A 53,180-nucleotide genomic window follows, 5' to 3' on the forward strand; every position below is an offset into this window, starting at 1 on the left:
GCTACCTCGCCGGCCTCCACCTCCGCGCCGCAATGATCTGGATCGACGACCTCCTGAAGACCGCCGAATGATCACGACATCACACAGGCCCTAGGTTGATCCCCGACGCGGCGGCCGAGTACCCCCCCGTACAACTGGAGCAGCTCCAGGGGGATCGCCAGCACGCTGAACCACACGGTGGTGCCGGCGAGCACTCCCGGCCAGGTCTCCCCGAGCCGGAAGCCGTGCCGGCCGCGCAGCCGCCGCGCGAGCAGCACGCACACCGCCACCGCCGCCCCGCCCAGAGCCACACCGGCCCACCCTGCGGCGTAGTCCGTCTGGTTGCGGCGGCGCAGGTCGGTTGACTGCTGTGCCGTTTTGCTGGCCGTCGGCAAGATGCGTGTGAACGGGTGGGGTGATGGCGGTGGTTGGTTGTCAGCGGGTGACCGTGTCCGCGTACGACGGTTGCTGACTGCTCCCGGCGGCCGCACGGGCTGGAGCTGCGGTGGCTGTCTGTTACGGCTGCTCGGCTCCTGCTGATGTTGAGGGCAGGTGGGGCCATAGGTGTCCGCAGGCGTTCTCACCGTGCGCCTCTCTGCGGCGCCCGAACCCGCGGGCGCGCACCTGCGCCGCCGCTTCGGTACGGACTACGTCAACATCGGCCTGACCTTCGGGCGTGGCACCGTCAACGCCCTTCCCGAGTTCACCTCCGTGCAGCCCAAGACGTTGCTCACCCACGTCGGCCACCTATGGGCCTTCGCCTCCCTCAGCGGCTCCGCTGGCGCGGACGCCCCCTACCGGCGCCGCTGGGCAGGAGGAGACTGGCACGTGCAGGCCCTGCGACACCTGTTCGACCGGATGCTCGGCCAATTCCACCACTGCCTCCTGGCCCGCCCTCCGTTCAAGGAATCGATCGCCTTCCCCGTAGAGCCGCCACCAGCAGGAACAGCGTCTATGCGAGCGGTCGAGCCCACATGATGAGGCGATACCGAAAGGTGCGATCATCGTCGGATGCGAGGGATTGATGAGCTGGTCAATGTGGATGACCCGGCGTGGCCGGAGCTGCAGGGGATCGTCAGGGAGAGCTCCGTGCCGGTTCAGGTGCTGCCCGTAGACGTCAACGAGGGCCGTCGCTGCGTTCTGCAGATGCAGGTCAGCGCGCGATCGATGCTGGGTGCGCTGGCATTGAACACCGGGGGGTTGCTCGTGGACAACGGGTGGCTGCGAGTGTTCGGCGGGGGTTCGGGTTCGGTCGCGGATGGGCGACTCCCGAGTCTGGCGCAGGTCAACCGCTTTCCCACGGACCTCGAACCTGGCTGGCTTCCCGAGACGGGTCTTGTCGTCGGCCAAGACATTGTCGGAGGGGTCTTCGCGTTGAACGGTGGCGATCCCGCCGCCGCTGGCCGTCCCGGGGCACCTGGCCAGATGACGTACTTCGCTCCCGACACTCTGGAGTGGGAGGCGATGGAGCTGGGCCACTCCGGGTGGGTTGCCTGGGTGCTCTCGGGCAGGCTGGAGACGTTCTACGACGGCATGCGCTGGCCCGGCTGGCGTGAAGAGGCCGCGGCCCTGGCCTTCGGGCAGGGTCTTTCCGTGTATCCCTTCCTGTGGTCCGAGGAAGCTCACGCCGATCTCGCCGCCACGAGTCGGCAGCCTGTACCGATGCGGGAGGTGCTCGGGGTCGCGGCGGACTTCGCCCGGCAGATGGGGCCGTCCGATCCTGGGTTCCTGGGCGACGTGTGACTGGCTTCGCTGTCGGTCCTGGTATGCAGGCGAAGGCCAGGAGGTCGGGGGACCGGGCCGAGGTTCTGCGGGTGCAGTAGGGCGGCGAAACCCGGAGGAGTTGTCGGCGAACCCCATGGTTGCCGTAGGCCTGAACGCGTTCGCGCGTTTTGGTCAGGACAGGGAGCTGACGGAGCTGGAGCAGGTGTACGTCGATGTGTTCCGCCGCGCGGGCCACGGCGATGAGCACCTGGCTGAGTACGGGCGGATCTTCGCCGATGCCTCGCCGTAGAAGCGGGCACGCGCGTTTCCCGACTCCGCCGCCCGCCTGACGCCGGAGACCGGCTACGGGTGGGAGGACTTCACGCGCGACGTTCCCGCGATGGCGCGGGACCGCCTGGCCATGCCCAGTGTCCGGATCGTCGAGCCGCCCGTCCCCGGGCGGCAGATGCCCAGCGAGCCGGACCGGTCTGCTCTCGGTGACCCGGCGGTCAAGGCCGCGGGCCGGGCCGGCTGGGGCATGACGGTCTACCACCCCGAGAACGCGCCCGTGGCGCCTGCCGTGCAGCGGGGGGACGAGTATCCGCGGACCGTCTTCTGGGCGAACGACTTCTTCTGCGACAAGGAGTCGACGGAGCTGTCGGCCAGCGACGAGGTCTACTTCGGCTTCGGCTGTACCGACACCCGCAGCACCACCACCCACGAGTCCGGGGTCTTCGAGAACGTCGACGCCGGGGAGCACCACTTCTTCCGCCCGGAGACCTTGTGGGATCGGCCGGTGGCGGCCGGGACGGGCGGCCTGGCCATCACCATTGACGTCTGGGAGGAGGACGGCGGTAGCGGCTACACCCGGGAATCAGAACTGATCAGTGAGCTCGTCGGCAAGCTCTTTGAGGTGCCGGAGCACACCTCCTGGTCCGAGGTCCTTGAGGAAATCCTCGCGGAGGCAGGGCGGCGACAACGACCAGCGCTGGTAGCGCCAGGACAACGGCAACGGGACCTGCAAACTGGTGACTGCCGCTCCCAGCGCCTGCAGCAGCAAGCCGAGCACGAGGCCTCCCAGCAGCGTCCAGCGCGGAAACCGGGCGGCCCAGCGGGCCACGGTCGCCCATACCACCAGCGCCGCGACGACGCCCAGTGCCGCGTTGCCGGCCTGGGCCAGCGCCGGATGGTCGAACCGGTCCTGCACCGACGCGGGCGCCGGACTGCCTGGCATGCCGATCTCGCCCCGTACCGCCATGTACGCCTTCAGCACGGCGTACACCAGCATTCCGCCCGCCGCTGGCCAGGCTGCTAGCGCGGCGGCCCTGCTGTCCTCCGGCGAGTCGGTCGTACTGGACGCCACCTGGTCCGATGCGGGCCAGCGCGAAGCTGCCCTCCGCGTGGCCGAACGTGCCGAAGCCGACCTCGTGGCACTCCACTGCCAGGTTCCCGACAACGTGTCCGAAGCCCGGCTCGCCCCCCGCACCCCGGGCGCGTCCGACGCCGACCTGGCCGTTGCCAGGGCCATGGAGGCCAAAGAACCGCCGTGGGCGGAGGCCGTCGCGATCGACACCAGCGGTTCGCTCGAAGCCGCTGTCGTGCAGGCACTGGCAGCCGTTCGCCCATGGGGAACCGGCCAGGCTCCGGTCTTCCGCCGCCCCTTCATGGAGCCGGACTGAGCCCGGAAGCCGGCGACGGCTCCCTGGGAGCCGACAGGGTCCCGTCGGCTCGCTCCCAGGGGCCTATAGTCGGAAAGCGGTCGAATGGTCCACAGCGGTGGCAACCGACGGGAGCGGCGCGTCCCGTCCTGCGACGGAGGTGCTGTCATGACGGACGCGGCACCCGAGAGAACCACCGAGCGGCAGTCCGGGGGAGTGCACCGGCTCGACGTCACCCACGTCGAGAACGACGTCTACGCCGTCGACGTCCGCGGTCACCGGTTCCTGGCCGACCAGCCTCTGGACGCGGGTGGGACGGACCGCGCGCCGTCACCCACCGAGCTGTTCGCTGCGGCGCTGGCGACCTGCGTCGCCTTCTCCGCAGGTCGATACCTGCACCGCCACGGCCTGCCCCGGAAGGGCCTGGGCGTGCGTACGGAGTTCACCATGGCGACCGACCGCCCTGCCCGCGTCGCCGCTGTGCGCATGTGCGCATGCTGATCGTGTCGCCCCCTGAACTGCCCGAGGAGCGCCGTGCCGGCCTCTTGGCCGTGGCCTCACACTGCACCGTTCACAACACGCTCCAGCAACTGCCGGAGATCGGCATCGAGCTGGAGGCGCGGTCGGGGTCCGCCACAGACTGAATCTCAGGGCTCGGCGGGCGCCTCCAGTCGGCAGTGGACGTCGACGACGCCCTCGACGGCGTGGGTGAGGCGTTCGGCCATGGGGATCAGGTCCCGGTCGTTCACCGGACCGCTCAGGGTGGCAATGCCGTGTGACACGGTGACCCTGACGGCTGCGTGGGAGAGCGGGAACAAGCGCTCCACGACACTCTGGCGGATCTCAGCGGTCAGCTCCTCGTCGGAGCGGAGGAAGACCTTGAGGAGGTCGGCGCGGCTGACGATGCCCTTGAGGGTGTCGTCGGCGTCGACGACCGGGAGGCGTTTGACGTGCCGGCCGGCCATGAGGCGGGCAGCCTGGGGGAGCGTGGCGTCGGGGCGGATCGTGACGGCCGGGGTGGTCATGAGGTCCTCGGCGCGGGTCGAGCCGGCCTTGGCGGTGTCGCCGAGGCGGCGCATCTGCTCGATCAGGCCGGGGCGGTGCTCGTGGAACTCCTCCTTGGGCAGGAGATCGGCCTCGGAGACCACGCCGACGACGCGACCTTCGCCTTCGACGACGGGGAGGGCGGTCACCTTCCACCGTTCCATTGCTGCAGCGATGTCCTTGAAGCCGGTGTCGGGGGTGACGGCGATGACTTTGGTGGTCATGACGTCGGCGACGGTGTACGGGGTGTAGGTCATGGCTGGTCCTCAGCGTGCGGGAACGAGTGGGTTCCGCTGCGGCGGGGTATGGCGGGTCTACGATCCGGGCGCGGGCCGAGTCGATCCGGCCGGCGGGAGGGGCGAGCAGGGGCCCGCAGCCTTGCGGAGCCGTCGCCACGAGGACCGTGTGCATGGTCTTCATGGTGTGCCTCCGACCACGTGCCTGCACTCTGCCCCGACGGCCACGGGCACCGGAAGGGCCTCGCGGTGCACGCCACGGGACCGTCCGGCCCGCCCCGGCGGACCGGGAGAGGGCCTCGCCGGATTCGGTTACGACCGCCGTCCACCAGGCCCGGGCGCGGGCTTGGCCCAGTTGCGGCGGCGCAGGTCCGCGGCACCCTGGAAGAGCCCGCAGTCGAGGAGGTTCCGGGTGCGAGCGCTCACGAGCGGCACGCATTCGACTGCATTCGAGGGGGCCGACCGGTCCCTGGCGGGGCCCGACCGGCCCAAGCGCGACGCGGGGACGGCGGGACAGCCTGGCGTTGATACTTCCGGCGGACCGCGGGGGACACGGTCGGCGTGCCGCCCCAGGAGTAGTGATCACCGTGAAGAGCATCCAGCGAACCCCACCGCATTCGTCCGGCGGGACGCGCGGACGCACCGACCTGGGCCGCCGCCTCGCCGCCCGCCGCGAAGCCCTCGGCCTGACCCGCGAGGAGCTGGGCCGGCAGTGCGGGGTGGACGCCCAGTACGTCGCCTACCCGGAGGAGCGCGCCGCCTCGCCGTCGATCGGCACCCTCGTCCGGGTAGCGGATGCCTTCGGCGTCACCGTCGACGACCTGACCGGTGCGAGCGCCGAACGGGTTCCCGGCCGGTCCGCCGCCCGGCGCCACACCGCGCTCGTCACACTGGACGATGCCGGATGCCGCCGGCTGCCGGACACGCGCGGGGTGGACCGCATCGCGGTCCCCCTTCCCGAAGGGCCGACCGTTCTTCCGGCGAACCACCCCGTGGCGGGCCAGGGCCTCGCCTTCCGTACCGCCGAGGAAGCCGTCACGGCCAGGGCAGCCGGCACCGAGACCGCCTTCGAGATCGACCACCGCTGGATCAAGCTCATACCCGTCAGGCTCACCGGCCGCCGCGAGGTGCACGGCTGATGGACGCCGTGCGTGCGGCCGTCTCCGCCCCGCGGCACGCGGGTACCGCCACGCCCGTCGACGACGAGTCGGGCAGCCGCCGTCTCGTCCCGAGTGACGTGGACGGGCTACCTGCCACACGCAACGATGGTCGGCCATGAACACGTCCTGGCGATGGGAGTACCACGGCTACGACCCCAAGACGGAGCGGCTGGCCGAGTCCCTGTGCACCCTCGGCAACGGCCGCTTCGCCACCCGCGGGTCGGCTCCCGAGAGCAGCGCCGACGCCGTCCACTACCCGGCCACCTACCTCGCCGGCTGCTACGACCGCCTCGCCTCCACCGTCGCCGGACGGACCGTCTCCAACGAGGACATGGTCCGGCTGCCGGACTGGACCGGCCTGCGCTACCGCTGCCTGCCCGACGGCGCGCCGCCCGGCGACTGGCTCACCCCGGACCACCCGACCCTGCGCCACCACCGCGTCTCGCTGGACCTGCGCGCCGGCACGCTCACCCGCCACACCCTCTTCCACGACGCCGCAGGTCGCCGCCTCGCCGTCACCCACACCCGGCTCGTCCACATGGGCGACCCGCACCTCGCCGCACAGCGCACCGTCTTCCGCGCGTACGGCTGGAGCGGCCGGATCGAGGTCGCCGCGGTGCTCGACGGCGACGTCGCCAACGCCGGCGTGGACCGCTACCGAGCCCTGGCCGGACGCCACCTGATCCCGCACGGGGCCGGGGTGGAGGCGGAGGGCACCGCCTGGCTGTCCTGCGCCACGGCCGTCTCGCGCGTACGGATCGGGCTCGCGGTCCGGATCTCGGCACGCCCGCCTGTTGCCGTGGACGGGGCGTGCACCGCCACCACCGCCACTCAGAGGTTCGACCTGCCGATCAGACGGGGGCAGCCGGTCGCGATCGTGAAGACCGCCGCCCTGTTCACCTCGCTCGACCGTCCCCTCACCGATCCCGGGCCGCGCAGCATCGAGTATGCCGGCCGCGCCCCGGACTTCGCGTCGTTGCTGGCGTCCCACCGGGCGTCCTGGCATCGGCTGTGGAGCGAAGGAGAGCTGAGGGCGGCCGATGAGACCGGCCGGATCTTGCGCCTGCACGCCTTCCACGTGCTGCAGACCCTCTCCCCGCACACCGCCGAGCTCGACGCCGGCGTTCCCGCCCGGGGACTGCACGGGGAGGCGTACCGCGGCCACGTCTTCTGGGACGAGCTGTTCGTCCTGCCCCACCTCGCGCTGCACTTCCCCGAGACCGCACGCGCGCTGCTGATGTACCGGCACCGGCGGCTGCCCGCGGCCCGGGAAGCGGCCCGCCGGGCCGGCGCCCGAGGGGCGATGTTCCCCTGGCAGAGCGGCAGTTCCGGCGCCGAGGAGACCCAACGGCTGCACCTCAACCCCCGCTCCGGCCGCTGGCTGCCCGACCACTCCCACCTCCAGCGCCACGTCGGTTCGGCCGTCGCCTGGAACGTGTGGCAGTACGGGCTCGCCACCGGCGACACCGGGTTCATGCACGGACCCGGAGCCGAACTCCTCCTGGACGTCGCCCACTTCTGGGCCGGCGCCGCGACCTGGGACGCCGCCCTCGGCCGCTACCGCATCCGCGGGGTCGTCGGCCCGGACGAGTACCACGACGCCTACCCGGACGCCGCCGCCCCCGGCATCGACGACAACGCGTACACCAACGTCACCGCGGCCTGGGTGCTCGCCCGCGCCCTCGACCTGTACGCCGGGCTCCCGGCGGCCCGGCGCGCCGAACTCCGCGCACGGCTCGACCTCGACGCGGACGGCCCCGAAGCCTGGGAGGAGCTCTCGCACCGCATGTACGTGCCCTTCCACCGCGACGTGATCAGCCAGTTCCACGGCTACGGCGACCTCGCCGAGCTCGACTGGGCCGCGTACAGAGCCCGTTACCACGACATCCGGCGACTGGACCGCATCCTGGAGGCCGAGGGCGACACCCCCAACCGCTACCAGGCCTCCAAACAGGCCGACACCCTCATGCTCGGCTACCTCTTCCGCCCCGCGGAGCTCTCCGGGCTGTTCAGCCGGCTCGGCTACCCGTTCGACGACGCGCTGTGGGCGCGGACGGTGGCGTACTACCTGCGGCGGACCTGCCACGGCTCGACCCTCAGCAGCGTCGTCCACGCCTGGGTGCTCGCCCGACAGCAGGGCCCGGATGCCTGGCGGTTCTACCGGGAAGCCCTGCTCGGCGACATCACCGACGTCCAGGGCGGCACCACCGGCGAGGGCATCCACCTGGGCGCCATGGCCGGCACCCTCGACCTCGTCGAGCGCGGCATCGTCGGACTCGCCCCAGGCGTTGACGGGCTGCACGTCGCCCCCGTGTCACTCCCCGAGATATCCGGCTCCGCGTTCTCGCTCTCGTACCTCGGGCACCGGGACATCCGCATCCGGTTCCGGCCGGGCCGACTGGGGATCCGTGTCCCGCCATCGCTCCTCGGCCCGGTCCCCCTGGTGCTGCCCGGCGACCGGCACGAGAGCGTTGCCGCAGGCCAGGAACGGTGGTTTCACCTGCCGAAACGCTGAGAGGGGAAGTCGCCGGTATTGCGTGTGGCCATTCAACCGCGAAGCGCACGTCGTGGACGTGCGGAACGCAGGAAGGCGAAGTGGTATGGACAGGCGGCAACAGGCTCCACGGATCGTCGTGGGCGTCGACGGATCCCCCTCGTCCCGAGCCGCACTGGGCTGGGCCGTCCGGTATGCCGGCCTCGTAGCTGGAACAGTGGATGCGATCATGGCATGGGAGCTTCCCGGTGAGGCATCGTGGCCGACTCCGGTCGTGGACGACACGTTCGACATGGAGGAGGCCGAGCGGCGTCTGGTCGAGGAGGTCCGCACGGTCCTCGGCGAGGGCGGCGCCTCCCGCGTGCACGAACGCCTGGTACACGGCCACACGGTCGAGGTGCTGGTGGACGCGGCCGATGGTGCCGACCTGCTGGTCGTGGGCAGCCGCGGCCGTGGCGGCTTCCGCCGGGCCCTGCTCGGTTCGGTGAGCCAGCAAGTGGCGCGCCACGCGCCGTGCCCGGTCGCCATCGTCCGGCCCTGATACGACGTGGTGCGGGCCCTGAAACCGAGCGTGGAACCCGGACGCCACTCGAGAGGGCCGGCGAAGGCCTCCGGTCTCATCCGGGGCCTCGTCCCCCGCGCGCAGGCAGTCGGGCGTCCGGTGAGCCTGTGCGGTCGGTGTCCCAGCGACGCCCCTGCCTCAGCCGCCTTCCTCGTGGAGGTCGGGATCGACACCGTCTCCGTGGCCCCGGACAGCTTCGTCGCCGTCAAGCGGCACGGGGCGGCGGCCGAGGAGCGCAGGCCCGGGGAGGGCCGAATGGTCCCGGGCGGGAACCGTCCGACCCATGTGGAGCCGCCGCCGACCGCGTGACAGTGGCATCAGCCGTCCGGAGGAGACAAGGAGGCCCGCCATGACCACGAAGAAGGTCCTGGTCGCCTACGGCACCAGGCACGGTGCCACCGCAGGCATCGCCGAGCAGATCGGCAAGACCCTCCGTGAGGACGGCCTCGACACCGTCGTAGTACCCGCCAGCGACGTCCAGGACGTCCGCGACTACGACGCGGTCGTCCTCGGTGGCGCCCTCTACGCCGGGCGCTGGAGCGGCAAGGCCACGCGCTGTGCGGAACGCAACGCCGACTCCCTGCGCCACCGCCCGGTCTGGCTGTTCAGCAGCGGCCCGCTCGACCGCTCCGCCGAGGAGCGAGACATCCCCCCGGTACCCGCCGTCGCCCGGCAGATGCAACTGATCGGCGCACGGGAGCACAAGACCTTCGGCGGCAGCGTCACGGCCCGCACCCCCGGATTCCTCGCCCGCTCACTGCTCCACCAGGGCAAGGGGGGCGACTACCGAAACCCCGAACGCATTCGGGGTTGGGCCCACCACATCAGCGCCGAGCTCGCCGCCGCCTGACCGCGCGGCCCGGCCCGCAGCAGACCACGCGGAGGCGCGCCATGCACCACCGGACGACAGGGAAGGCGACCAGCCCGCTCAGGACCGACGCGGACCGTACCCGCACCAGCCTGCACGTCGCTTTCGCGCTGGCCTGCCTGCTGGCCGTGATCTGCGGTGTGGCCGTGGGCCGGGCCGTCTGGTCCGACGGCGGCCGCGCCGCCGCGGAGACCGCCCGCCACCGCCACTCCACAACGGCGACCACGACCGGTGACACGACGCACCTGGCAGAAACCCGGCCGGGCCGATCGCCCGTCACCGTGGCCCCGGCCACCTGGGTTTACCCTTCCGTTCGCGCGCACACCCAGGCCGTCCCCGTTCAGGCCGACACACGCAAGGGCGACACCGTCCGCGTGTGGGTGGACGACGAGGGCGACGCGGCCCCGGCCCCTCCCCGTCCCCACGACGTGGCGATGAACGCCGTCGGCATGGGCACGGGTGTGCTCTTCGGCATCGTGCTCGCGGCCGGCGCCCTGGTCCGCGTAAGCCTCCGGGCCGTCGACGCGCGCAGCGCGCGGGCCTGGGAAACCGAGTGGGAAGACGTCGAACCCCTCTGGTCCGGTCGGCTCCGCCCCGGCCAGGGGGCCGACGATGACTGAAACCGCAGCCGGCCGGGACCTGCCACCCGACACCATCCCCGATCCCCTGGAGCCCCTCCCTCAGCTGCGTCGCGAACTGCACACCGGTCCGCTGGGCCTGTCGAGCCGGGAGGCGGACCGCCGCCTGGCCGTGTACGGCCCCAACGAGGTGCGCCGTACCGCACGCACGAGCGTCCTGCGGGAACTCCTGCGCCAACTCGTCCATCCGCTGGCCCTGCTCCTGTGGGCGGCTGCCGCCCTCGCGTTCGCCGCCGCCATCGACGTTCTCGCCTGGGCGATCATCGCGGTCGTCCTCGTCAACGCCGGCTTCGCCCTGGTCCAGGAACGTCAGGCCGAGAAGGCCGTTGAGACGCTGGCACGCTACCTGCCCGCACAGGCGGAAGTGGTCCGCGACGGGCGGCCCCAGCACGTCCCGGCCCGCGACCTGGTCCCCGGCGACCTCGTCTTGCTGGACGAGGGCGGCCGGGTTCCCGCCGACGCCCGTCTCACCGAGGGGGGCATCGAAGCCGACCTCTCCATGCTGACCGGCGAGTCCACGCCCGTCGAACGCCTCGCCGGGCCCGGACAGCAGGGCGTTTCGTTGCTCCAGGAGCCCAACCTCGTCTTCAGCGGCACGACCGCCATCGAGGGCCAGGCCCGGGCGATCGTCTTCGCCACGGGCGACCACACCGAGCTCGGTCGCATCGCCGCCCTCAGCCAGCGCACCCGCCGCGAGCCGAGCCCGCTGGAGAGACAGGTCAAGAAGGTCGCCTGGCTCATCACGGCGGTCGCCGTCGCCATGGCAGCGGTTTTCCTCGTGACCGGTGTGGCGGTCGGCCTGCCCCTGGCCGACTCGCTGATGTTCGCGATCGGCCTGCTCGTGGCCAACGTGCCCGAAGGGCTGCTGCCCACCATCACGCTCGCCCTCGCCGTCGGCGTCCGGGTCCTGGCCCGGCAGGGGGCGGTGATCAAGCGCCTGAGCGCCGTGGAGACCCTGGGTTCCACCAATGTCATCTGCACCGACAAGACCGGCACCCTCACGCAGAACGAGATGAGAGTGCACGCCCTGTGGACGCCGGAACACCTCACGGAGAGCGGGCCCTGGAACGGCGAGCTCGTCCGCGCGGCCGCGTTGTGCACCACCGTCACCCGCGAGACCGACGGTCGGCTGCACGGCGACCCGACCGAGATCGCCTTGGTCGACGGAGCTGCGCAGCAGGCCGTGCCCGTGGACCCGGCCGACCGGGACGCCCGCCGGCGGTCCTGCTTCCGCTTCGACCCCCGCCTGCGCCGGATGTCGGTGGTTCACGCCTCGGACCACCGCGGCCTGCGCGTCATCGCCAAGGGCGCCCCTGAATCCGTCCTGCCGCTGCTGGCCGGCGGGGAGCCGACCCGGCAGGCACAGGACGCTGCCGAGGTCCTGGCCGCGGACGGCATGAGGGTGCTGGCCGTCGCCGTGCGAGACCTGCCGGCCGGCGCCGACAGCCCGCTGCGGCGTCAGGAGGCAGAACGGGAACTGCACCTGCTCGGGTTGGTCGCCCTCTACGATCCGCCGTGTCCGGAAGTCGCGGCCGCGGTACGGCGCTGCCACGAGGCGGGCCTCACCGTGCACATCGTCACCGGCGACAGCGGCACCACGGCCGCTGCGATCGCGCGCGCCGTCGGCATCGGCGTGCCGCAGCTGCATGTGGTCGCCCAGTCCGAGGCGGTCGACGACCATCAACTCGACCACCTCCTGCGGCAGCACGACACCGAGGTCGTCTTCGCACGATCCTCACCCGAGACGAAGTTGAAGGTGGCCGACGCCCTGCGGGTCCACGGGCAGATCGTCGCCATGACCGGCGACGGCGTGAACGACGCTCCGGCCCTGCACCGTGCCCACATAGGCGTGGCCATGGGTCGATCGGGCACGGACGTGGCCCGCGAGGCAGCAACCATGGTGCTGACCGACGACAACTTCGCCACCATCGTCACCGCGATCGAATCCGGCCGACGGGTCTACGACAACGTCCGCAAGTTCATCGTCTACATCTTCGCCCACCTCACCCCCGAGGTCGTCCCCTTCCTCGTGTTCGCCCTTTGCGGCGGCGCCGTTCCGCTGCCCCTGACCGTGCTCCAGATCCTCGCAATCGACCTCGGTACCGAGACGCTGCCCGCCCTCGCCCTCGGCCGCGAGCGGGCCGAACCGGGCGTCATGAGCCGGCCGCCCCGCCCCAGCTCCCAAGGGGTGATCAACAAGGACATGCTGATCCGCAGCTGGGGCTGGCTCGGCACCGTCTCCGCCGCCCTGGTCATGACAGCGTTCTTCTACGCCCTCTGGCGCGCAGGATGGCACCCCGGCGACCCGACCGGGCCGGGAGCCCCGCTGCACCACGCCTACCTGACCGCGACCACCGCCACCTTCGCCGGCATCGTCACCTGCCAGGTGGGTTCGGCCATCGCCGCGCGCACCGACCACGCGGCCCTGCGCGACATCGGCCTCTTCAGCAACCCCCTGCTGCTCGCCGGCATCGCCTTCGAGATCGCCTTCACCGCAGCACTCGTCTACGCACCTCCCCTGCAGCACCTGTTCGGCACCGCGGCCCTGCCACCTGACGTCGTCCTCCTCATCGCGGCCTTCCCGCCGCTGGTCTGGGGAACCGACGAAATCCGCCGCTGGGCCCGCCGCCACCGCCGGCGCCCCTGACGACACCGCAGGACATCGACACAGCGGGGGCCGACGGAGGACCGGGCGTCCGCAGTCGGGACAGATGACCGTCTGTGGGTGGCCGTGCCCTCAGTCGTGTGCGACGACGGCGACTGGGGAGGAGGCGTGGTGCATCACCGCGTGAGTGAGGGGGCCGATGTGGGTGCCGAGTGCCGAACGGCGGATGCGTCGGCCGACGACGACGAGTGCCGCACCGGATGCCGCTTCCAGGATCTGGACTGCGGGTTGGCCGATGACGGCGCGAGGGGTGACGGCGAGCCCGGGGTACTTCCGTTCCCACGGACTCAGCAGATCCCGCAGGGCGGCCTCGAGCCGGTCGGCTATCTCGTCCGTGACCCCGGGGTCGAGGCCGGGAGCGTAGGAGAACATGGGCGGCGGTGACCAGCCGTGGATGACGACGAGCGGGCACGACCGCCGTCGGGCCTCCTCGCAGGCGAAGGCGAACAGCCGGTCGCAGTTGCTGCGCAGGTCCACTCCGACGACGACCGGCCCGTCGCCGGCCACCGGTCCGGCCGAACCGCCAGGGCTCTTGATCGCACGCACGAGGACCACGGGTGTGTCGGTCCTGGGGATGGTGTCAGAGGCGGTGGACCCGACGAAGAAGCCGGCGATCGGGCCGAGCCGGCGTGAGCCGAGCACCAGGAGGTCCGCGTCCGCTGCGGCGGATGCGAGGGCATCGGCCGTCGCGAGTCCGTCGATCCGGCGGGTGGCGATGGCCAGTGCGGGGTGGTCGTGCGTCAGTCGCTCCCGGGTGCGGGCCAGGAGGTCCTCGGTCCAGCGTCGGCGGGATTCGGGGAGCGGTAGGGCGAAGGGCGCGTTCTGCGGCCAGTCTTCGACATGGAGGAGATCGAGGTCGGCGCCGCGCAGTTCGGCCTCCGCGGCCGCCCAGTCGGCTGTGGCCGGGTCCGCGCCGGACCCGTCCAGGCCCACCGTGATGAGGTTCGACATGGTGTGCCTCCTGATGGTGGATCCCCGGCTGCTTCCGGGCTCTGCTGCGTGCGGTGTGCCCGGTGGGACCGATCGGTCCCACGGGGTACCGATCGGCACTCTCAGGCATGGTTGGTGGTAGCCGGGGCGCAGGTCAGTCTGTTGTCGACGTCCACGACTCCGTCGACGCTCTGACAGAGGCGGACGACCACCGGCAGCAGTTCGGCCCGGGGCACCGTGCCGCTGAGGGTCACCAGCCCGTCGTCCACATCAACCGTGAGCGAGGAAGGGGCGATGCTGAGCGTATGGGTGAGGACGTCCTCCACGATCTCCTCCTGGATGGCACGGTCGCGGCGGAGGAACAGCCGGATCAGGTCGCTGCGGCTGAGCACACCGATCACTCGCCCGTCCGCATCGACGACCGGTAGACGTTTGACGCCGTGCCGCTGCATTACCCGTGCCGCGCGGACCACGCTCCAGTCCGGCCGGGCCGTGACAGCAGGGCTCGTCATGAGGTCCCCGGCCGTCGGCTTGGCAGCCGCGGTCCTCCGGTGGAGCAGGTCGGCTTCGGACACCACACCGAGCGCGCGCCCGCTCTCGTCGACGACGGGCACGGCGGTGATGTCGAACTCCTGCAAGAGCCGGGCGATCTCCTTGAACGCCGTGGCGGGGCGCACCGTGACGGCCGTGGGGGTCATCAGGTCCGCGACGCTGCGGTGCCCCATGGCTGCCTCCCGCTCACACGGGTGTGGGGACCGTGAAGTCGGCCCTGACGTCCACGACGCCCGGGACGGTACCGGTCGCGCGGACGACGACGTCTTCCAGCGTGGGATCCTGCAGGGATCCGTGCAGGTAGGCGATGCCGTTCGCGACGTGGACGTGCACCTCGGCGTCGCCGCGCGGGATCAGTTGGTACATGATCAGCTCGCGGATCTCGGCGCCTATGTCCGCGTCGGGGCGCAGGTACACCTTCAGCAGGTCGCTGCGGCTGACGACGCCGACCAGGCGGCCGTCGCCGTCGACCACGGGCAGACGCTTGAGGTGGCAGCGCGCCATCAGGCGTGCCGCGGCCTCGATCGTCGCGCCCTTCGTCACGGTCACGGCCGGGCGGGTCATCAGCCGCTCCGCGTCGGTCGCTCGGTGCGCGTCTGCGTCTGGTGCCGTGAGCAGCAGGTCTGCTTCGGAGACGACTCCCACCACCTGCCCGTCCTCGGCGAGGACGGGCAGTGCGCTGACGTTCCACATGCGCAGCGCTTCCACGATGTCCTTGAACGCAGTTCCGCGGTCGACGGAGATCACGGCGTGTGTCATGACGTCGTCGACGGTGCGCAGGTGCTTCATGGTCCCTCCTCCGGCAAGGGCTCAGTCGTGGGCGATGACGGCGACCGGGGCGGCAGCGTGGTGCAGGACCGCGTGGGCGACGGGGCCCAGGTGCGCGCCGAGGGGTGAGCGGCGCAGGTGGCGCCCCACCACGACCAGTCCCGCCCCGTGTGAGGTTCGGACGAGTCCTTCTCCCGCGGGTCCCGTGAACACGCTGTGGGTGGCGTCCACATCGGGGAACTTGTGCCGCCAGGGCAGCAGCATCTCATCGACCATGCGCGTGACGCTGCTGCAGATGTCCCGCTCGTCGTCGGGGTCGCAGGCGGGCGGCATCTTCCAGCCGTGTACGGCCCGCAGCGGGCATCCACGTCGGTCCGCCTCTTCGAAGGCGAAGGCGAGCACCCGGTCGCACGCCTCGTGGATGTCGACGCCCACGACGATCTCCGCGGACGAGCCGGTGCCCGGACCGTCGGTGTCGTCGGCCGCACGGACGAGGACGACGGGCGTATCGGTCGCGACCACGGCGGACATCGCCACCGAGCCGACGAGGAAACCGGCCAGCCCGCCCAGGCCGTGCGAGCCCAGGACCAGCAGTGCGGCGTCAGAGGCCTCGGCGGCGAGGGCGGCAGCCGGGCGGGCCGTAGGGCACCGGGTCGTGATCTCCAGGCGCGGATGGCGCTGTTGCAGCTCCTGTGCCGCCTCGGTCAGCGCCTGGTCCGCCCAACGGTCCACGTCCTGGCGGCCGACACCCGGGAGCACCGGGTCCAGGGGCCAGTCGACGGCGTGGACGAGTCGCAGCGGGACCTGCCGCAGGACGGCTTCCTGTGCGGCCCAGCGCGCCGCTGCGCGGCTCTCGGGGGAGCCGGAGACCCCGACGGTCACATGCTGTTCCATGGCTGCACCTTCCATCGTAGGGTCTGTCGTCACCAGTGCATCGTCTGGTGTGAGCGGCTGGTGTGGGTGGGCGCCGTGTCGTCGGTGCGGACGGTGACGTGTGATGCCACTGCGACCACGCCGTCGAGTCGCTCGATGAGGCTCCGGAGCGCGAGCAGCTGACTCCGGCGCTCGACCTGGCCCTCCAGGGTGACGATTCCGTCCACCACGTGCACCTCGACGTCACCGCCCGTCACACCCGGGACGTCCGTGAAGACCTCGTCGGTGACCCGTCGCCGTATCTCGGAATCCGGGCGCAGAAACGTACGGAGCAGATCCCGGCGGGTGATGATGCCGACGAGCCGGTCCTCCACGTCCACGACGGGCAGACGCTCGATGCCGCGGCGTGTCATCAGCCTGGCGGCTTCAGCCGCCGTCTCCTCGGCCCGGACGGTGACCGCGGGCGCGGACATGACGTCGCCCGCTGCGGGAGTCCGCGCCGTCCCACCGTCCTGCGCCTCGAAGTGGGCGACCGAGGCCGTCCTGGCCAGCAGGTCGGTCTGCGAGACGACGCCCACCACCCGGTCCTCCTCGTCCAGGACGGGGACTCCGGAGACGTTGTACTCGGCGAGGAGTTTCGCGATCTCCTTGAAAGGAGTGCCCGGGGCCACGGAGACGACCGCGTCCGTCATCAGGTCGGTCACCTTGAGGTGTTTCATGAGGCCTCCCTGCCGTACGGGTCGGGCGAGGCCGGCGGCCTGCGGGTTCGCCTCCCACCATCCACCGGTGCCCCTCCGGTGATCGAGGGCCGAACGGTCCCGTTCCGGGACCGGACGGGCCTCCTGGCCCGCGGGCACCGGCCGAGTCCACGCGATGGGGACCTTTGGCCCGGGGGCGGTCCCGGGCGGCCCTCCCCACGTGCCGAACCGGGTGTCAGCGTGGGTGGTGTACCCCATCGGATCCTCGGTCGGGAGTAGTCGTGGAAAGCACCCTGCGTACCCCGGACACCAGCTCGGTCATCGTCGGCGTCGACGGCTCCGGGCCGGCGCGCGGCGCTGCCCTGTGGGCCGCCGGGGAGGCCGTACGCCGCGGCCGCCCCCTGCACGTCGTCCACGGCGCCGACACCGACGGTCGGGCCCTGTACCTGTCGTCGGAGACCATCGAGAGGGTTCGTGCCGCCGGCCGGGAACTCCTGGACGACACGGCGAAGGCCGTGACCGCCGAGTACCCCGATCTGCACGTGACCACCGAGTTCAGCCGCACGGACGCCGTCACCACCCTGCACCGGGCCGGCGGCCTGCACGGCACGATCGTCGTGGGCAACCGGGGCCTGGGCGGTTTCAACTCCCTCATGCTCGGCTCCGTCGGCCTCAGGACGGCAGCGGGTGCGAGAACGCCGGTCATCGTGGTCCGCGGCGTCGACGAGGCGGAGGAGCGCGGTACCGTCCTCGCGGCCGTCCGCGACGAGGACGACCTCGTCTGCGCCCTGTACGCGGCACAGGAGGCCGAACTGCGCAAGGCGTCCCTGCGGCTGCTCCACGTGTGGAACATGATCCAGTCCGCGGGTAGCGTCGTCAGCATGCTCGACGACGTCGACGAGATCGCAGGGCAGCACGTCGAAGCCCTGAACTCAGTCGTCGACTCCGTCCGCGACGGGTTCCCCGACCTGGTCGTGCAGGCCGACGCGGAGAAGAGCGTCTCCGTGGCCGGGGTCCTGGTCGAGGCGTCCCGCCGTGCCGACCTGCTGGTCATGGGCGGCCGCCGGGCACCCACGACGTTCGGGCTCGGTCGCAACCTGGGCAGGGCCACGCACAGCGTCCTGCACCACGCATACTGCCCCGTGCTCCTCATCCCCCGCGCGGGAAACGACGTCGGGAGCCGGACATGACCGGCCCCCAGGGGGCTCGTGACATCGTCGTCGGGATCGACCCGGTGAGGGCGTGGCACCTGCCCGTGGCCTGGGCCGCCGACGAGGCGTACCGACGCCGGTTCGCGCTGAGGCTGGTACTCGCGGTGCCACCCCGGCACGACAGCCAGCACGTCGACGACACCCCCCGGCAGGCCGCCCTGCGACGGGAAGGGACCGAACGACTCGAACGGGCCCGCGACTGGGTCCGGGAACGGCATCCGGAGGTGGCCGTCGACATCGACCTGCGCAGTGGCTACCCGGCCCCCGTCATCGCCGGGACTGCACTCCACGCACGCATGGTCGTGCTCGGCTCCCGGCACCTCGACCGGGCCGCAGAGCTGTTCACCGCCGGATCCCTCGTCGTCCCGGTCACCGCCCAGGCCACCTGCCCGGTCGTCGTCGTGGGGGACGCCGAACACATCACCCAGCAGCCGCCGCACATCGTCGTCGGTATCGACGGCAGCGCCTCCTCCGCCGCAGCGCTCGGCTTCGCCTTCGACGAGGCCGACCTGCGCGATGCGGCCGTACGGGCGGTCTCCGTGTGGCAGCCACCGGTCTTCCTGCTGCACGACGAGGAAGTCGCGCTCCAGGCCCAGCGAGCCCTACTGGCCGAGACCACCGCAGGACTGTCGCAGAAGTACCCGGACGTGCGCCTCACCCACGAGGTGCTGGTCGGCCACCCGGTCGAGGAGCTGGCCCGGGCGGCCGAGCACGCTCTGGCCGTCGTGGTGGGTCGGCGCGGCCGAGGCGGCTATACGGGCATGCGGCTCGGATCCGTCGTGCACGGCCTGCTGCACCGGGCACACTGCCCGGTGATCACCGTCCCGAACGTGTGAAACCGCCATGACCAGCCGCACCGTCGACGAACTACCCGGCTGCGCCCCGGCCCAGCCCGGGCTGACGCGGGCCGAAGCCGAACGCCGACTGGCCAGGTACGGTCGCAACGAGGTGACACCACCCCCGTCCACGCCCGTGTACCGGAGGGTACTGGCGCAGTTGCGCGACCCGCTGATCATGGTCCTGCTCGGCGCCGCACTCCTGACCATCGCCATCGGGGACCACCCGGACGCCGTCGTGATCGGGCTGGTGATCGTCTTCAACACCGCCGTGGGCGTGGCCCAGGAAGTACGAGCGGACCGCGCCGTCGCGGCGCTCTCCGCCCTCTCGGCCCCGCACGCCCGCGTGCTGCGTGACGGTGCACCCCACGAAGTACCGGCGGCGCTCGTGGTTCCGGGTGACGCCCTGCTCCTCGGCGAGGGCGACATCGTCGCCGCGGACGCCGAGCTCACCCAGGCCTCCGCCCTCCTGCTGGACGAGTCCATGCTCACCGGCGAGTCCGAACCCGTCGACAAGACCCCTCACGACACGGTGAGCTCCGGCACCGTCGTCGTACGCGGCCGGGGCACCGCCACCGCCATGGCCACCGGTACCGCCAGCACCCTCGGCCGGATCGCCGCCCTCCTCGGCACGGGGCACGAGCCGACGCCGCTCCAGCGCCGGCTCGCCTCGCTCGGGCGCATCCTGGCGGCCGTCACCATCGCCCTGTGCGCGCTGTTCTTCGCCCTGGGACTCGTGCGCGGCCTCGCGCCGAGCACGATGGCCGTCACCGCCATCAGCCTGGCCGTCGCCGCAGTGCCCGAATCCCTCCCGGCAGTCGTCACCCTCGCGCTCGCCCTCGGGGCCCGCCGGATGGCGGCCAAGGGCGCCCTCGTCCGCCGCCTGCCCGCAGTGGAGACCCTCGGGTCGGTGAGCGTCCTGGCCACGGACAAGACCGGCACCCTCACCGAAGGCCGCATGGTCGTCCAGCACCTGTGGACACCCCTCGGCACCGCCGACGTGTCCGGCACCGGGTACGAGCCCCACGGCGACCTGACCCGCGCCGGACGCCCTCTGACACCCGAAGAGGCCCGGCCCGTGCGGGAGCTGCTCACCACCGCGGCCCTGTGCAACGACGCGAGCCTCAAGCCGCCCTCGACCGGATCGGACGCCTGGGCGGCAGTGGGCGACCCCATGGAAGCCGCACTGCTGGCAGCCGCTGCCAAAGCGGCCTGCCCCGACCCGGCCGAACTGCACCGGCTCTGCCCCCGGATCGCCGAAGCTCCCTTCGACAGCCTGCGCAAACGGATGACCACCCTGCACCACCTCCCCGACGGGAACGTGCTGGTCTGCCTCAAAGGGGCGCCGGAAGCCGTCCTGACCCCCACGGTGCTCGCAGAGGCGCCCGAGCTCGTACACCAGGCCCGTGAGCGGGCCGCCGCCCTCGCCGGCCAGGGGTTCCGCGTCCTGGCCGTAGCGGGCGCCGAGCGGATCTGGCAGCCGCTGCCGGCCGCCGAGGCCGAGCAGCAGCTGCGGCTGCTCGGCCTGATCGCCATCAGCGACCCGCCGAAAGCCGCTGCCGCCACGACCCTTGCCGCCTGCCGACGGGCGGGCATCATCCCCGTTATGATCACCGGCGACCACCCGGCGACGGCCCGTGCCATTGCCGTCCGCACCGGGCTCGTCCAGGACGACACGCCCGGCGAGGTCCTCACCGGACCCGAGCTGGTCGCCGCGCCCGACACCGACCTGACCGCCGTACGGGTCTTCGCCCGCACCGACCCGCAGCAGAAACTCGACATCGTCCACGCCTGGCGGGCCCACGGCGCCGTCACCGCCATGACCGGGGACGGCGTCAACGACGGCCCCGCCCTGCGCCAGGCCGACATCGGCGTGGCCATGGGCGCCCGAGGCACGGAGGTGGCCCGCCAGGCCGCCGACCTCGTCCTCACCGACGACGAGCTCGGCACCGTCGTGAAGGCGGTGGAGGAAGGCCGACGGGTCTACGACAACATCCGCCGCTTCCTCGTCTACGCCATGGCCGGCGGGGCAGCAGAGATCCTCGTGATGCTGACCGGGCCGCTGCTCGGTCTGCCGCTGCCCCTGCGGGCGGGACAGATCCTGTGGATCAACCTCCTCACCCACGGCCTGACGGGCGTGGCCATGGGCGCCGAACCCGTCGCCCCGCAGGCCATGCGACGCCCTCCCCGCCCGCCCGGCCAACACATCCTCGCCGCAGGCGTGTGGCAGCGCCTCCTCGTCCTGGCCTCCGCCGTGACGGCGGTCAGCCTGATCGCCGGCGTCGCCGCCCGCACCACGGGTCTCCCCTGGCAGAGCGTGCTCTTCCTCTCCCTGCTGGCGGCTCAACTGGGTGTGGCCCTCGGCCTGCGGGCCCGGCTGCTGACCACGAAGAACATCTTCCTCCCCGCCTCCGTGGCCGGCTCCGCCGTACTGGGGCTGGCCGCCCTGCACATCCCGGCCCTGCAGTCACTACTGGAAACCGAGCCCGTGGGCCGGACCGGTGCCGGACTCGCTGCGGGCGCGGCCCTCGCAGCATTTCTCGCCGCCCGGCTCCTGAGGGGCGCCTTCCGCAGAAAGGCCTGATCATGAACATGTACGCACCACACCACGGGCCCGGGATCCACGCCGAGGTCGGCGACCAGATCGTCGTAGGCGGTCCCACCGTCGGGAAGCCCGGCCGGGACGGGGAAGTCATTGCCCTGCACCACGAGGACGGCACCCCTCCGTACGACGTGCGCTGGTCCGACACCGGCCGCACGACCGTGTTCTTCCCGGGTCCCGACGCCCACGTCCGGCACCTGTACCACACCCGGTCGCACTGAACGAGGTACCTCCGCCCTGCCGGGACCACCTTGGACAACGTCAGCGCCGAGTTCCGCCCGCAGATCGGCGACGTGCCCTCCGGTCACGGCATCCTCGGGTCACGGCATGGGTCACGGCATCCTCGGCGAACTGCCGGCGTCGTGGCGGACGGCGTGCTGACCGGCACGGTGGTTGATGACGGCGTCGGCCTGCCGGAGGCGGCCTCGATGGGCGAGGCGGTGCACGGCACCCGTGTGACCGACGCCCGCCTGACCGGCTGGGCAGGCTTTACAGGAGGCTGCTGCCGCTGCCGTAGGGGGCGTACAGATCGAGCAGGCGGACACGGGCTGCTTGCAGCCGGTGGGCGAGCACCTCCCCGACCCAGTGACCGAGGGCCGAACCGAAACGCGGATCGGACTCCATCAGCTCACGTATGCGCGCCGCGTCGAATTCGTACGCCCGTACGGGAGTCATGGCCTCGGCGCCCAGACGCCACGTATACGGCTTGAACAGCCACGAGCAGCCGACCAACTGTCCGATGCCAAGGCTTTCGATGACGGCCGCGCGCCGACCCGGCACGTGGAGGTCGAGGGTCACGGTGCCGGACCGGACGATCCAGAACCGGTCGGCGTGGCCGCCCTCGCGGAAGAGACGGGTCCCTTCGGTGAAATTCACCTCTCGGGCCATCTCCATGAGGCGGGTACGGCAGTCGGCGGGCAGTGCCGCGGCGATACGGGTGGGGGACGTGGTGCTCATGGACTGCCTCCTGGTTCGAGCCCGTCTTCAGTCTTGGCGAGGCGTCTCGTTCCTGGCTTGGGCCCTCTGGTCCCCACCCGGGCCCGAACGGCCCATGCCCGGGTATGCGCCCCGCGAGACGCTGGGAGCGGACGGCCTGAGCATGGCCGCCGGTCCCGTCGACCCGGCAGGTGCGAGATGTACTGGAACGGTTATGGCATGGGCGCCTGGGGATGGCTTGCCATGCCCCTCACCACGCTGGTCGTCTGGGCGCTGATCATCACAGCGGCCGTCCTCGTGGTCCGTGCCCTCAAGGGCGACGGCAGGGGCGGCCGGTCAGCATCCGGCCCGCACACCGGAAACAACAGTAGGGAAGTCGAGGGACTCCTCGCTGAACGTCTTGCCCGGGGCGAGATCGACGACGAGGAGTACGAGCGGCGGCTCGCGGTGCTCCGCAGCCATGCCCCCGGCCGGATGTGACATGCCCACCGCGTGCGGCCCGAGTGCCGACGGCCCGCCTGCCCGACCGAGAGGTGTCGACGATGGAGAGCCAACCGCTCAGCAGCGCCGTGACTCCGCCGGTGGCTGTAGTGTCGGGGAGGCGGGTGGAAGAGCTGACCGCCGAAGCTGCACTGGAACTGCTCGGCAGAGTGGGACTGGGCCGCGTCGTCTTCACCCGGCAGGCTCTGCCTGCCGTACGCCCCGTCAATCACCTGCTCGACGACGGCGACATCATCATTCGCCCCGACGACCGATCGATGCTGACGGCCCTGATCGAAGCGCAGGCGGACTCGGGCGTGGTCGTCGCCTATGAGGCCGACACCATCGATCCCGACACCCATGTCGGCTGGAGCGTCGTGGCCACCGGCTACGCCACCGCCGTGACCGACCCGATCGAACTGGAACGCTACGCGCACCTCCTTCGGCCCTGGGTCGACGGTACTTTCTCGAGCGCCATCCGGATCACCCCCGGCCTCGTCACCGGCTTCCGGATCCGTGAGGGCGGGGCGTAGCCCCGACCGCCCGCACCTGGCCTGCGAAACGCGACCCGATCAGGGCGAACCGTGTCCGCGGGCGGCCGGTGCCGGAGCCTGGGCGCACATGCGGGTGTCGTCCGTGGTGACCTGCACCGTGCGGGCGCGGCCCGCGTTGTGGTTCACCATCTGGTCCGTTCCTTCCTGCAGCTCCCAGGTGGGGCCGAACGGGCCCGCCCCCTGCCCCGACAGGCCCAAGCGGACCGTCAGGGGGAGAAACGACAGTGGAGACAGAACCCACAGGAGGCGCCCGTCACGGGGCGCCGGGAACCCAGGAGCACCCCATGTCAGGCACGCAGATGGAGCGGAGGCGCAGCCTCTTCCCCGACCTCACGGACTGGTTCGGAGCCGACTTCCCGCGCTTCCCGATGTGGCGGCCGGCTCTCAGCGCCCACCCGATCGCAATCGAGGTGACCAGCAGTAGCGGAATCTACACGCTCCGCGCCGAGCTGCCCGGCGTCGACCCCGAGGACATCGAGATCGCTGTCGACGGCGACATGCTCATCGTGAACGCGGAGCACAGCGAGAGCACGGAGGACAAGGAGCACTCCGAGTTCCGCTACGGCTCCTTCCGCCGCAGCGTCCGCCTGCCCGGCCGGATCCCCGCCGAGGGAGTCGAAGCCGCCTACGAGGACGGCATCCTGACGATCCGTGTCCCGATGGAGCCCGAACCCCCCGCAGGCCGCCGCAGCATTCCCGTCAAGCGCCCCCGGGCCGGGGAGACAGGGGAAACACCATGACGGCCAAGAGGGTCCTGGTCGCCTACGGGAGCAAGCACGGCGCGACCGCGGGAATCGCGGCGGAGATCGGCAGGACCCTCCGCGAGGACGGGCTCGACGCCGTGGTGCTCCCGGCGGACGACGTGGACGACGTCCGAGGCTTCGACGCCGTCGTCCTCGGCGGATCCCTGTACGCGGGCCGCTGGAATGGCAAGGCCCTGCACTGCGCGGAACGCAACGAGCACTACCTCAGGCACCGTCCGGTCTGGCTGTTCAGCAGCGGACCGGTCGACAGTTCCGCGGAACAGCGCGAGATCCCGCCGGTGCCGGCGGTGGCCCGGCAGATGGAACGGCTCGGTGCACGGGAACACATCACCTTCGGAGGCAGCATCACCGCGGCCACGCCGGGCTTCATCGCCAAGGCGATGGTCCGTCACGGCACGCGCGGCGACTTTCGGAACCCGGAGCGGATCCAGACCTGGGCCCATCACATCAGCAGCGAACTCACCGCGGCTGCCTGAGCGGCCGACCGCCCGTCACGTCGCCGTACCCCATCCCCCAGATGGGGTACGGGCCCGAGGCGCCACCGCGTACACGAGCACCCCGACCGCGATCGCGGTCGCCGGCGAGTTCCACCCTGTGCGAGGCGCCAGAGGTCCCGGCGGGTGGCCGGTTCCGGAGACTGCCGCCAGGTGCGGGGAGCGCCGGAGGGCGAGCGGATGCTGCAGTGGTGCGCGCGTCGACGCAGAGGCGGAAGAGCCGTGGGCGGCCGGTGTCCTGGTCGTCCTCGTCGCTCAGGGCTTCCCAGCTGGTGGCGGTCACGGCCCGCTCGAACCGCAGCAAGGCCGACCAGGACCCGGCCGAGCGGTTGCCGCCGTCGCCGGAGGTGTTGTGCCGGTACGGCGCGGAGTGGACCGCGACGAACCTGCGCTGGGGCCTGGCGGTCGACGAGCTGGAGCGGGACCGCGGCTGGCTGGGACAGGAGTAGTCCTTGGGTGTGACCGTGCGCGGTGGTTGGCCCGGACGCGGCGGGAGCGTCCAGCCCGTGGTGTGAATGCGGCGCTGGCCACGGCCGGCCGTGGCCAGCTGCGCGGCCCGCGGGGCGTGTGCCCCGGCCGGGCGGTGTTCCGCTTACGCCTGCTGCGTCGCGTCGATCTCGGCGATCAGGCCCTCGACGAGGGTCTTGATCTCGTCGCGGATGGGGCGGACGGCTTCGACGCCCTGTCCGGCGGGGTCTTCGAGCTGCCAGTCGAGGTAGGTCTTGCCGGGGAAGTAGGGGCAGGCGTCGCCGCAGCCCATGGTGATGATGTAGTCCGACGCCTGCGCGGCTTCGGGGGTCAGGACCTTGGGGGTCTGGTCGGAGATGTCGATGCCGAGCTCGGCCATGGCGGCGACTGCGGAGGGGTTGATCTGGTGGCCGGGCATGGAGCCGGCGGAGCGGACCTCGACGCGGTCGCCGGCGAGGTGGCGCAGGAAGCCGGCGGCCATCTGGGAGCGGCCGGCGTTGTGGATGCAGACGAACAGGACGGACGCGAGCGGGTTCGCGGGCATCGGCTCTTCCTTGGGGTGACAGGCGCGGCTGCGGCACGGCGGCGGTCGGCGGGACGTCAGCCAGGGCTGGTATCAGTCCTCAGTGATGTGACAGTATCAGCGGATGATGACGTCAGTCGACACTGATCTGATCCGGGTTCTGGCCGACCCGCTCAGGCTCCAGATCGTGACTCTCCTCGCGCGGGAGACGCTGTGCGCCACCCACCTCGTGGAGGAGACGGGTGCCAGGCAGACGAACCTCTCCAACCACCTGAAGGTGCTGCGCGAGGCCGGGGTCGTGGACACGGAGCCGTGCGGGAGGTTCACCTACTACCGCCTGCGCCCGGAGGTCGTCGAAACGCTCGCCGGTCAGTTCGCCGACCTCGCCAAGGCCGCGCGTGCCACCGCGGACGCGAACCTCAAGCGGTCCTGCCCCTGAGCCCCTTGCGGCCTTGCCCGCCTCGCCTCACCTGCCCGAGGAGAACACCGTCGTGACCGCCACCGAGCCCGTCGGCGCCGCCCCCGCAGCGGAATCCGTCATAGCCGCCGACGTGCCCCAGCCCGCGCCCGGCGGGACCCCGCCCCGTACTCCGCTGGTCGCCCGGGCCGCCGCCGAGCTGGTCGGCACTGCTGCCCTGGTCGCGATCGTGGTCGGCTCGGGTATCCAGGCCACGAAGCTGACGGACGATGTCGCGCTGCAGCTGCTGGCCAACTCCACCGCCACCGTCTTCGGCCTCGGTGTCCTGATCGCGCTCCTCGGCCCGGTCTCGGGTGCGCACTTCAACCCGGCGGTCACGCTGGCCGAGTGGTGGACGGCCCGCCGCGGCGGCGCCGGCGTCAACGCCCGCGAACTCGCCGTCTACGTGCCCTCGCAGATCGCCGGCGCGATCGGCGGCGCGGTCCTGGCGGACGCCATGTTCGGGGAGCCGCTGGTGAAGTGGTCCACCCACGACCGCTCCGCCGGCAACCTCCTCCTGGGCGAGGTCGTGGCGACCGCGGGCCTGATCCTGCTGATCTTCGGCCTGGCCCGCACCGACCGGCTGCGCTTTGCACCCGTCGCGGTCGCCTCCTATATCGGCGCCGCCTACTGGTTCACCTCCTCCACCTCCTTCGCCAACCCGGCCGTCACCATCGGCCGCGCCTTCACCGACACCTTCGCCGGCATCGCCCCCGCCTCGGTGCCGGGCTTCATCGCCATGCAGCTGCTCGGCGCCGCCGCCGGTCTCGCGCTCGTCGCCGTCGTCTTCATGCGCGCCAGGACCGACCAGGAGCAGTCCGCGGCATGACGGAGCAGACGGACGTGCTGGTGGTCGGTGGCGGCCAGGCGGGCTCGCCGCCGGCCACCACCTGCGCCGGCTCGGCATCGAGCACGTCATCCCCGACGCCTGTGCCGCGCCCGGCGGAGCGTGGCAGCACACCTGGGCCTCTCTGCGCCTGTTCTTCCCGGCCGCCTACTCCTCCCTCCCGGGCCGGCTCATACCCGTCCAGGAAGGGCAGCCGTATCCCGCCGCCGCGCACGTCGTCGACTACCTGACGGACTACCGCCGCGCCCTCTTCGACGCGGCGACCGCCCGCCGCCGCGCCCTGGACGAGGGCCGCACCGACACCGGCGGCGTCGCCTCCCTCGGCGACATCGTCGCCGTGCCCCCGGTCCGCGCCGCCCGCGACGCCGGACTCCTCACAGCGAAGCCGCTGTTCACCCGCTTCACCGGCCGGCGTGCAGTGGGCGGACGGCACCCGCGGCGAGGTGGACGCGGTCATCTGGTGCACCGGCTTCCGCCCGGCGCTCGCCCACCTGCGGCTGCGCGGTACCCGCGGCCACATCGCCACCGACGGCGCTCGCGCCGCCGAGCCGCGCCTGCACCTCCTGGGCTACGGCGACTGGACCGGTCCGGCCTCCGCCACCCTCATCGGCGTCGGCCGGCCCGCCCGGGAGGCCGCCCGCCAGATCGCTGACCTCACCGGCCGACAGCTCACGTAAAGAACCGGACACTATGGCTGGATGGCGCGTCTAATGGCCGAGCCGCAGTTGCCGCACCGTGCCCTTGGCCTGTCTCACGACGGCACCGCGGTGGCCGGCGAGGAGCAGCCGGTCGCACAGTTCTCGGCGTCCTGAGCCCTTGGTGGCGTGGGTGGCCTGCTGGAGCACGAAGCCGGGCATGCCCCAGGTGGCAGCCGCCGTGTGGGTTGCCTCTTCGGCGCCGGGGCCGTGCTCGATGTGGGAGGGGATGCTGCCCTCGGACATGGTCAACTGCCGGGGCCGGACTCTGCGTATCGACGGCAACGCGTTCGAATGGCCCGCGGTGTTCCTGCTGGACCACCCCGACGTACCGCGCTTCGGAGACGACGTCCAGGCTGCCTTCACCGCCTTCGTGCAGTTGCGCCACCACGAGGTCGGGGTACGCACCGGCAGAACCGAAGAGTCCTCCACCCTCGGCGTTCTGCTCACCCCCCGCCACGACGGGCGGCGGCCGTGGGACACGACCACCGTGCGTGTACACGGAGACCTCGACCTGGTGGAGGAGGACCTGAAGGTCTTCAGTGACGCCTGGAACGAGCCGTACGGCGAGGGGGTGGTAGCCGGCCCTGCGTGAACCTGCTGAGGCCCCGCAGCCCCCAGATCACGCCGGACTCCGGCGCTCCAGCAGCACCACGTCACGCCAAACGCCATGGTGGCGGCCGATGCGTTCGCGGGTGCCGATCACGCGAAAGCCGGCTCGCCGGTGGAGGGCGAGGCTGGCGGTGTTCTCGGGGAAGATCCCGGACTGGATCGTCCAGATCCCCGCGGCTTCGGTGGAGGCGATGAGGGCGTCCAGGAGCATGCGGGCCACCCCGCGGCCGCGGGCGTCGGGGTGGACGTAGACGGAGTGTTCGACCACGCCCGCGTACGCGCACCGGTCGGAGACCGCGCTCGCTGCGACCCACCCGAGCACCCGCCCGTCGCCGTCGAGCGCGACGAACCGGTGCTGGGGCAGCTTGGCCTTGTCGAACGCCGTCCACTGCGGGGCCCGCGTCTCGAAGGTGGCGTTGCCTTCGTCGATGCCTGCCTGGTAGATCGCCAGGACCTGCTCGGCGTGTTCGGGCTGCAGCGCCTCGATCCGGACCCGGCTCACACGGTCGCCTCGGCGGCGCCGGCCAGCAGGGCGCCCATCGCGGCGAGGACGGCGGGCTCGACCCGGTAGTACACCCACGTCCCCCGGCGCTCGGAGGACAGCAGCCCGGCCTCTTTGAGCTTCTTCAGGTGGTGGGAGACCGTCGGCTGCGAGACGCCGACATCGGAGATGTCGCACACGCACGCTTCGCCGCCCTCGTGGGAGGCGACGGCGGAGAACAGGCGCAGGCGGACCGGGTCGCCGAGGGCCTTGAACATCTTCGCCGCGACCTCGGCCTCGTCCGCGGACATGGGGCGCTCGTTCAGCGGGGGGCAGCACGGGGCGGCGGCCTCGGGCTCCAGGAGCGGCAGAACCTTCGCATTCGACATACATCTATGTTGACACATGTCGAATCAGGCCGGTAGGGCCGGGGGTCGCCGGCGGGCCAGGTGTGCGACGAGGCGGCGGGCGGTCCGGATCGCGTCGTGTCCGACGCCGCGCAGCGTGTTCGAGGACAGGCTGCGCTGCCACTCCAGCCCGACGAACGCGAGCCCAAGATGGGTGAGGGAGGCCCCCTCGCGGTGCCGGGGCCGCCCGGCGGGGTGTCCAGGGCGCCGTCCCAGCCGGCGAGGTAGGGCAGGTGGGGCCGGTAGCCGGTTGCCAGGATCGCCGCGTCCACCTTCTCCGCCGTGCCGTCCGCCCACGTCGCCTTGTCGTCGGCCAGCCCGGTGAACACTGCCCGCTGCTCGGGCAGGGCCGTGGCGAGTGCTGCGCGGTAGCGGCCGTAGTCCAGGACGGGCTGGGTCGGCGGCCTGCGCAGGACGCGGCCGAGCGGGGCGGTGCCCACGCCCGTGCGGGCCAGCCGGAAGTGCAGGTCCCGGCCCAGCGGGTGCTGGCGGACGAACCTCACCGGCGCCCGGGTGGCCATGGTGGTGCAGCTGGTGCGGGGGAGTTCGGCGGCGACCTGGACCGCGGAGCTACCTGCGCCGACGGCCACAACCCGCTGCCCCGCGAACGCCTCGGGGCTGCGGTAGTCCGCGACGTGCAGGAGTCGGCCGGGGAAGGACTCCAGCCCTGGCAGCGCCGGCCGGCAGGGATTGCCGAAACTCCCCGACGCCGCGACCACGGCCACAGCTGTCAGAGCGGCACCGTCCTCCAAGTCGCCCCGGAATACCCCGCCCGCCTCCGCCGTCACCCGGGCCACGCGGCAGCCGGTGCGGATGTCCGCGCGCAGACGGGCGGCGTAGCGGTCCAGGTAGGCAGCGACGACCTCGTCGCGGTGCGGGTAGCGATCCGGGTCCCCGCCGAAGGGCAGGCTCGGTAGCGAGCTGAGCCGGGCCGGGGAGAGCAGGGTCGCAGGCTGTCGTAGTACAGCGGCCACGACCCGGCCGCTCGTTCCGACGCCTCCAGTACGAGGGGCTTCAATCCCGCCTGCACCAGGGCGTGGGCGGCCGCCAGTCCCGACTGCCCGCCCGCGATGACGACGGCTTCGGCGTGTTCCATCGCAGCCCGCGTGAATTAGATAAACGTCTATGTTGACGTCGATCGAAACAAATGCCATGCTGATCGCGCAAGCCATCGACAAACATCGAAACAACAGGGGAGTCGTCATGAACGAGCAGCCCGTACCCGCCACCCCGCACCACCCCGAGACGGCGGCCGCCTGTTGCACTACGGCGTCCGCGCAGCCGGCCGCCGAGACGGTCTCCGCCCCCTCCTCGCCGTGCTGCGGCACCAGCAGGGACGCGGCGGCAGCCGGAGCCTGCTGCGCTCCGCAGGCCAAGCGCGTGGCCGTCGCCTCCGGTGCCAGCTGCTGCTGACCGCCTGAGCCCGCCCCACCTGCCCGCCCACCCCGTCTGCTGTACGAGGACTCCGGAGACGCGTCATGAGCGAGACCACCACCGACCTGCCCGTCGTCGTGATCGGGGCCGGCCCCGCCGGACTGGCCGCCGCCGCCCACCTTGAAGACCGCGCCCTGGACTTCCTCGTCCTGGAGGCCGGCCCGCACGCCGGAACCGCCACCCGCGACTGGGCCCACGTACGGCTCTTCTCCACCTGGGGCGAGGTCGTCGACCCGGCCGCCGAGAAGCTCCTCGCCCCCACCGGCTGGGTCAAGCCCGACCCGGCCACCTACCCCACGGGAGGGGACTGGGCCGACCTCTACCTCCAGCCCCTCGCCGACGTACTCGGCAACCGCGTCCGCTACCAGGCCCGCGTCACCGGCGTCTCCCGCACCGGCCGCGACCGCATCGTCGACGCCGACCGCGACGCCCAGCCCTTCCTCGTCCACATCGAGACCGCCGACGGCCGCGAGGAACGCCTCTCCGCCCGCGCCGTCATCGACGCCTCCGGCACCTGGTCCACCCCCAGCCCCGCCGGCGCCAGCGGCCTCGCCGCCCTCGGCGAGAAGGCCGCCGCCGACCGGATCACCTACCGCGTCCCCGACCTCAAGGACCCCGCCGTCCGCGCCCGCTACGCGGGCAAGCGCACCGCCGTCATCGGCTCCGGCGCCTCCGCCTTCACCGCCCTCGCCTACCTCGCCGACCTCGCCAAGACCGACAACGGCGCCGGCACCAGGGCCGTGTGGATCCTGCGCCGCGGCATCTCCGGCTCCACCTTCGGCGGCGGCGAGGCCGACCAGCTCCCCGCCCGCGGCGCCCTCGGCCTCGCCGCCAAGGCCGCCGTCGACGCCGGATACGCCGACGCCGTCACCGGCTTCCGCACCGACGCCATCGACCGCGACACCGACGGCCGCCTGATCCTCCTCGGCGAGGACGGCCGCCGCCTCGACCCCGTCGACGAGGTCATCGTCCTGACCGGCCTGCGCCCCGACCTCACCTTCCTGAACGAACTGCGCCTCGGCCTCGACGAACGCCTCCAGGCCCCCACCGCCCTCGCTCCGCTGATCGACCCCAACCAGCACTCCTGCGGCACCGTCTACCCCCACGGCGTGAACGAGCTCTCCCACCCTGAGAAGGACGTCTACCTCGTCGGCATGAAGTCCTACGGCCGCGCCCCGACCTTCCTCGCCATGACCGGCTACGAGCAGGTCCGCTCCATCGCCGCCCACCTCGCCGGCGACCAGGAAGCAGCCGAGCGCGTCGAACTCACCCTGCCCGAGACCGGCGTGTGCGGCGGAGCCGGCCTCTTCGACCAGCCCGCCACCACCGAACCGTCCGGGGGCGGCTGCTGCGCGGCTCCCACCGCCCTCACCATCGGCACGCCCGCCTCCTCCGGCGGCTGCTGACCCACAGGCCGAGCACCAAGGCCGACGTGGCCGCGACCGGGACGGGGGTCCGGTCGCGGCCACGCGCCGTCCTCCCCGCCCCTCTGAAGGAGCTGTCCAAGACGTCGGGGTAAGACACTGCATACACCCGTCCTTCATATGGCGATTCGGCCGCCATCATCAAGGGCATCCCGACATGGACGAGTGTCAACGTGGTCAGGGAGACCAGGAGTAGAGCTGTCATGGAGAACCGGATATTGCGGCTGCCGGCCACCGTGGAGGCGGTCGAGCGAGCCGTTGAGGATGCCGGGGCTGGGCAGGTCGTGCTGGTGGAGCGCGACGGGCAGACGGTTGCCGCGGTCGTTTCCCACGCGATGGCGCTGGCCGGGGAGGACGCTCTGCTTGCTTCGGCGGATGCGGGTGATCGGGTGCGGGGCCTGCGGCTGATCGCGGAGTTGGGGGTCGATATGGCCACCGTCCGACTGAGCGTGCTGAGGCGGGAGTTGGCCCGGTGAAGGGCTACTTCGAAATCCTGCTGGCCGAGCCGGCCGCCGAGACCCTGAGAGCGCTGCACGGTAACGATCCCCTGGCCGCGCGCTTCCTGGTGAATTGGCTGGAATACTTCTCCACCGATCTGGACTCCGGTGGCCTGCGTGAAATCGACGAGGGGGCAGGACTCGCCAAAGCCGCGATCGGCGACTTCGACGCACTGTGCTGGATTCGGCCGGAACAGATGAACCTCATCGTGCTGGACGTCTCACGGCGCACTGATCCAGCGTGAGGCGGCGTCCTTGTTGACGTGGTCGGCGAAACGACGAAACTCGTCAGCGCGGTTCTGGTCAGCGGGTTCGGCATAGATGTAAGGGCACATGTCCGAGGGCGTCATCTTCGACCTCTGGTAGAGAGAGAACTCGCACCAGGAGTACGCGAGCCGGCTCAGCTGGTCGACGACTTCGTGCCTGATGTGCGGGCCGTACATCGGGTCGTGCATCTCGATCAGGAGCGTCGGCCGGTGCGCTCGAATGGTAGCGGTGGCTCCCGCGAGGGTTTTCGCCTCATGGCCTTCTACGTCGAGCTTGATGAGGCCGACCCGCTCATTGGAACCGGCCATTATCGCGTCGATCGGGAGGCCTTCCGTCTCATCCAGAAATGCGCCGATGCAGTGGTCCGTGGTGAACAGGGTGGACGGAATGCAGTCGGCGGGCGGGTCCGCAGGGTCTCCGGGCGCCAGGCTCCGAGTGCACGGACCGGCCATGACGTTGAAGGGATCCCACAGGCGCAGGCGGGCCGGGACGTCGTGGGCCGCGACCGGGTGAACGGTGACGTTGCCGATTCCATTGAGCCGGAGGTTGGCGCGCAAGACCTCAACGGCGGCCGGGTTCGGCTCGATCGCCACGACGTGGGAGAACAATCCGGCGAGCCGGACCGCGAAATGACCAACATGAGCCCCGACATCGATGAAGACGGCGTCCGCCGCGCCGAACGAGCGAAGGAGGCGCCAGATGTCCTGTTCATGCGGGCCCGGGCCCATGCGATCGCCGCTGCCGGGCCGAACCGTCCACCAGAATCCGTCGCTCTCGACGAGCTTGGCCGTCTCGAGCATGAATCAGCGACCTTCGATCGATCGCGCGCCGGGCGAGATCCAGCTGCGGTTCGGGGAGAAGTCCCGCAGTTCGCGCATGCGCGACGACTCCGTGAAGAACACGAAATCCAGGGTCGCGCGGCTGACCACGCGCTGCTTCAGGTCATCACCTATACCGCCTCCGACCAAGGGCACCGTGCTGATCGCCACCTCGGTGAGCGTCGACAAACCGGACGTCGCCCAGCGTTCCGCCACCCGTGCGAGCCGCGGCAGTTTGCGGCGTAGGAAGATCCCGAGCCTGGTCGACTCGATGGTCTGATGAGGGCGCGTGGACCGGATGTGCTCGCAGACACGCTGCCAATGGTCCGCCGCGCAGTCGGCCAGGGCGGCCTCCAGCGCCGCGTCCGCGGTCTCGGCGTCGCGGGCCTCGAAATACGACTGGATCTCAAACAGCTCTGCAGCCTGTTCCCTTAGCGCCATGATTTCTTCGAGGCGAAGCATGGCGAGCAGGTCGGGCGGCGGACCCTCGACCATGCGGTAGGCCGTCTCCATCAGCTCGGACGTGTCCAACCGGTTGTCGGCTCTGCCCTGCTCGGCCCCCTCACCGCTGAGAACGGCCTCGGCCAGACCCGTACTCTGGCCCGTGTCCCAGTCAGAACCCAGGATCCGGGCGTTGACGAGGTCGGCGTGGGCCGTCTCGTCGAACAGACCGTGGATTTGGATGAGCGGGCTGGAGACCGGCAGCCCGGAGTCGTGCAGCAATGCAAAGACCGGAGAGTGCGAGAACTGCGGTCGCGCCAGGACCTCGTCATATCGGCGGCGCAGCTCACTCGGCTGCTCAGCCAGCAATGCGGCCAGAACCGAATCAGTTGAGTTCGCTGCGCTGCGAACTTGGCGCATGAAGCCGTCCTTCGCCCGCGCATGGTCGTAAGGAACGACGATGGAACCGTCGGCGAGCACACCGTCAAGGTCAGCGATCATCCGTTCCCGAACCTCGGAGATCGGCGTGATGACCCATCCACTGCCATCCGGGCTGTTCCTCTTCCAATTGCTCAGTACATCGGCAAGAGAGTTGACCGGAACGCGCTGGTCCTCTCCGCGAAGGTAGGTGTCAGTACGGAGTCCTACCGCGACAACTCTGGCAGCTATGAGTTCCCGGAGCAACCGATAGAAGTTGCTTCCCCTCAGATCCGGCTTGGCGAAATCACCGACGACCCGCGGGTTGTCGAGCAGTTGCGTGTCATGGACAAAGACGCGTTCGTTGAACAGTGCACCGAAAACAAGCAACGCGCGCAATTGTCTCGTAGAGCTGATTCCCGCCCAAATCGGCTCCAGGGCCGCGAACTGCGAAGTCGCACCCATGGCCGTAGGACCGAACGGTTCATCGCGGACCATAGCGTCGAGTACCCCCCTCATCATCACCCCTCCAGCACGAGCTGGCGCTCTGGCACGTCGAGCCGCTCCCACCGAGCAACCTCTGCGGGCCGAGTGCATCGGCAGAGCCGACCATGATCTTCCGCACCGGAGCAATACCTATGCTTTTACCCACCGGGACCGCTCCAAAGCCCTTTGAAGTAGCCACCGAACACACCGCACAAGCGAAGTAAACTGCAGTCGACCGACTGCCACGGCCGTAGGACGGCAGGTTGGAAGACGATCTCTTCCAACCTGTTGGCATCCGGTCGTCGGCTGCCATGAGCGGACGTTCGGGGCGCGTACCCACGGGCCTCGACCAGCGCGCTGGCCCATCCGCATCGGGCGAGGATTGCGCTTGGTTGGAAGCCTTCCCCTGGCCAGGTTCGGGACGTCCCCTAGGGGGGGCTAGCGCAGGCGTCTCCGGTCCCGCTGCACGCCGTGCGATCAACGCAGCGGCCCAAGCACCCCGCTTGGAAGGAGTGGCCATCACCACCAAGGCGGCCCGCAAGCTTCTCGCCAACTCCGACGTCGCCGTCTACGACAATCCATGCGCTCGATGTCCTCCCGCAGACGGCGATTCTCCCGCCGCAGCTCGGCCGGCTCCGCCCGTTCGTCACATGCTGGGGCCGGGGGCTCAACCTTTCGTCGGACTGCGTCAGCGGCAACCGCACCGCGTTCTCGGTCAGGTCGAAGTCCTTCCAGACGGGCACCGACCGGTCCCCGCGCAGGCACAGCTCCACGATCTCGGCCTTGTAATCGGCTGTGAACTGCCGCCGTTTCCGCGGCTTCCTCTTCGGCATGCTCTCCATCATGGACATCCCTTCCCGGGCGCGAGCCCGGATCTCGGATGTCCGCCAAACCGAAGCAACCCCACATTGCATCGGATGCGAACTCGCGATGGTGGGGTTAGGGCCGCTGAGTGGACGCTGCGACTCCGAATGGCCAGGGGATTTGCGCATGGAGGTGACGGTGACCTCGGCGGAAGCGGGACCGTCGCCACCGGCTGTCGTCACTCGTTGCGGCTGGATGACCCTGCGGGACGTCCGCGCACTCGCATCTGATGCGGCTTTCTTGGATCCGACGCGAATGACGGAGGGTGGCGAGCCGGTGTGGTTTGTACTGAAGTCGAGCCGGCGCGGGGTAACGGTGTTACCCATCAGATACTATGTTTTCGTGAACACGCCCTACCAGGAAGCCCAATGCGTCGGCCAAGCCGCCGTGCGCACCACGATCCTCGACCACGCCATCGACCTCCTGGCCGCGGAGGGAGTGGCCGCCCTGACGATGCGTCGGATCGCCACGGAGATCGGCGCCTCGACCAAGGTCCTGTACACCATGTTCGGCGGCAAGGAAGGTCTGGCCGACGCCCTCTACCGGGAGGGGTTCGCCCGCCTGCGGCGCGCACAGCAGCAAGTCGCCGGTTCTGAGGACCCGCTGGCCCACCTCGGCGACCTCGGAGCCGCCTACCGCGCGCACGCACTGGCCGAACCGGCCTACTACCGAGTGATGTTCGAGCAGGCCATACCCGGCTATCGGCCGAGCGCCGAAGCCCTGAACGCGGCCGAGACCGCCTTCGACGCCTCCGTGGCCGCCGTCCAGGCGTGCATCGACTCCAAGGTGTTCCGGCCCGGAGACGCACACGAGATCTCCAAGCTGTTCTGGGCGGCTGCCCACGGGGCGGTGAGCCTGGAGCTCGCCGGCCATTTCCCGCCGGAGTCCGCGGCACGCCGCTTCGACACACTGATGACGGCGGTGGGACAGACGTTCCGCGTCGAGCAGGGACGAGGACTGACATGACGGTCAACCGCTACCTGTCGGGGAGTTTCGCACCGGTCACCGAGGAGGTCACCGCGTTCGACCTGCCCGTCACCGGCCGGATCCCGACTCACCTCAACGGCCGCTACTTACGCATCGGCCCCAACCCGCTCGGCATCGAGGACCCCGCCGCCCACATCTGGACGCTCGGCGCCGGCATGGTGCACGGGGTCCGCATCCGCGACGGCCGTGCCGAGTGGTACCGCAACCGCTGGGTGCGCTCCGGGCTGGTCGCGGACCGGCTCGGGGAGCCACGACGCGGGACCCCCTTCGACGAGCGCCTGGACATGGCGCCGAACGTCCAGGTCGCCGGGCTCGCAGGCCGTACCTTCGCCCTGATAGAAGGGGGGATACGCCCCTATGAGCTCACCTACGACCTCGACACGGTTGGCCCTTGCGACCTCGGAGTGACTCCCGAGGGCTACAGCGCCAACGCCCACTCCACCTTCGACCCGCACACCCGCGAACTGCACTCGCTCGCCTTCCTCTACGGCGCGGAGCAGGTCCAGCACATCGTGATGGACGAGACCGGCACGGTAGTGCGGACCACGCTGATCCACACGCCCGGCAACCCCTACATGCACGACTTCGCGCTGACCGAGCACCATGTGATCCTCTTCGACGCACCTGTGGTGTTCAGCGCCGCACATTTGCCGACCGAGGTCCCCTTCGTCTGGGACGACTCACACCAGGCGCGCGTGGGTGTCATGCCCCGCACGGGAGGCGAGGTGCGTTGGTTCGAGGTCGCGCCGAGCCTCGTGGGCCACACCCTGAATGCCTACGAGGAGGGCACGGACATCGTCGTCGACATCGTCCGGCACCCCGAGGGCTTCAACATCAGGGACTTCGGCAGCAGCCGCCCCACCCTGAACCGCTGGCGGGTTGACCTTGCCGCCGGAAGAGTGCGGGAGGACCGGCTCGACGACCGCACCCAGGAGTTCCCCCGGGTCAACCCGCACTGCGTCGCACGCCCTTACCGCTACGGGTACTCGGCCGCCGTCGAGCTCTACGCACCGCCCACCGCCCCCGCGGATCCGCGGCCGGGCACCGGGTTCAGCAGCGCGCTGCTCAAACACGATTTGGTGCGCGGCACGACCGAGGCGCACGAGTTCGGCCGGTTCGGAGCCGTTGGAGAGGGTGTCTTCGTCCCCGCAGAGTCACCCGCCGCCGAAGACGACGGGTACGTGATGGCGTACGTGCACAACCCCGAGCGGGGTGCGGCGGACCTGGTGATCCTGTCCGCCCAGGACTTCACGGGCGAGCCCGTCGCCCGCATTCATCTGCCCGTTCGGGTTCCGCTCGGGCTGCACGGCAACTGGGTGCCTGGTGACCCGTGGGGTCCGCGTCCGTAGCGGAATGCCTCCCGGCCGGTCGACAGCCGCATCAGTAGGGGGCCGCGGTGAACCGTGCCACCGGCCCGGCTGTTGCCCGGCCGATGCCCCGGGCAGCCGCTGCATCCCTGTGCCTTGCAGACCTGATCAACGACCTCGGCGCCCCTTCGGCGCTGAAGCCGTAGAAACCAGAGCCGGTACGTCCCGGTGACCACGCACGGTCACAATCAGGCCGGACCCCTTGGAGAACCCGCGATCGTTTGCAACCACGTGCTCACCAGTCTTAAGCCCCGAGATCGCAGGGCTGGAGACCCGCGAGCGGCTGGCCGAGGCCACCCGATCCGGCCAGCTCCGCGTTCCGGAGACCGGATGGCTCATAGAGCAGGGCATCGGAACCCGGCGTTCCGCCGTCCTGATCCACATGGCCGGCTGCGGCCCCGACTCCGGCCGGACCTGGCACGCCACCCGCGCCCAGGCCCACGAAGCACTGCGGCACGCGGCGGCCGACACCTGCCAGGTCTGCGCTGGCCGTGAGCTCGGTGTCGAGTTGGCAGCCGAGACCGACGAGGCCGGCCGACGCCTGGTGGTCCGCAACGGCCGCCCTCGGCCCGCACCGTGGTCACCGCGGCCGCCCCCGTCGACGGCCGCCGTGCGGACGAGGCCACGGGCGAGCGACAGCGGTTCTCCTCGAAGATCCTTCCGCCATGGTGCCGCAAGTCGCCGAAGATCTCCGAGGTGCTGCCTCGTCTTCTTCCCTATCTGCACGGCTCGTCGTCGTCCGGGGACTTTGTGCACGTCCTGGAGCAGTTCCTCGGCGGCACGGCCGGGTTGTCGGCCGCGACGGTGACAGCGACTCTGTCTACGTGTGGGCCGACCTGCTGCGTGACTGTCGCCCTGCAGGATGCGCGACCCGGAGCTGGTCGTGGGTGACGGCTCGCGATGGGCCTGTGGAAGGCGCTCGCCGAGGTCTTCCCCGGCGCCCGCCACCAATGGTGCTGGGTTCACAAGGCCCGCAATATCTCGAACGCCCTGTCGAAGTCAGCACGGCCGGGCGCAACGAAGGCGATGCAGGAGATTTACAACGATCACCGAAGTCCAGGAAGAGCTGCTGGCGTCCCACGACTTCCCGGCCGAGCACTGGATCCACCTGCGGACCACGAACCCGATCGAATCGACTGGATGAAGGGTGTCGCTCAAGCCGTGTACGACGCGGGGGCCAGTGGACACCAGGTAGGAACGGGGGTCCACCCGTTCGAGTCACCGTACGCCTGGCGGGACATCCTCCGCCGAGAGGTGACCGACGGGTACATGCAGCCCGCCAGGAAGTGGCCAGACGCCAAGGTGCGCACGCCGGTTGAGATCCGGCAGGCAGGCGAACTCGCCGATGGCGTCGCCAACCTCATCGAAGCACATCTGGGGCCCGTCCGAGCCTGCGCCGACGTCTACGGCCCGACGGGCTACATATGGTGGCGGGACTTGCTGCTGGTCACGAGCGACTGGGCCACCATCCTGCATCTCGAGATCTACGACTGACCGAACACGCCCCCGTCCACTGCGCCGCCGCCTCAGCGACCATCGTCAGCCGGCCCGAGAGGGGTGCCGGCTCTGTTGGCGGTCTCGCGTGCCAGCACCAGGGCGGCGCCGGTTCATCCACCGCCCTGCCTCCCCGCCATTCCCCGTCGCCATGTTCCCAGCCGGCGGCCGACACCGGCCCAACGAGGGATCAGCGGCGGCCCGAGGCAAAACTGCGGACTGCTGAGGCCCCCACCGACCGCACCGCCGCGCACCGCACGGCAGGTTGTCACTCGCAGGCGATGCCATCGCCGTCACGGTCGAGGTGCCGCCCGTAACCGGGGTCGCCGCGCCGGATCCGAGCAGCGCTGGCCTCCCGGACGGCGGTGCAGTGCCGGTCCGAGACAGCGCCGCCTGCCAGGCCGGCGCCGCCGCTGGAGGTGCCGCGCGCAGGGCGTCTTATGAATCGTTGGCGCTGCCGTCCTGGCTCGCAGGGGGCGCGGCGGCTCGTCAGGCAGTTGCGGCCCAGCAGCAGCCGGATGAGTAGGGGAGGGAATCGGAGTGGGCGCGGTTGGGGGCAGCGGTGTCGTCGGCGAGGCCGTCACACTCGCTGCCGGAGTCCCGGGAGCCGGGGGTATGGGCACCGGAGCGGTGACGGTGGCGTGGCTGTGACGACTGGCTGAGGCCATGGTTTTGCGTCGTCAGCGGTGCCTGGACCAGGCTCTGCTGCGACCAGGACCGCGGATCAGAGTGAGGGAGGACGACGGTAGGGACGAGCAGCGTGGCTACGATCACAGCGGGGACGGCCAGCCAGGGATGCCACCGGCCGCTTCGGGTTGGCTGAGTCGGGACGGAAGGAGGGGATGGATTCACGACCGGGGCAGAGCGGCCACCCGAACGCGGACCCGAAGATGACCCCTGCGATCGTTGTCCCATGGGTGAACAGGTTGAGAGGGTCGATGAGCACGATCGCGTCGTGGCAGTCGTCGACCGTGGAGACGCAATTCGGGAGCGATGGCTGCACCGCGTCGCGACGATCGTGTGCCGCGACGGCGACGGACGGTTCCTCGTGCATCGCCGCTCGGACGACGTCTCCCGCTTCCCGGGGCAGTTCAACTGGATGCTTGGTGGCGCCGCCGACGTCGGTGAGTCGTACGAGGAAGCCGCGGCCAGAGAGCTCACAGAGGAGCTTGGAATCCACGCTGATCCCCGGTTCGTGCTCAAGTTCCTCTGCGACGGCGTGATCAGCCCCTACTGGCTGGGCCTTCACGAAGTCGTCATCACGGAACCGGTGCAACCCGACCCCAGGGAAGTCGCCTGGTTCGACTGGCTGACCGAGCCCGAACTCGAAGACCTCGTCCGCCAGCCCGGATTCGTGCCGGACGCCCGCGAGGCATTCGATCGGTATCGAGCCCTGGGCGCCCCGAGTCACCCCTTCGGTTAGCTTGATCTTCAACGTCTGGGCCGTTGATCAGCCACTGAACGGGGTCGAGGTGGCCTCAGGCTTCGTGGGACCCGCTCGGGCATGCACCTGCACCTGGTAGCTGACGGAGTCACGCCGACCTCTCGGTTGGTACTGGTGAAGGATCTCGAGACTGACGACGGATTCGCCTTCGAGCTGGCGAGCCCGCTCTTCCTGGCCGCTGGTGACCGGATCGGTTTCGAAGACGGCGGGCCTGTTGTCGTGCGGACCAGTGGAGAGCGACTGTCACGGGTCGGTGACTGGTCCACTCGGTGCAGGCCCGGATCTCTGCGTCACCGGTAGAAGCCGTTCCTCGAACGGCGTGTCGTACCTGATCACTCGGTTCGGTATAGGCCGCACACGGAAGCGGCCGAGCGGGTCGACTCCCGCCGCGGGTGCGGGTGACGGCGATGCCGCCGTCGACGGAGGCGTCGAACTGGACGTTGGCGCCGTCGCCGAAGATCTTCACTCCGCCGCCCACCGAACCGGAGAGTGAGCCGGAGAGCTGGTAGCTACCGGAGGTGACTTCGGTGACGGAGTCCATGGTCTCGGTGGTCTCGGCGAAGAAGCCGCCGTCGGCCGACCAGACGTAGCTGTTGACCAGGCTGCGTTTGGCCTGGGCGTCGGCAGGCTGCGCCTTGTCGTCCAGCTGGGCCGGGTCCGCGATCGGGCCGATGACGCCGGAGAGGATCTGCCGGGCTCGCTCGGTGGTGGGATCCGCCTGGTGGGTTTCGGTGGAGACGGCGTCGTAGAGGGTTTGCAGGCGCTGCTGGTCCTCGATGATGCCGCGGTAGCACTAGACGTTTCGTTTGGATCATGTGATCGTTGGTCTGGGCGGGCCGTTGACTGACGTGCAGTGGGCGCGGATCGAGCCGTTGTTGCCAGACCGGACGCCGCAGCGGGGTGGCCGGGGGCGGGATCACCGCGAGGTGATCGATGCGATCGCCTGGAAGTTCCAGACCGGATCACAGTGGGTCCACCTGCCCGAGGAGTACGGGAACTGGAGGGGCGTCTACAACAGGCTGCGGATCTGGGCCATCGACGGCACCTGGGAGCGGGTGTTCATCGCGCTCATCGCGCAGGCCGATGCCGAGGAAGACCTCGGTTGGGCCGTCTCGGTCGACTCCACTGTCGTGCGCGCTCACCAGCACGCAGCCGGGGCCCGCAAAAAGGGGCCCAGGCCGGCGAGCCCGATGACAGTGCCATCGGCCGGTCTCGCGGTGGACTGACCATGAAGATCCACCTCGCCTCTGATGCTCGCTGTCGGCCACTGGCCTTCGTGCTCACCGCCGGACAGGCCGGTGACGCGCCCGTCTTCGCTCACGTCATGGCCCGCCTCCGCGTCCCTCGGCAACGAGGACGTCCCCGTACCAGGCCGGACGTGGTCCTGGCCGATAAGGCGTATTCTTCACGCGCGATCCGCCTGCGCAAGCGCGGAATCCGGGCGGTGATCCCCGTTCCGGCCGATCAACGCGGCCACCGGCTGCGGCGCGGCAGCCGAGGCGGTAGGCCACCCGCCTTCGACCGCGAGGCGTACAAGCAGCGCAACACCGTCGAACGGTGCATCAACCGCCTGAAGCAGTGGCGGGGCATCGCCACCCGCTACGAGAAGACCGCAACCATCTACCTGGCCGGACTCTACGTCGCTGGCATCTTTCTTGGTCTGCCAGGCCAACGGCTCAGGAGCAGGAGCGGAGCGCATCGTCCCAGGCGCCAGGGCTGCGGTAGTGGTTCTTGTGCCCGGCGGCAAGTACGTGGCGCAGTTCGGCAAGGTGCTGGGTGTTCGTGGGGAGATTTAGTCGGCCGAGGAAGGTCAGTGCGGCAGTCGGCTCCAAGTCGCCATAGACGTCGTGGAAGCTCGCCAGGAGGCCGCGGAAGAGGGCCGAGTGCAGGGCAGGAAGTCGCATGGCGGTGCGGTACGTCAGCTCCTTTACCGTCCAGCGCACCGGGCCCGAACACTCCAGAACCCGACGGGCTCGGCGGAGCCGGGCCTCCGATCGCTCGGCCACCACCCGGTCGATGTCGTTGCCGAGAACCTCGGCGAAGGCCGTCGCGGAAGTGGCGTGGTCCTCGAACCAGTCCACCCACAGCGAGTAGGTGACGGCCTCAGAGTCCCGGTCCGCCTCCAGCCGCCGGCGGTAGCCGTCCCACAGCACGTCGGCCGGCAGGGGGCCCTCCGCACCCTCGTCGGCGAACCGGATTTCGCACGTGACCCAGTACTCGTCGAGGAGGTCCAGCAGCCCGAAAGCCAACCTCACCTGGTCGGCGGCATCCAGGTCTTCGGCAAACACATCACCGGCCCAGGAGTGCGCTACCTCGTTGGCGGTGAGCAACGTGTCCGGCTTCTCGTCGCTCACCCAACCGTCGCGCACCTGGCTGACACCCTGATCAGCCAGCCAACGCCGCGCTGCCTCCTCGGCTTGCATCTCCACTCGGGAAGTATGACAAGCCTCGCAAGATCCAAACGAAGCGGCCTAGGCGCACAAAGGTGAGGCGCCGATCGCCGTATCGGCCTGTGGGGGTGCGGCAGCGCGCGCAGGGCCGGTCTGGCCCGCTTTCGTGTCTCGTGCGTCGACGTCCACGTCGAGCGGCACTGTGGCAGCGCGGCTACTGGAGCCAGCCGCGCTGTGCTGCTTTCAGGCCGGCCTCGAACCGGCTGGACGCCTCGAGGCGTTCCATGAGGCTTGACATCTGCCGACGTACGCTCCGGGCGGAGATGCCGAGCTTGCGGCCCGCGACCTCATCGGTGAGGCCCGAGGCGAGGAGCCGCAGCAGTTCCTGTTCAGCGGCGGTCAGTCCGCTCCGCTGGTCCTTGGTTCGATCGGCACCGAGCGGAATGGCGGAGTGCCAGGTCTGCTCGAACAGCGCGACGAGTGAGGCGACGATTCCCGCCTCGCGGATGCACAGCGCACCGCGCTTGGTGTCGGCCGGATCGATCGGGGCCACGGCGACCCGGCGGTTGGCTTCGTTCACGTGAAGTGGTTCTGGCTCAGCTTTCGTGCAGTGGCCACGGTGAGTGACGGCTGAGCGTCTCCGGACGGCATGCGAAGTCGACCAAAAATGGACCGGTGGTCAGTGCCGCTGGGCTGACAGTCCGGGCCGTGGAAGACGTTGTACTCCAGCTGAAGGCGCTGTTGTGCCCGGCGATCGCGGACATCGCGGTGCGGTTGGTGGACGTGGATATCGAGAACGTGCGCCTTGACGCGCAGTGCACCACTGCCGGCGCCGCCTGCCCGGGATGCGGAGTCTGCTCGACCCGGGTTCACAGCTCCTACCTGCGGATTCTCGCTGACGTCCCAAGCGCCGGACGAAGCGTCGTACTCCAGCTGCGGGTCCGGCGATTCCGGTGCGGGAACACCAAGTGCCCACGTCACACGTTCGTGGAGCAGATATCCGGCCTCACCCGCAGGCACGGCCAGCGCACCGAACGACTGCGTTCCATCCTGACCGCAGTCGGCCTCGCCCTGGCTGGTCGAGCCGGCGCCCGCCTGGCTGCCGTGCTCGGCATGTCCATCAGCCGGAGTACGGTCTTGCCGAGTTGCTCTGCCTGGTATGCGGCAGTCAGGATCGGATCCTGATCGAATCCGTACTTCCGCGGGCTCGTCAGCGGGTCGAGTCCTCGATTGAGGAAACGCGCCACCGCCTCAGTGTTCCTGCCGTCCTGTGATTGTTTCATGAGAAAGCGGAGTACAAGTCGCACGCACTCGTACTCCATGTGGAGGCGGAGCAGATGAACCCGGCGCCGACGGAGGGCATCCTTGGGCAGGTGCTCCGGCGGTCGCCCTCGCCGCAGCAAGTGATGGTGACGGGAAGGTGAGCCAGTTGATCAGGAGGGCGACGAAGTCCTGGCTGGCCAGTCTCGCCCGCCCCCGATTTCCTGAGCTTCCGCCCGTGACAGCCACCTCGAACCGGGTAGCGACGAACCCGTCCGTGATCAGCCGCCGGTAGGCGCATGCGAAACCGGGTGTGCGCCCGTCCCCGGGCAGGAGTGGGAATTTTGAGAGACTCGCTGGGAAGCGGAACACGCTCGCGGCGTGGCAGTAGACGCCCTCACCAAGCCAGGGGACCAGTCCGCCCATCTTCCGTGCGCGCACCGGCCCGGTCGATCGGACGAACTCGCCCGACTGCGCCAGGGGCCAGCATGGGACGTCGAGTGGGCGGGTCTCCTGGGTCAGGAGAAGGTCAGCGATCGGGAATTGCGTGGCCAGAACACCCGCGATCACCTCGCATGAAGGTCGCTGGGCTTCCCTCGTTGCCGTACGCGGAAGGAAGCCCGCCCGCGGCGTCCTATCGGAATTGAACCGATGACACCCGTGTCCTGAGCACGGTGCTCTACCGAGAGCTTTGCAGGCTCTGCCTCTGAGCTAAGAACGCTTTCGGCCGGAGAGCGTAACCCTGCCGAAGCTTGGGAAGCAGGGGAAGGGTTCCGATTTCTCCTATGAATCAACCGTAGCTCCTGGGCCGAGCCCCTTGCGACCCCGCGGCCCGCGCCTCTCGCGTCGGGCGAGAGGACGGGTCCCAGGCGCAGCAGCCGGCTTTTGTACTTCCGCTATGGGCTGGGTCTTCCGCATGGCGAGACGCCCAGCTGCTTCCAAGCAGTCACCCTCCGGCAAGACCCCTCAGCGACCCACAGCGAGGACTCGGTGATCGGCTCCGACTACCTGCGAGAAACCAGCGAAACAGTTCAGGTCAACCCTCCTGGGTGTTACCCCTGCCCGGCCAACAGGCGGGAAGCCCGCCCTCACGAGAGGCGGGCACACGACGACGTCTCACCCTGGTGCGACCAACTTGACCTGTGAGGCGGAGCTGGGGCCGTGCCTCCGTGCGCTTGGTCGGGTCCGCCTTGGTCGGAGAACTGTTGCGCCACTGCACGATGCGTCGTCGTCGGAGCCACCCTCTCCTTCTTGGACGCCGTCCTGCGAGGCCGCCCCGGCGACCCGGCCGAAACCCTCCGGGCCAACGGGAAGGTCTACACGGTCTCACCATCAGTGGCTCGGGGAACTGCGGGGCTGACCCAGTGATCGGCCGAGCATGCGCGTAAGAAGGTGTTGGGTAATCGGGTGTTCACTCGTTCTTGAGGTTGTCGGCGAGGCGGCGGGATGCTTCGGCGCGAAGCCACATCGACCATGTGTTCCGCCAGGCGACGCAACAGCTGGAAGCCCGGTGCACCCGCGGCTGACCCGCAACGGTGGCTGCCGTGGGGGCCAGGCGGTCGTGGCCGTGCGGGGTGCGCCGGCGGTCGTACCCATCGCCGCCACCTCCTCGGACCCGGCCCAAGCGGGGCCTGTGGAGGAGCCTCGGCTGCGAACGCGGCCGGCGTGTGGCGGTCTCGGTGGGATGGAGGATCCCTTCGCCGCGGTGAGCCGGCGCTGCCGGCCACGGGGTTGTCCAGAGCGGTGACGGCCAGGCGGGACTGCATCCGCGCGTCGATCGAGTAGCCCACCGATCCTGTTGCCGAAGACGTCCTGATGGCGCAGCGGTACGCTTGCCGTCGCCGGCGGCAGGTTCGGTGATGCCGGCGAGCAACAGCCGGTTCGGGCCGGTCGCGGTGAAGTCAAGACGGACGAGATCGTCGTGTACCGGCGGGTCGGCCTTCCTGCCCCCGGCCGCGCTGCGCCGAGTCTTCGGCCTCGCCGACGGCCAGGAGAATGCGGAGCCAAAGTCGCCGTCGGCGGCTCCCCGGGCTGCAACTGCGTTCAGTGCGGGAAATGGTGCGGCAGCTCCGTGGTGAGCGCGGCTGCCGCAGGGGAGAGCCAGCGCCGGCGGTAGCGGGCCAGTTGGACAGTGACGTCGGGGAACTGCGGGCCGGGCACGTGTGTCAGGCGGCCCGCTGCGAGTGCGTCCGCGACATTGGCGCGGGCCAGCAGGCTGAGGCCGAGGCCCGCGGCCACGCAGGACCTAGCGGCCTCCAGACTGCCGAAGCGTGTGATCCGGGGCGAGGTGCCTTGTGCGGCAGCGAGCAGCCGCTCGACGAAGCGGTCGCTGTACGAGCAGCCCTGCTCGTGCAGGAAGTAGTCCTCGCGGGCCAGCTCCGCCCAGTCGGTGGGCGAGTCGGTGGTGCTGCGGGCGGCGGCGGGGTGCTCGGGGGAGCAGACCAGCACCAGCGGCTCACGGGCCAGCGGCGTGCACTCGATGTCGCGGAAGCTCGCCTCGTCCTCCAGCAGCAGGGCCAGGTCCAGCTCGCCGGTGCGGAGCGCGGCCACGGCGGCTGCGGTTCCCATCGTGCGCAGGTCCACTTCGATCCCGGGGTGGTTGCGCCGCAGTGCGGCGATGACTTCCGGCAGCCGCGCCGACACAAGCGTCTCGCCGGCCGAGAGGATCACGCGCCCGGTCACCCGACCGCCCGCGCCACCGGCCGAGGCAGCGACCGTCCGCAGCCGGGACTCGGCCTCCAACACCGCCTCGGCCTGCGCCAGCACCTCGCGCCCGGCGCCGGTGAGCACCACCCCGCGGGGCAGCCGGTCGAACAGGCGCAGGTCGAGTTCCTTCTCCAGCGCTTGCACCTGGGCGGTCACGGTGGACTGGACGAGGTGTAGGCGCTCCGCGGCGGCGGTGAGGTTCTCGGTCCGGGCGACGGTGGCGAAGGTGCGCAGGAGTCGGGTGTCCATGCCGCTGACCATAGCCCTCCATCATCGGGGAATGCGATGGCTGGTATCGGGATCCATCGTTTGTCCAGATGCCTGTGGGCTGCCACGGTAGGGGCATGAACCTGAAGACACGCCCCGAGACCCTGCGCTACACCGCCTTCACCACCGACCCCGCTGGCGGCAACCCGGCCGGCGTCGTGCTCGACGCCGCCGCACTGGACGATGCCACCATGCTCGCGACCGCCGGCGAGGTGGGCTACTCGGAGACCGCGTTCGTCACCGCCGCGGACCAGGCGGCGCGCCGGTTCCGGCTGCGCTACTTCAGCCCGCTCGCGGAGGTCGCCTTCTGCGGTCACGCGACCGTCGCCACCGCGGTGGCCCTGGCCGAGCGGATCGGCCCCGGCCCGCTCGTCTTCGACACACCGGTGGGCGAGATCGCCGTGGATACTTCGGCAGCGCCCAGAGGCTCCGTTACGGCGACGCTCACCAGTGTTCCCACGGGCTCCCGACCGGCGAGCGAAGTGGAGGTGCACGCCTCCCTCGCGGCCCTGCACTGGACCTCGGAGGACCTCGACCCGGTATTGCCGCCGCACGTCGCCTTCGGTGGAAACGAGCACCTGGTCCTGGCCGTGGCCACCCGCGAGCGTCTGGCGGCCCTCGACTACGACTTCGACGCCCTGGCCGAGGTGATGCACCAGCACGGCTGGACCACGCTCCAGTTGGTTTGGCGCGAAGCCCAGGACCTCTTCCACGCCCGCGACCCCTTTCCGATCGGCGGTGTCGTCGAGGATCCGGCCACCGGCGCCGCGGCCGCCGCCCTCGGCGGCTACCTGCGAGTCGTCGGCGCCCTCCCTCCCGCCGGTGCCTTCACCATCCGCCAGGGGGAGGACCTCGGCCGACCCAGCCTGCTCCGGGTCGAGGCCTCCACCGCGGACCCGCGCGTGCGAGTGAGCGGACAGGCGGTGGCAATCGTGAACGCAAGCGCGAGCACCAGCGGGGACGAGGCCTGAGCGAACCGGTGGCGCCGCACGCAACGTCATTCACGCCGCACGGAATTGAGGTACGCAGTACGCTCTGCATCCGACCGTCAGTTCCCGCGCCTGGGCAGTTCTTTCGGATCACTTCGCCGGCCGGACGACGATGGCGGCGACGTGGACTCCGGCATGGTGGATGGCCGGGGCAAGCCGGCCTCGGGCCTTGACCCCGGATTTTGGACACCGGAGAGACTTGGATCTTGATGGTCCAGGAGAACGGAGTCCCCGTGGGGATGAAGCACTACCCCGCCGAGTTCAAGGCGGACGCGGTCGCGTTGTACCGGTCGAGGCCGGGAGCGACGGTCAAGTCGGTCGCTACCGATCTCGGGGTGAACACCGAGACACTGCGGAACTGGATCCGGGCCGCCGACGGGCGTCGTCCCGGCGCCCACTCCGCGCCGCGGGCCGCAGCCCAGGCCGGCGGTGACGACGTTCAGGTGGAGCTGGCCGCAGCACGGAAGAGGATCCGGGAGCTGGAGGAAGAGCGCGACATCCTCCGCAAGGCGGCCCGGTATTTCGCCGGGGAGACGCGCCGGTGAACCGCTGCCAGCTCGTTGAAGATCACCAGCGCCGGTTCGGCGTCACGCGGTTGTGTTCGATGCCGGGTATCTCTCGCTCGAGTTTCTACTACTGGCGCCGCACCGCGGCCGCGCGGGCGGCCCGGCAGATCGCCGAGGCCGGGCTCGCGGCCCGGATACGCAAGGTCCACCAGGACTCCGACGGCACCTACGGAGCCCCCCAGGTCGTCGCGGGCGATCCGCCGCCATCTGCGGCGCCGCGGAATCCGAGCGGTGATCCCGCAACCGGCCGACCAGACTGCCAACCGCAAGCGGCTCGGCCGCCGCGGCGGACGCCCGCCCGCCTTCGATCGCGAGGCCTACGAGCAACGGAACACCGTCGAGCGCTGCATCAACAAACTCAAGCAATGGCGCGGCCTGGCCACCCGCTACGACAAGACCGCCACCATCTACCTCGCCGGACTCCACCTCGCCGCCATCTTCATCGGGTCAGCGAAGTGATCCGCAGGAGCCGCCCTAAGGGCGGACGGCGGGCTGTCAAGCCACGGATAGCAGTGGCATGACGGCAGCCTCGCGGACGGGTTCATTGGAAGCAGACCCCACTGGGGGAAACCCCGAACCATGAAGGCCGAACCCACCAGTATTCCGCGGAGAACTCCGATGAACAACAGGACCTGGAACCGTCATATCGTGCTCGCAGCAGCATCCGTAACGCTGATCGGCGGCGTGGCCCTCCCTGCCACCGCGATGGCCGCACCCACCGCTCCACAGCACATCGTCACTCAGGCCCCTCACAACGACGACCACGACCCCTCCCCCCAGGACACCCCCAACAGCACCGGCGGCACCGGGGGCGGCGACAGCGCGCCCCGGAAACGCTCCAAGGCCATCGACCCCGACGGCGAGATCTACATCAGCCCCGCCGACCGCAAGGCCGCGATCGGCGAGGACCCCGACGTCAACATCGACGACGACTTCGCCGCCGACCCCGACGACTACCTCTTCCTCAAGAGCCTCGATATCGACCCCGACCACCGCAACGTCGACATCGACGACGGCTTCCGCACCGACTTCCCCGAGGGCGACCTGGACTAGTACTCCAGCAGTACTTCGTGGCTTGACCTGGGGAAACGTCGAGCGGTGGGAGGGTAGCGGGCAGTATGCCGTCACGGACTGCTTCTGCCCGCACACCCCTCGACGGAGTGGCCACGACGGCGGTAGTGGCAGCGGCGGGCCACCGCTTGGCGTCGTCGTCGCCAGTGCGACCAGCTCAACGCCTCGGTGCGGGTGACGTCTCTGGGTGCGTGAGCTGCCAGGAGTCGCCGCCTTTGCGCCACGGTGAGCTCGATGTCCACTGCGGCCTCACCGGTGGGTCCCCTTTTTTGGCTGCTCGCGCGCTCATCGCCGCGAGGAACGTGTGGGCGGGCATGGCCAGGGTGATGTGTCGGTACCAGCTGACGTAGCGGCGGACTTCGTACTCGTCCAGGCCGCACTCGTTCTTCGCCGCCTGGAAGCATTCCTCGATCGCCCACCGCGCGCCGGCGACCCGCACCAGTTCATCCACTCCGACATCCAACGGTGCGTATCCGAGGTAGTAGGCGATCGCGGCCGGCCGGCGCAGGCTGCGCCGTGCCGGCGCCCACCGCCTGCGGATCAGCACGCCGTCCTGGTGGTCGTACTCGGCCACCGGGCGCAACGGGACGGCCGCCCAGCCGTATTCACGCTGCCCCTTCGCGCCCGCGCCGCAGGAACGGCGTTCCCACGCCTGGTCGGGGGCCTGCTCGAAGGCCCTGTCGATGCGTGGGCCGGCCAGGGAGAACTGGGACTTTGGGCCGGCCAGGACATAGCCGACGCCGGATGTTTCCAGCATCCGGCGGAAGCGGTTGTCCTGTCCATAAGCGGCGTCCGCCGTGACCCGGGCGATCGGCAGCGGCGAGGCCAGCGCCCTGCGGACGATCGTCGCCGCGAGGGTGCACCCGGCAGGGTGTCCTCATGCGGCGGCCCGTTGTCCCACCGCGTGGCGATCGTCCTGCCGCAGTGCGCCCACCGTCGGTCGGAGGTCCGCAGTGAACTCGAACCAAACGGTCTTCCCGTCGCCGGTCGGGTGAGCGCCCCACTCGGCTGCGAGAGCGTCGACGAGGAACAAGCCACGCCCCGACTCGCCGTCCGAGTCAGGCGCGCCGGGCCTGGGCAGTTCCGGGTGAGTATCGACGACCTCGACCCTTATCCTGGACCCGGTCGCCGACACGCGGACCAGGCTCGCGGACCCGGTGTGCTCCACGGCATTGGCGACGACCTCTCCGGTGCACAGCTCCAGTTCGCCCAGCGACTCCTCGCTCAGCACCCACCACCTCCGGGCGGCCTGCACGACGAGCTTCCGGACACGGTGTATGCATCCAAGATCGGCCGGAGTCCTGAACACTACCTCCGCGTCATGGCCGGAGGCGGGGACATCCAGGACGGTGGGAGAGCCGGCGACCTGTGCAGTGCGGGCGCTTCGATTCGGTGTTGGCGTCTTCACAGTCATGGCTTTCGCACCTTCGCGGGTCTGGCTCCGTTTTGGGGCGGGTGGTATGTCCTGTCAGAGACGCTAGGGCTGTTCTGCGGCCGATCTTGGATGGCGCTGCACCACACCTTGACTGGAAATGCACACTCTGCTCAGTGGCGGCGGCGGGTGCTGTGCGCCCGGTCGGCAGCCGTGCTGCTCAGCCTCGGTGGAATACCATGAACGTGTGAGCGATGGGTGGTCGACACGCGCGTTGCCGACAGGCGAGCAGCTCGCCTTCTGGCACGACGTGGTCTGCGCCACGATCGTCCCCCTCGAAGTCGCGACTCCCAGCGCCGGCCCGTTCTCCGCGTCCCTCACCAGCCACCAGTTGGGGAATCTGCGGATGTCCACGATCGAGGCGGATCCCCATCGCGTCACCCGGAGCGCCCGGCTCATCACCTCGGGTGAGGAAACCGTGCACGTGGGCTTGCTCTGCAAGGGGCAAGCCGTGGTAGAGCAGGACGGACGGCAGGCCCTGCTGCACCCGGGGGATCTTGCCTTCTACGACACGACCCGTCCCTACATGCTCGGTTTCCGGGAACCGGTCGAGCTGAAGGTCTTCATGCTGCCCCGCCAGCTCTTCAGCCTCCCTGAAGCCGACCTGCGCAAGATGAGCGCTGAAGCCGTTCGCGGCGACGAAGGGCTGGGGCCACTCGTCATCCCGTTCCTCGACCACCTCGCTGATGGGACCGGACCGCTCGGAGAGGACGGCAGCGCGCGGCTGGCCGCCAGTGCCGTGTGTCTGCTGGAGAGCCTGGCTGCTGAGCGGAGCGGGGGGCGGGCGCCCGCCCCAGAGAGCGACCAGCTGTCGCTCACGCTGCAGATTCACGCCTGCATCAATCAGCACCTCCCCGACCAGGGCCTCTCCCCGGAGGCGATCGCCCGTACTCACCACATCTCGGTGCGCTACCTGCACAAGCTCTTCGAGCGCGAGGGGACCAGCGTGCACAAGTGGATCCAGCAGCGCCGGCTGGAAGAGGCCAGGCACGAATTGGGCAGGCAGGGCCGCGCAGCCGTCACGATCGCGTTCGTGGCCCACCGTTGGGGATTCGTCGACCCTGCCCACTTCAGCCGCTCGTTCCGCGCGGCGTACGGCATGAGCCCGCGCGAGTGGCGGGAATTCGGCAGGACCGGCGGGGGAAGCGGTGAAATCGGCACCGGCACGTAGCGCTGCCCGCAGCGGCAGCCGGGCGTGGCCAGGGGGCCGTGACCACAACGTGGTCACGGCCCCCTGGTCGGTGTTGTGGCTGCGTCCGGGTTGGTGGAGGCCGGTTGGTCAGAAGGGGTAGCGCTGGATCGAAGACTGGACCGTTACCCACTGGGTCTCACAGAAGGACTCCAGATTGGCCTTGGTGCCACC

Annotated in this window: 58 protein-coding genes, 1 tRNA gene and 8 pseudogenes (1 of these 67 running past the window's edge); 43 read left to right on the forward strand and 24 right to left on the reverse strand. The window is 70.4% G+C overall.

Annotation, left to right across the window (positions count from 1 at the left end):
* Positions 1–71: 71 nt before the first annotated feature.
* Positions 72–374 (reverse strand): hypothetical protein, encoded by a 303-nt coding sequence (locus ACZ4VL_RS19475; RefSeq protein ID WP_468201235.1) that lies wholly within the window; start codon positions 372–374, stop codon positions 72–74.
* 169 nt (positions 375–543) lie between these two features.
* Here ACZ4VL_RS19475 and ACZ4VL_RS19480 point away from each other — a divergent pair, with 169 nt between their 5' ends.
* The 3 genes from ACZ4VL_RS19480 to ACZ4VL_RS19490 all read left to right on the forward strand — a co-directional run bounded on the left by ACZ4VL_RS19480 (position 544) and on the right by ACZ4VL_RS19490 (position 1,993).
* Entirely contained in the window at positions 544–957 is a 414-nt protein-coding gene (locus ACZ4VL_RS19480; RefSeq protein ID WP_468201237.1) for an erythromycin esterase family protein, read from the forward strand.
* A gap of 33 nt (positions 958–990) precedes the next feature.
* Positions 991–1,722, forward strand: a complete 732-nt coding sequence (locus ACZ4VL_RS19485; RefSeq protein ID WP_468201239.1) for a DUF2625 domain-containing protein — start codon at positions 991–993, stop codon at positions 1,720–1,722.
* Positions 1,723–1,822: 100 nt separating this feature from the next.
* A complete protein-coding gene (locus ACZ4VL_RS19490; protein WP_468201242.1) occupies positions 1,823–1,993 on the forward strand; it encodes a hypothetical protein in 171 nt (56 codons plus the stop codon).
* A gap of 564 nt (positions 1,994–2,557) precedes the next feature.
* Here the strand turns inward: ACZ4VL_RS19490 and ACZ4VL_RS19495 are convergent.
* On the reverse strand, positions 2,558–2,956 hold the full coding sequence (locus ACZ4VL_RS19495; RefSeq protein WP_468201244.1) for a hypothetical protein: 399 nt from the start codon (positions 2,954–2,956) through the stop codon (positions 2,558–2,560).
* Between the two features lie 43 nt (positions 2,957–2,999).
* Between ACZ4VL_RS19495 and ACZ4VL_RS19500 the strand changes: the two are divergent.
* The 3 genes and pseudogenes from ACZ4VL_RS19500 to ACZ4VL_RS19510 form a co-directional block, all read left to right on the forward strand.
* A pseudogene (locus ACZ4VL_RS19500) lies at positions 3,000–3,362 on the forward strand (P-loop nucleotide/nucleoside kinase family protein); the annotation flags it as partial.
* Positions 3,363–3,509: 147 nt separating this feature from the next.
* Positions 3,510–3,842: an OsmC family protein gene (locus tag ACZ4VL_RS19505; protein WP_468201247.1), complete on the forward strand. Its 333-nt coding sequence runs from the start codon at positions 3,510–3,512 to the stop codon at positions 3,840–3,842.
* On the forward strand, positions 3,836–3,985 hold the full coding sequence (locus ACZ4VL_RS19510; RefSeq protein ID WP_468201250.1) for a hypothetical protein: 150 nt from the start codon (positions 3,836–3,838) through the stop codon (positions 3,983–3,985). The genes ACZ4VL_RS19505 and ACZ4VL_RS19510 overlap by 7 nt, the downstream gene beginning before the upstream one ends.
* 3 nt (positions 3,986–3,988) lie before the next feature.
* On the opposite strand, the gene ACZ4VL_RS19515 is transcribed toward ACZ4VL_RS19510, so the two are convergent.
* Positions 3,989–4,642 carry a CBS domain-containing protein gene (locus tag ACZ4VL_RS19515; protein ID WP_468201253.1) on the reverse strand — a complete coding sequence of 218 codons (654 nt, stop codon included), beginning with the start codon at positions 4,640–4,642 and terminating at the stop codon, positions 3,989–3,991.
* 566 nt (positions 4,643–5,208) lie between these two features.
* Here ACZ4VL_RS19515 and ACZ4VL_RS19520 point away from each other — a divergent pair.
* The 7 genes from ACZ4VL_RS19520 (at position 5,209) to ACZ4VL_RS19550 (ending at position 12,990) form a co-directional block, all read left to right on the forward strand.
* On the forward strand, positions 5,209–5,760 hold the full coding sequence (locus ACZ4VL_RS19520) for a helix-turn-helix domain-containing protein (protein WP_468201256.1): 552 nt from the start codon (positions 5,209–5,211) through the stop codon (positions 5,758–5,760).
* A 136-nt stretch (positions 5,761–5,896) separates the two neighbouring features.
* Positions 5,897–8,296, forward strand: a complete 2,400-nt coding sequence (locus tag ACZ4VL_RS19525; RefSeq protein ID WP_468201257.1) for a glycoside hydrolase family 65 protein — start codon at positions 5,897–5,899, stop codon at positions 8,294–8,296.
* Positions 8,297–8,381: 85 nt separating this feature from the next.
* The gene (locus tag ACZ4VL_RS19530) at positions 8,382–8,816 is read left to right on the forward strand and encodes a universal stress protein (RefSeq protein WP_468201259.1); all 435 of its coding nucleotides are present in this window, start codon (positions 8,382–8,384) and stop codon (positions 8,814–8,816) included.
* A gap of 120 nt (positions 8,817–8,936) precedes the next feature.
* Positions 8,937–9,146 (forward strand): hypothetical protein, encoded by a 210-nt coding sequence (locus tag ACZ4VL_RS19535; RefSeq protein ID WP_468201261.1) that lies wholly within the window; start codon positions 8,937–8,939, stop codon positions 9,144–9,146.
* Positions 9,147–9,186: 40 nt separating this feature from the next.
* Complete coding sequence (locus ACZ4VL_RS19540) at positions 9,187–9,687, forward strand: flavodoxin domain-containing protein (protein ID WP_468201265.1); 501 nt, start codon at positions 9,187–9,189, stop codon at positions 9,685–9,687.
* Between the two features lie 41 nt (positions 9,688–9,728).
* The gene (locus ACZ4VL_RS19545; RefSeq protein WP_468201268.1) at positions 9,729–10,325 is read left to right on the forward strand and encodes an Rv1733c family protein; all 597 of its coding nucleotides are present in this window, start codon (positions 9,729–9,731) and stop codon (positions 10,323–10,325) included.
* Positions 10,318–12,990: a cation-translocating P-type ATPase gene (locus tag ACZ4VL_RS19550; RefSeq protein WP_468201271.1), complete on the forward strand. Its 2,673-nt coding sequence runs from the start codon at positions 10,318–10,320 to the stop codon at positions 12,988–12,990. Before ACZ4VL_RS19545 ends, ACZ4VL_RS19550 begins: the two co-directional genes overlap by 8 nt.
* Before the next feature lie 90 nt (positions 12,991–13,080).
* On the opposite strand, the gene ACZ4VL_RS19555 is transcribed toward ACZ4VL_RS19550, so the two are convergent.
* The 5 genes from ACZ4VL_RS19555 to ACZ4VL_RS19575 form a co-directional block, all read right to left on the reverse strand.
* The gene (locus ACZ4VL_RS19555) at positions 13,081–13,959 is read right to left on the reverse strand and encodes a universal stress protein (RefSeq protein ID WP_468201273.1); all 879 of its coding nucleotides are present in this window, start codon (positions 13,957–13,959) and stop codon (positions 13,081–13,083) included.
* 101 nt (positions 13,960–14,060) lie between these two features.
* Complete coding sequence (locus tag ACZ4VL_RS19560; RefSeq protein WP_468201275.1) at positions 14,061–14,663, reverse strand: CBS domain-containing protein; 603 nt, start codon at positions 14,661–14,663, stop codon at positions 14,061–14,063.
* A gap of 13 nt (positions 14,664–14,676) precedes the next feature.
* Positions 14,677–15,279 (reverse strand): CBS domain-containing protein, encoded by a 603-nt coding sequence (locus ACZ4VL_RS19565; protein WP_468201277.1) that lies wholly within the window; start codon positions 15,277–15,279, stop codon positions 14,677–14,679.
* 21 nt (positions 15,280–15,300) lie between these two features.
* Positions 15,301–16,152, reverse strand: a complete 852-nt coding sequence (locus ACZ4VL_RS19570) for a universal stress protein (RefSeq protein WP_468201280.1) — start codon at positions 16,150–16,152, stop codon at positions 15,301–15,303.
* Positions 16,153–16,181: 29 nt separating this feature from the next.
* Positions 16,182–16,850, reverse strand: a complete 669-nt coding sequence (locus ACZ4VL_RS19575; protein WP_468201283.1) for a CBS domain-containing protein — start codon at positions 16,848–16,850, stop codon at positions 16,182–16,184.
* A 260-nt stretch (positions 16,851–17,110) separates the two neighbouring features.
* On the opposite strand from ACZ4VL_RS19575, the gene ACZ4VL_RS19580 reads away from it, so the two are divergent.
* From ACZ4VL_RS19580 to ACZ4VL_RS19595, 4 genes and pseudogenes are all read left to right on the forward strand, one after another.
* Positions 17,111–18,019 carry a universal stress protein gene (locus ACZ4VL_RS19580; protein WP_468201286.1) on the forward strand — a complete coding sequence of 303 codons (909 nt, stop codon included), beginning with the start codon at positions 17,111–17,113 and terminating at the stop codon, positions 18,017–18,019.
* Positions 18,016–18,876 (forward strand): universal stress protein, encoded by an 861-nt coding sequence (locus ACZ4VL_RS19585; RefSeq protein ID WP_468201289.1) that lies wholly within the window; start codon positions 18,016–18,018, stop codon positions 18,874–18,876. Before ACZ4VL_RS19580 ends, ACZ4VL_RS19585 begins: the two co-directional genes overlap by 4 nt.
* Positions 18,877–18,883: 7 nt before the next feature.
* Positions 18,884–21,460, forward strand: a complete 2,577-nt coding sequence (locus tag ACZ4VL_RS19590) for a cation-translocating P-type ATPase (RefSeq protein ID WP_468201292.1) — start codon at positions 18,884–18,886, stop codon at positions 21,458–21,460.
* 35 nt (positions 21,461–21,495) lie between these two features.
* Positions 21,496–21,678, forward strand: a pseudogene (locus ACZ4VL_RS19595) (DUF1918 domain-containing protein); the annotation flags it as partial.
* 289 nt (positions 21,679–21,967) lie between these two features.
* On the opposite strand, the gene ACZ4VL_RS19600 reads toward ACZ4VL_RS19595, so the two are convergent.
* Entirely contained in the window at positions 21,968–22,435 is a 468-nt protein-coding gene (locus ACZ4VL_RS19600) for a Crp/Fnr family transcriptional regulator (protein WP_468201295.1), read from the reverse strand.
* A 222-nt stretch (positions 22,436–22,657) separates the two neighbouring features.
* Here ACZ4VL_RS19600 and ACZ4VL_RS19605 point away from each other — a divergent pair, with 222 nt between their 5' ends.
* The 5 genes and pseudogenes from ACZ4VL_RS19605 to ACZ4VL_RS19625 form a co-directional block, all read left to right on the forward strand.
* On the forward strand, positions 22,658–22,894 hold the full coding sequence (locus ACZ4VL_RS19605) for an SHOCT domain-containing protein (protein ID WP_468201297.1): 237 nt from the start codon (positions 22,658–22,660) through the stop codon (positions 22,892–22,894).
* 125 nt (positions 22,895–23,019) lie between these two features.
* On the forward strand, positions 23,020–23,427 hold the full coding sequence (locus ACZ4VL_RS19610; protein WP_468201300.1) for a pyridoxamine 5'-phosphate oxidase family protein: 408 nt from the start codon (positions 23,020–23,022) through the stop codon (positions 23,425–23,427).
* 305 nt (positions 23,428–23,732) lie between these two features.
* Positions 23,733–24,188, forward strand: coding sequence for an Hsp20/alpha crystallin family protein (locus tag ACZ4VL_RS19615; RefSeq protein ID WP_468201303.1), 456 nt, complete (start codon positions 23,733–23,735; stop codon positions 24,186–24,188).
* Complete coding sequence (locus ACZ4VL_RS19620; protein ID WP_468201306.1) at positions 24,185–24,688, forward strand: flavodoxin domain-containing protein; 504 nt, start codon at positions 24,185–24,187, stop codon at positions 24,686–24,688. Before ACZ4VL_RS19615 ends, ACZ4VL_RS19620 begins: the two co-directional genes overlap by 4 nt.
* Positions 24,689–24,966: 278 nt before the next feature.
* Positions 24,967–25,155, forward strand: a pseudogene (locus ACZ4VL_RS19625) (HNH endonuclease); the annotation flags it as partial.
* A gap of 143 nt (positions 25,156–25,298) precedes the next feature.
* On the opposite strand, the gene ACZ4VL_RS19630 reads toward ACZ4VL_RS19625, so the two are convergent.
* Positions 25,299–25,718: an arsenate reductase ArsC gene (locus ACZ4VL_RS19630; protein WP_468201309.1), complete on the reverse strand. Its 420-nt coding sequence runs from the start codon at positions 25,716–25,718 to the stop codon at positions 25,299–25,301.
* A gap of 103 nt (positions 25,719–25,821) precedes the next feature.
* On the opposite strand from ACZ4VL_RS19630, the gene ACZ4VL_RS19635 reads away from it, so the two are divergent.
* The 3 genes and pseudogenes from ACZ4VL_RS19635 to ACZ4VL_RS19645 all read left to right on the forward strand — a co-directional run bounded on the left by ACZ4VL_RS19635 (position 25,822) and on the right by ACZ4VL_RS19645 (position 27,678).
* Positions 25,822–26,136, forward strand: a complete 315-nt coding sequence (locus ACZ4VL_RS19635; RefSeq protein WP_468201312.1) for an ArsR/SmtB family transcription factor — start codon at positions 25,822–25,824, stop codon at positions 26,134–26,136.
* Positions 26,137–26,188: 52 nt separating this feature from the next.
* Complete coding sequence (locus ACZ4VL_RS19640) at positions 26,189–26,983, forward strand: aquaporin (protein ID WP_468201315.1); 795 nt, start codon at positions 26,189–26,191, stop codon at positions 26,981–26,983.
* A pseudogene (locus tag ACZ4VL_RS19645) lies at positions 26,980–27,678 on the forward strand (FAD-dependent monooxygenase). The gene ACZ4VL_RS19640 and the pseudogene ACZ4VL_RS19645 overlap by 4 nt, the downstream one beginning before the upstream one ends.
* Before the next feature lie 30 nt (positions 27,679–27,708).
* On the opposite strand, the gene ACZ4VL_RS19650 reads toward ACZ4VL_RS19645, so the two are convergent.
* On the reverse strand, positions 27,709–27,942 hold the full coding sequence (locus ACZ4VL_RS19650; RefSeq protein ID WP_468201318.1) for a hypothetical protein: 234 nt from the start codon (positions 27,940–27,942) through the stop codon (positions 27,709–27,711).
* On the opposite strand from ACZ4VL_RS19650, the gene ACZ4VL_RS19655 reads away from it, so the two are divergent.
* Positions 27,941–28,291: a hypothetical protein gene (locus tag ACZ4VL_RS19655; RefSeq protein WP_468201321.1), complete on the forward strand. Its 351-nt coding sequence runs from the start codon at positions 27,941–27,943 to the stop codon at positions 28,289–28,291. The genes ACZ4VL_RS19650 and ACZ4VL_RS19655 overlap by 2 nt on opposite strands.
* 27 nt (positions 28,292–28,318) lie before the next feature.
* Here ACZ4VL_RS19655 and ACZ4VL_RS19660 read toward each other — a convergent pair whose 3' ends face one another.
* The 3 genes from ACZ4VL_RS19660 to ACZ4VL_RS19670 are packed head-to-tail and all read right to left on the reverse strand — an operon-like array spanning position 28,319 to position 30,170.
* Complete coding sequence (locus ACZ4VL_RS19660; RefSeq protein WP_468201323.1) at positions 28,319–28,810, reverse strand: GNAT family N-acetyltransferase; 492 nt, start codon at positions 28,808–28,810, stop codon at positions 28,319–28,321.
* Positions 28,807–29,178 carry an ArsR/SmtB family transcription factor gene (locus tag ACZ4VL_RS19665; RefSeq protein ID WP_468201326.1) on the reverse strand — a complete coding sequence of 124 codons (372 nt, stop codon included), beginning with the start codon at positions 29,176–29,178 and terminating at the stop codon, positions 28,807–28,809. Before ACZ4VL_RS19665 ends, ACZ4VL_RS19660 begins: the two co-directional genes overlap by 4 nt.
* Positions 29,112–30,170 carry an NAD(P)-binding domain-containing protein gene (locus ACZ4VL_RS19670; RefSeq protein ID WP_468201329.1) on the reverse strand — a complete coding sequence of 353 codons (1,059 nt, stop codon included), beginning with the start codon at positions 30,168–30,170 and terminating at the stop codon, positions 29,112–29,114. The genes ACZ4VL_RS19665 and ACZ4VL_RS19670 overlap by 67 nt, the downstream gene beginning before the upstream one ends.
* Before the next feature lie 229 nt (positions 30,171–30,399).
* On the opposite strand from ACZ4VL_RS19670, the gene ACZ4VL_RS19675 reads away from it, so the two are divergent.
* The 4 genes from ACZ4VL_RS19675 to ACZ4VL_RS19690 all read left to right on the forward strand — a co-directional run bounded on the left by ACZ4VL_RS19675 (position 30,400) and on the right by ACZ4VL_RS19690 (position 32,796).
* Positions 30,400–30,609 carry a hypothetical protein gene (locus ACZ4VL_RS19675; protein ID WP_468201332.1) on the forward strand — a complete coding sequence of 70 codons (210 nt, stop codon included), beginning with the start codon at positions 30,400–30,402 and terminating at the stop codon, positions 30,607–30,609.
* A 65-nt stretch (positions 30,610–30,674) separates the two neighbouring features.
* Positions 30,675–32,036, forward strand: coding sequence for an NAD(P)-binding domain-containing protein (locus ACZ4VL_RS19680; protein WP_468201334.1), 1,362 nt, complete (start codon positions 30,675–30,677; stop codon positions 32,034–32,036).
* A 221-nt stretch (positions 32,037–32,257) separates the two neighbouring features.
* Positions 32,258–32,530, forward strand: a complete 273-nt coding sequence (locus ACZ4VL_RS19685) for a hypothetical protein (RefSeq protein ID WP_468201336.1) — start codon at positions 32,258–32,260, stop codon at positions 32,528–32,530.
* On the forward strand, positions 32,527–32,796 hold the full coding sequence (locus tag ACZ4VL_RS19690; RefSeq protein ID WP_468201339.1) for a hypothetical protein: 270 nt from the start codon (positions 32,527–32,529) through the stop codon (positions 32,794–32,796). Before ACZ4VL_RS19685 ends, ACZ4VL_RS19690 begins: the two co-directional genes overlap by 4 nt.
* Here ACZ4VL_RS19690 and ACZ4VL_RS19695 read toward each other — a convergent pair.
* Together ACZ4VL_RS19695 and ACZ4VL_RS19700 are read right to left on the reverse strand one after the other, a co-directional pair.
* Positions 32,773–33,618, reverse strand: a complete 846-nt coding sequence (locus tag ACZ4VL_RS19695; RefSeq protein WP_468201342.1) for an FkbM family methyltransferase — start codon at positions 33,616–33,618, stop codon at positions 32,773–32,775. The two genes, ACZ4VL_RS19690 and ACZ4VL_RS19695, sit on opposite strands and share 24 nt — an antisense overlap.
* Positions 33,619–33,621: 3 nt before the next feature.
* On the reverse strand, positions 33,622–34,959 hold the full coding sequence (locus ACZ4VL_RS19700; RefSeq protein ID WP_468201344.1) for a hypothetical protein: 1,338 nt from the start codon (positions 34,957–34,959) through the stop codon (positions 33,622–33,624).
* 1,227 nt (positions 34,960–36,186) lie between these two features.
* Here ACZ4VL_RS19700 and ACZ4VL_RS19705 point away from each other — a divergent pair.
* From ACZ4VL_RS19705 to ACZ4VL_RS19725, 5 genes and pseudogenes are all read left to right on the forward strand, one after another.
* On the forward strand, positions 36,187–36,810 hold the full coding sequence (locus ACZ4VL_RS19705) for a TetR/AcrR family transcriptional regulator (protein ID WP_468201347.1): 624 nt from the start codon (positions 36,187–36,189) through the stop codon (positions 36,808–36,810).
* Positions 36,807–38,180, forward strand: a complete 1,374-nt coding sequence (locus ACZ4VL_RS19710; protein ID WP_468201349.1) for a carotenoid oxygenase family protein — start codon at positions 36,807–36,809, stop codon at positions 38,178–38,180. Before ACZ4VL_RS19705 ends, ACZ4VL_RS19710 begins: the two co-directional genes overlap by 4 nt.
* 400 nt (positions 38,181–38,580) lie before the next feature.
* Positions 38,581–39,006, forward strand: coding sequence for a hypothetical protein (locus ACZ4VL_RS19715; protein WP_468201462.1), 426 nt, complete (start codon positions 38,581–38,583; stop codon positions 39,004–39,006).
* Positions 39,007–39,069: 63 nt separating this feature from the next.
* Positions 39,070–39,336 (forward strand): annotated as a pseudogene (locus ACZ4VL_RS19720) (transposase); the annotation flags it as partial.
* A gap of 2 nt (positions 39,337–39,338) precedes the next feature.
* Complete coding sequence (locus ACZ4VL_RS19725) at positions 39,339–39,692, forward strand: hypothetical protein (protein ID WP_468201351.1); 354 nt, start codon at positions 39,339–39,341, stop codon at positions 39,690–39,692.
* 268 nt (positions 39,693–39,960) lie between these two features.
* On the opposite strand, the gene ACZ4VL_RS19730 is transcribed toward ACZ4VL_RS19725, so the two are convergent.
* Complete coding sequence (locus tag ACZ4VL_RS19730; RefSeq protein WP_468201465.1) at positions 39,961–40,212, reverse strand: excalibur calcium-binding domain-containing protein; 252 nt, start codon at positions 40,210–40,212, stop codon at positions 39,961–39,963.
* Between the two features lie 393 nt (positions 40,213–40,605).
* Between ACZ4VL_RS19730 and ACZ4VL_RS19735 the strand changes: the two genes are divergently transcribed.
* Positions 40,606–41,115, forward strand: a complete 510-nt coding sequence (locus ACZ4VL_RS19735) for an NUDIX hydrolase (protein WP_468201354.1) — start codon at positions 40,606–40,608, stop codon at positions 41,113–41,115.
* Between the two features lie 836 nt (positions 41,116–41,951).
* A pseudogene (locus ACZ4VL_RS19740) lies at positions 41,952–42,781 on the forward strand (IS5 family transposase); the annotation flags it as partial.
* A gap of 31 nt (positions 42,782–42,812) precedes the next feature.
* On the opposite strand, the gene ACZ4VL_RS19745 reads toward ACZ4VL_RS19740, so the two are convergent.
* Together ACZ4VL_RS19745 and ACZ4VL_RS19750 are read right to left on the reverse strand one after the other, a co-directional pair.
* Complete coding sequence (locus ACZ4VL_RS19745) at positions 42,813–43,559, reverse strand: hypothetical protein (RefSeq protein WP_468201467.1); 747 nt, start codon at positions 43,557–43,559, stop codon at positions 42,813–42,815.
* A gap of 181 nt (positions 43,560–43,740) precedes the next feature.
* Positions 43,741–44,106, reverse strand: coding sequence for a response regulator transcription factor (locus tag ACZ4VL_RS19750; RefSeq protein WP_468201357.1), 366 nt, complete (start codon positions 44,104–44,106; stop codon positions 43,741–43,743).
* A 128-nt stretch (positions 44,107–44,234) separates the two neighbouring features.
* Here ACZ4VL_RS19750 and ACZ4VL_RS19755 point away from each other — a divergent pair, with 128 nt between their 5' ends.
* The gene (locus ACZ4VL_RS19755; protein ID WP_468201360.1) at positions 44,235–44,711 is read left to right on the forward strand and encodes a transposase family protein; all 477 of its coding nucleotides are present in this window, start codon (positions 44,235–44,237) and stop codon (positions 44,709–44,711) included.
* Between the two features lie 703 nt (positions 44,712–45,414).
* Here the strand turns inward: ACZ4VL_RS19755 and ACZ4VL_RS19760 are convergent.
* Both ACZ4VL_RS19760 and ACZ4VL_RS19765 read right to left on the reverse strand, forming a co-directional pair.
* Positions 45,415–45,507, reverse strand: a tRNA-Leu gene (locus ACZ4VL_RS19760).
* Positions 45,508–46,829: 1,322 nt separating this feature from the next.
* Complete coding sequence (locus tag ACZ4VL_RS19765; protein ID WP_468201362.1) at positions 46,830–47,741, reverse strand: LysR family transcriptional regulator; 912 nt, start codon at positions 47,739–47,741, stop codon at positions 46,830–46,832.
* A 95-nt stretch (positions 47,742–47,836) separates the two neighbouring features.
* On the opposite strand from ACZ4VL_RS19765, the gene ACZ4VL_RS19770 reads away from it, so the two are divergent.
* From ACZ4VL_RS19770 to ACZ4VL_RS19785, 4 genes and pseudogenes are all read left to right on the forward strand, one after another.
* On the forward strand, positions 47,837–48,730 hold the full coding sequence (locus ACZ4VL_RS19770) for a PhzF family phenazine biosynthesis isomerase (RefSeq protein WP_468201365.1): 894 nt from the start codon (positions 47,837–47,839) through the stop codon (positions 48,728–48,730).
* A 257-nt stretch (positions 48,731–48,987) separates the two neighbouring features.
* Entirely contained in the window at positions 48,988–49,293 is a 306-nt protein-coding gene (locus ACZ4VL_RS19775; RefSeq protein ID WP_468201368.1) for a transposase, read from the forward strand.
* A gap of 147 nt (positions 49,294–49,440) precedes the next feature.
* Positions 49,441–49,773 (forward strand): annotated as a pseudogene (locus tag ACZ4VL_RS19780) (transposase); the annotation flags it as partial.
* 159 nt (positions 49,774–49,932) lie between these two features.
* Positions 49,933–50,367, forward strand: a complete 435-nt coding sequence (locus tag ACZ4VL_RS19785; protein ID WP_468201371.1) for a hypothetical protein — start codon at positions 49,933–49,935, stop codon at positions 50,365–50,367.
* A gap of 175 nt (positions 50,368–50,542) precedes the next feature.
* Here ACZ4VL_RS19785 and ACZ4VL_RS19790 read toward each other — a convergent pair.
* Positions 50,543–51,241 (reverse strand): annotated as a pseudogene (locus ACZ4VL_RS19790) (IS701 family transposase); the annotation flags it as partial.
* A gap of 21 nt (positions 51,242–51,262) precedes the next feature.
* Complete coding sequence (locus tag ACZ4VL_RS19795; RefSeq protein ID WP_468201373.1) at positions 51,263–51,799, reverse strand: ATP-binding protein; 537 nt, start codon at positions 51,797–51,799, stop codon at positions 51,263–51,265.
* Positions 51,800–52,004: 205 nt separating this feature from the next.
* Here ACZ4VL_RS19795 and ACZ4VL_RS19800 point away from each other — a divergent pair, with 205 nt between their 5' ends.
* Positions 52,005–52,988: an AraC-like ligand-binding domain-containing protein gene (locus ACZ4VL_RS19800; RefSeq protein WP_468201375.1), complete on the forward strand. Its 984-nt coding sequence runs from the start codon at positions 52,005–52,007 to the stop codon at positions 52,986–52,988.
* Between the two features lie 108 nt (positions 52,989–53,096).
* Here the strand turns inward: ACZ4VL_RS19800 and ACZ4VL_RS19805 are convergent, their stop codons facing one another.
* Positions 53,097–53,180 carry the end of a benzaldehyde dehydrogenase gene (locus tag ACZ4VL_RS19805; protein ID WP_468201378.1) on the reverse strand. It continues 1,389 nt past the right edge of the window, so the window shows 84 of its 1,473 coding nt (coding positions 1,390–1,473); the start codon falls outside the window, past its right edge — the gene reads right to left on this strand; its stop codon occupies positions 53,097–53,099.

Source organism: Streptomyces sp. NPDC029014, from assembly GCF_055564695.1.

What these genes read in the sequence shown, in the direction of transcription:
- ACZ4VL_RS19715 (WP_468201462.1), top strand. Translation starts at nt 38,581, where the DNA reads ATGGCCGGCTGCGGCCCCGACTCCGGCCGGACCTGGCACGCCACCCGC.
- ACZ4VL_RS19655 (WP_468201321.1), top strand. Translation starts at nt 27,941, where the DNA reads ATGGTCAACTGCCGGGGCCGGACTCTGCGTATCGACGGCAACGCGTTC.
- ACZ4VL_RS19585 (WP_468201289.1), top strand. Translation starts at nt 18,016, where the DNA reads ATGACCGGCCCCCAGGGGGCTCGTGACATCGTCGTCGGGATCGACCCG.
- ACZ4VL_RS19560 (WP_468201275.1), bottom strand. Translation starts at nt 14,663, where the DNA reads ATGGGGCACCGCAGCGTCGCGGACCTGATGACCCCCACGGCCGTCACG.
- ACZ4VL_RS19795 (WP_468201373.1), bottom strand. Translation starts at nt 51,799, where the DNA reads ATGACTGTGAAGACGCCAACACCGAATCGAAGCGCCCGCACTGCACAG.
- ACZ4VL_RS19570 (WP_468201280.1), bottom strand. Translation starts at nt 16,152, where the DNA reads ATGGAACAGCATGTGACCGTCGGGGTCTCCGGCTCCCCCGAGAGCCGC.
- ACZ4VL_RS19725 (WP_468201351.1), top strand. Translation starts at nt 39,339, where the DNA reads ATGAAGGGTGTCGCTCAAGCCGTGTACGACGCGGGGGCCAGTGGACAC.
- ACZ4VL_RS19680 (WP_468201334.1), top strand. Translation starts at nt 30,675, where the DNA reads ATGAGCGAGACCACCACCGACCTGCCCGTCGTCGTGATCGGGGCCGGC.
- ACZ4VL_RS19675 (WP_468201332.1), top strand. Translation starts at nt 30,400, where the DNA reads ATGAACGAGCAGCCCGTACCCGCCACCCCGCACCACCCCGAGACGGCG.
- ACZ4VL_RS19605 (WP_468201297.1), top strand. Translation starts at nt 22,658, where the DNA reads ATGCCCCTCACCACGCTGGTCGTCTGGGCGCTGATCATCACAGCGGCC.
- ACZ4VL_RS19525 (WP_468201257.1), top strand. Translation starts at nt 5,897, where the DNA reads ATGAACACGTCCTGGCGATGGGAGTACCACGGCTACGACCCCAAGACG.
- ACZ4VL_RS19550 (WP_468201271.1), top strand. Translation starts at nt 10,318, where the DNA reads ATGACTGAAACCGCAGCCGGCCGGGACCTGCCACCCGACACCATCCCC.
- ACZ4VL_RS19685 (WP_468201336.1), top strand. Translation starts at nt 32,258, where the DNA reads ATGGAGAACCGGATATTGCGGCTGCCGGCCACCGTGGAGGCGGTCGAG.
- ACZ4VL_RS19770 (WP_468201365.1), top strand. Translation starts at nt 47,837, where the DNA reads ATGAACCTGAAGACACGCCCCGAGACCCTGCGCTACACCGCCTTCACC.
- ACZ4VL_RS19700 (WP_468201344.1), bottom strand. Translation starts at nt 34,959, where the DNA reads ATGGGTGCGACTTCGCAGTTCGCGGCCCTGGAGCCGATTTGGGCGGGA.
- ACZ4VL_RS19485 (WP_468201239.1), top strand. Translation starts at nt 991, where the DNA reads ATGCGAGGGATTGATGAGCTGGTCAATGTGGATGACCCGGCGTGGCCG.
- ACZ4VL_RS19615 (WP_468201303.1), top strand. Translation starts at nt 23,733, where the DNA reads ATGTCAGGCACGCAGATGGAGCGGAGGCGCAGCCTCTTCCCCGACCTC.
- ACZ4VL_RS19695 (WP_468201342.1), bottom strand. Translation starts at nt 33,618, where the DNA reads ATGCTCGAGACGGCCAAGCTCGTCGAGAGCGACGGATTCTGGTGGACG.
- ACZ4VL_RS19665 (WP_468201326.1), bottom strand. Translation starts at nt 29,178, where the DNA reads ATGTCGAATGCGAAGGTTCTGCCGCTCCTGGAGCCCGAGGCCGCCGCC.
- ACZ4VL_RS19545 (WP_468201268.1), top strand. Translation starts at nt 9,729, where the DNA reads ATGCACCACCGGACGACAGGGAAGGCGACCAGCCCGCTCAGGACCGAC.
- ACZ4VL_RS19785 (WP_468201371.1), top strand. Translation starts at nt 49,933, where the DNA reads ATGAACAACAGGACCTGGAACCGTCATATCGTGCTCGCAGCAGCATCC.
- ACZ4VL_RS19575 (WP_468201283.1), bottom strand. Translation starts at nt 16,850, where the DNA reads ATGAAACACCTCAAGGTGACCGACCTGATGACGGACGCGGTCGTCTCC.
- ACZ4VL_RS19735 (WP_468201354.1), top strand. Translation starts at nt 40,606, where the DNA reads ATGGGTGAACAGGTTGAGAGGGTCGATGAGCACGATCGCGTCGTGGCA.
- ACZ4VL_RS19745 (WP_468201467.1), bottom strand. Translation starts at nt 43,559, where the DNA reads ATGCAAGCCGAGGAGGCAGCGCGGCGTTGGCTGGCTGATCAGGGTGTC.
- ACZ4VL_RS19505 (WP_468201247.1), top strand. Translation starts at nt 3,510, where the DNA reads ATGACGGACGCGGCACCCGAGAGAACCACCGAGCGGCAGTCCGGGGGA.
- ACZ4VL_RS19515 (WP_468201253.1), bottom strand. Translation starts at nt 4,642, where the DNA reads ATGACCTACACCCCGTACACCGTCGCCGACGTCATGACCACCAAAGTC.
- ACZ4VL_RS19775 (WP_468201368.1), top strand. Translation starts at nt 48,988, where the DNA reads ATGAAGCACTACCCCGCCGAGTTCAAGGCGGACGCGGTCGCGTTGTAC.
- ACZ4VL_RS19600 (WP_468201295.1), bottom strand. Translation starts at nt 22,435, where the DNA reads ATGAGCACCACGTCCCCCACCCGTATCGCCGCGGCACTGCCCGCCGAC.
- ACZ4VL_RS19620 (WP_468201306.1), top strand. Translation starts at nt 24,185, where the DNA reads ATGACGGCCAAGAGGGTCCTGGTCGCCTACGGGAGCAAGCACGGCGCG.
- ACZ4VL_RS19510 (WP_468201250.1), top strand. Translation starts at nt 3,836, where the DNA reads ATGCTGATCGTGTCGCCCCCTGAACTGCCCGAGGAGCGCCGTGCCGGC.
- ACZ4VL_RS19555 (WP_468201273.1), bottom strand. Translation starts at nt 13,959, where the DNA reads ATGTCGAACCTCATCACGGTGGGCCTGGACGGGTCCGGCGCGGACCCG.
- ACZ4VL_RS19630 (WP_468201309.1), bottom strand. Translation starts at nt 25,718, where the DNA reads ATGCCCGCGAACCCGCTCGCGTCCGTCCTGTTCGTCTGCATCCACAAC.
- ACZ4VL_RS19565 (WP_468201277.1), bottom strand. Translation starts at nt 15,279, where the DNA reads ATGAAGCACCTGCGCACCGTCGACGACGTCATGACACACGCCGTGATC.
- ACZ4VL_RS19530 (WP_468201259.1), top strand. Translation starts at nt 8,382, where the DNA reads ATGGACAGGCGGCAACAGGCTCCACGGATCGTCGTGGGCGTCGACGGA.
- ACZ4VL_RS19540 (WP_468201265.1), top strand. Translation starts at nt 9,187, where the DNA reads ATGACCACGAAGAAGGTCCTGGTCGCCTACGGCACCAGGCACGGTGCC.
- ACZ4VL_RS19765 (WP_468201362.1), bottom strand. Translation starts at nt 47,741, where the DNA reads ATGGACACCCGACTCCTGCGCACCTTCGCCACCGTCGCCCGGACCGAG.
- ACZ4VL_RS19590 (WP_468201292.1), top strand. Translation starts at nt 18,884, where the DNA reads ATGACCAGCCGCACCGTCGACGAACTACCCGGCTGCGCCCCGGCCCAG.
- ACZ4VL_RS19710 (WP_468201349.1), top strand. Translation starts at nt 36,807, where the DNA reads ATGACGGTCAACCGCTACCTGTCGGGGAGTTTCGCACCGGTCACCGAG.
- ACZ4VL_RS19650 (WP_468201318.1), bottom strand. Translation starts at nt 27,942, where the DNA reads ATGTCCGAGGGCAGCATCCCCTCCCACATCGAGCACGGCCCCGGCGCC.
- ACZ4VL_RS19635 (WP_468201312.1), top strand. Translation starts at nt 25,822, where the DNA reads ATGATGACGTCAGTCGACACTGATCTGATCCGGGTTCTGGCCGACCCG.